This window comes from Pseudomonas sp. HLT2-19-2 (genome assembly GCF_054898005.1).
Genome location: NZ_CM142712.1, coordinates 3,029,080 through 3,086,750, shown reverse-complemented (window position 1 = coordinate 3,086,750; position 57,671 = coordinate 3,029,080). Strand labels below are relative to the sequence as shown.

The 57,671-nt window shown below is 58.4% G+C and carries 47 protein-coding genes and 7 pseudogenes (2 of these 54 only partly in view); 35 read left to right on the top strand and 19 right to left on the bottom strand.

Features of this window, described 5'->3' with window-relative positions; genetic code table 11:
* The 11 genes and pseudogenes from treZ to ACYZTU_RS14350 all read left to right on the top strand — a co-directional run.
* Nucleotides 1–1,268: the 3' portion of a malto-oligosyltrehalose trehalohydrolase gene (gene treZ, locus ACYZTU_RS14400; RefSeq protein ID WP_461963677.1), read on the top strand. 529 nt of this gene lie to the left of the window's left edge; only the last 1,268 of its 1,797 coding nucleotides appear in the window; its start codon lies off the left edge, out of view; its stop codon occupies nt 1,266–1,268.
* Nucleotides 1,265–3,343: a 4-alpha-glucanotransferase gene (gene malQ, locus ACYZTU_RS14395; protein ID WP_461963675.1), complete on the top strand. Its 2,079-nt coding sequence runs from the start codon at nt 1,265–1,267 to the stop codon at nt 3,341–3,343. Before treZ ends, malQ begins: the two co-directional genes overlap by 4 nt.
* On the top strand, nt 3,340–6,126 hold the full coding sequence (locus tag ACYZTU_RS14390; RefSeq protein WP_461963673.1) for a malto-oligosyltrehalose synthase: 2,787 nt from the start codon (nt 3,340–3,342) through the stop codon (nt 6,124–6,126). Before malQ ends, ACYZTU_RS14390 begins: the two co-directional genes overlap by 4 nt.
* Nucleotides 6,127–6,147: 21 nt before the next feature.
* Complete coding sequence (locus ACYZTU_RS14385; RefSeq protein ID WP_461963671.1) at nt 6,148–6,465, top strand: DUF2934 domain-containing protein; 318 nt, start codon at nt 6,148–6,150, stop codon at nt 6,463–6,465.
* 114 nt (nt 6,466–6,579) lie between these two features.
* Complete coding sequence (gene glgX / locus ACYZTU_RS14380; protein ID WP_461963669.1) at nt 6,580–8,739, top strand: glycogen debranching protein GlgX; 2,160 nt, start codon at nt 6,580–6,582, stop codon at nt 8,737–8,739.
* Between the two features lie 197 nt (nt 8,740–8,936).
* On the top strand, nt 8,937–9,695 hold the full coding sequence (locus ACYZTU_RS14375; RefSeq protein ID WP_461963668.1) for a PIG-L deacetylase family protein: 759 nt from the start codon (nt 8,937–8,939) through the stop codon (nt 9,693–9,695).
* Between the two features lie 72 nt (nt 9,696–9,767).
* A complete protein-coding gene (locus ACYZTU_RS14370; RefSeq protein WP_461963666.1) occupies nt 9,768–10,568 on the top strand; it encodes an endonuclease/exonuclease/phosphatase family protein in 801 nt (266 codons plus the stop codon).
* Nucleotides 10,569–10,995: 427 nt separating this feature from the next.
* Nucleotides 10,996–12,069, top strand: coding sequence for an autotransporter domain-containing protein (locus tag ACYZTU_RS14365; protein WP_461963664.1), 1,074 nt, complete (start codon nt 10,996–10,998; stop codon nt 12,067–12,069).
* A gap of 136 nt (nt 12,070–12,205) precedes the next feature.
* Nucleotides 12,206–12,406 (top strand): annotated as a pseudogene (locus ACYZTU_RS14360) (tetratricopeptide repeat protein); the annotation flags it as partial.
* Between the two features lie 54 nt (nt 12,407–12,460).
* Nucleotides 12,461–12,958, top strand: a complete 498-nt coding sequence (locus tag ACYZTU_RS14355) for an RNA polymerase sigma factor (RefSeq protein WP_461971033.1) — start codon at nt 12,461–12,463, stop codon at nt 12,956–12,958.
* Nucleotides 12,955–13,731: an anti-sigma factor family protein gene (locus ACYZTU_RS14350; RefSeq protein WP_461963662.1), complete on the top strand. Its 777-nt coding sequence runs from the start codon at nt 12,955–12,957 to the stop codon at nt 13,729–13,731. The genes ACYZTU_RS14355 and ACYZTU_RS14350 overlap by 4 nt, the downstream gene beginning before the upstream one ends.
* 60 nt (nt 13,732–13,791) lie before the next feature.
* Here the strand turns inward: ACYZTU_RS14350 and ACYZTU_RS14345 are convergent, their stop codons facing one another.
* Nucleotides 13,792–15,093: an ATP-binding protein gene (locus ACYZTU_RS14345; protein WP_461963660.1), complete on the bottom strand. Its 1,302-nt coding sequence runs from the start codon at nt 15,091–15,093 to the stop codon at nt 13,792–13,794.
* A gap of 4 nt (nt 15,094–15,097) precedes the next feature.
* Nucleotides 15,098–15,799 carry a response regulator gene (locus ACYZTU_RS14340; RefSeq protein WP_449643681.1) on the bottom strand — a complete coding sequence of 234 codons (702 nt, stop codon included), beginning with the start codon at nt 15,797–15,799 and terminating at the stop codon, nt 15,098–15,100.
* A 169-nt stretch (nt 15,800–15,968) separates the two neighbouring features.
* Here ACYZTU_RS14340 and ACYZTU_RS14335 point away from each other — a divergent pair, with 169 nt between their 5' ends.
* The 4 genes and pseudogenes from ACYZTU_RS14335 to ACYZTU_RS14320 form a co-directional block, all read left to right on the top strand.
* On the top strand, nt 15,969–17,126 hold the full coding sequence (locus tag ACYZTU_RS14335; RefSeq protein ID WP_461963658.1) for an efflux RND transporter periplasmic adaptor subunit: 1,158 nt from the start codon (nt 15,969–15,971) through the stop codon (nt 17,124–17,126).
* Nucleotides 17,127–17,141: 15 nt separating this feature from the next.
* On the top strand, nt 17,142–20,234 hold the full coding sequence (locus tag ACYZTU_RS14330; RefSeq protein ID WP_461963656.1) for a multidrug efflux RND transporter permease subunit: 3,093 nt from the start codon (nt 17,142–17,144) through the stop codon (nt 20,232–20,234).
* 125 nt (nt 20,235–20,359) lie between these two features.
* Nucleotides 20,360–21,001, top strand: coding sequence for a DUF1345 domain-containing protein (locus ACYZTU_RS14325; protein ID WP_461963654.1), 642 nt, complete (start codon nt 20,360–20,362; stop codon nt 20,999–21,001).
* 4 nt (nt 21,002–21,005) lie between these two features.
* Nucleotides 21,006–21,225: pseudogene (locus tag ACYZTU_RS14320) on the top strand (AraC family transcriptional regulator); the annotation flags it as partial.
* Between the two features lie 109 nt (nt 21,226–21,334).
* Here ACYZTU_RS14320 and ACYZTU_RS14315 read toward each other — a convergent pair.
* Nucleotides 21,335–21,517: pseudogene (locus ACYZTU_RS14315) on the bottom strand (autotransporter outer membrane beta-barrel domain-containing protein); the annotation flags it as partial.
* An 80-nt stretch (nt 21,518–21,597) separates the two neighbouring features.
* On the opposite strand from ACYZTU_RS14315, the gene tnpB reads away from it, so the two are divergent.
* Together tnpB and tnpC are read left to right on the top strand one after the other, a co-directional pair.
* Nucleotides 21,598–21,957, top strand: a complete 360-nt coding sequence (gene tnpB, locus ACYZTU_RS14310; protein WP_240050551.1) for an IS66 family insertion sequence element accessory protein TnpB — start codon at nt 21,598–21,600, stop codon at nt 21,955–21,957.
* 17 nt (nt 21,958–21,974) lie between these two features.
* Nucleotides 21,975–23,528 carry an IS66 family transposase gene (gene tnpC / locus ACYZTU_RS14305; RefSeq protein ID WP_461963652.1) on the top strand — a complete coding sequence of 518 codons (1,554 nt, stop codon included), beginning with the start codon at nt 21,975–21,977 and terminating at the stop codon, nt 23,526–23,528.
* A gap of 30 nt (nt 23,529–23,558) precedes the next feature.
* Here tnpC and ACYZTU_RS14300 read toward each other — a convergent pair whose 3' ends face one another.
* Nucleotides 23,559–25,940, bottom strand: coding sequence for an autotransporter outer membrane beta-barrel domain-containing protein (locus ACYZTU_RS14300; RefSeq protein ID WP_461963650.1), 2,382 nt, complete (start codon nt 25,938–25,940; stop codon nt 23,559–23,561).
* A gap of 240 nt (nt 25,941–26,180) precedes the next feature.
* Nucleotides 26,181–29,015 carry a hypothetical protein gene (locus ACYZTU_RS14295; protein WP_461963648.1) on the bottom strand — a complete coding sequence of 945 codons (2,835 nt, stop codon included), beginning with the start codon at nt 29,013–29,015 and terminating at the stop codon, nt 26,181–26,183.
* Between the two features lie 238 nt (nt 29,016–29,253).
* Here ACYZTU_RS14295 and ACYZTU_RS14290 point away from each other — a divergent pair.
* The 3 pseudogenes from ACYZTU_RS14290 to ACYZTU_RS14280 form a co-directional block, all read left to right on the top strand.
* Nucleotides 29,254–30,286: pseudogene (locus ACYZTU_RS14290) on the top strand (LacI family DNA-binding transcriptional regulator).
* Nucleotides 30,287–30,421: 135 nt separating this feature from the next.
* A pseudogene (locus ACYZTU_RS14285) lies at nt 30,422–30,588 on the top strand (sugar kinase); the annotation flags it as partial.
* Between the two features lie 44 nt (nt 30,589–30,632).
* A pseudogene (locus ACYZTU_RS14280) lies at nt 30,633–30,734 on the top strand (bifunctional glyoxylate/hydroxypyruvate reductase B); the annotation flags it as partial.
* 116 nt (nt 30,735–30,850) lie between these two features.
* Here the strand turns inward: ACYZTU_RS14280 and ACYZTU_RS14275 are convergent.
* From ACYZTU_RS14275 to ACYZTU_RS14260, 4 genes are all read right to left on the bottom strand, one after another.
* Nucleotides 30,851–32,038: a pyridoxal phosphate-dependent aminotransferase gene (locus tag ACYZTU_RS14275; RefSeq protein ID WP_461963646.1), complete on the bottom strand. Its 1,188-nt coding sequence runs from the start codon at nt 32,036–32,038 to the stop codon at nt 30,851–30,853.
* A gap of 41 nt (nt 32,039–32,079) precedes the next feature.
* On the bottom strand, nt 32,080–33,705 hold the full coding sequence (locus ACYZTU_RS14270) for a methyl-accepting chemotaxis protein (RefSeq protein ID WP_461963644.1): 1,626 nt from the start codon (nt 33,703–33,705) through the stop codon (nt 32,080–32,082).
* A 332-nt stretch (nt 33,706–34,037) separates the two neighbouring features.
* Nucleotides 34,038–35,180 carry a glycerate kinase gene (locus ACYZTU_RS14265; RefSeq protein WP_461963642.1) on the bottom strand — a complete coding sequence of 381 codons (1,143 nt, stop codon included), beginning with the start codon at nt 35,178–35,180 and terminating at the stop codon, nt 34,038–34,040.
* 106 nt (nt 35,181–35,286) lie between these two features.
* A complete protein-coding gene (locus ACYZTU_RS14260) occupies nt 35,287–36,420 on the bottom strand; it encodes a sugar diacid recognition domain-containing protein (protein ID WP_461963641.1) in 1,134 nt (377 codons plus the stop codon).
* A gap of 169 nt (nt 36,421–36,589) precedes the next feature.
* On the opposite strand from ACYZTU_RS14260, the gene ACYZTU_RS14255 reads away from it, so the two are divergent.
* The 3 genes from ACYZTU_RS14255 to rarD all read left to right on the top strand — a co-directional run bounded on the left by ACYZTU_RS14255 (nt 36,590) and on the right by rarD (nt 40,045).
* The gene (locus ACYZTU_RS14255; protein ID WP_461963639.1) at nt 36,590–37,900 is read left to right on the top strand and encodes an MFS transporter; all 1,311 of its coding nucleotides are present in this window, start codon (nt 36,590–36,592) and stop codon (nt 37,898–37,900) included.
* A gap of 96 nt (nt 37,901–37,996) precedes the next feature.
* Nucleotides 37,997–39,004, top strand: a complete 1,008-nt coding sequence (locus ACYZTU_RS14250; protein WP_461963637.1) for an aldo/keto reductase — start codon at nt 37,997–37,999, stop codon at nt 39,002–39,004.
* Between the two features lie 153 nt (nt 39,005–39,157).
* Nucleotides 39,158–40,045, top strand: a complete 888-nt coding sequence (gene rarD / locus ACYZTU_RS14245) for an EamA family transporter RarD (RefSeq protein ID WP_461963635.1) — start codon at nt 39,158–39,160, stop codon at nt 40,043–40,045.
* A gap of 63 nt (nt 40,046–40,108) precedes the next feature.
* On the opposite strand, the gene hppD is transcribed toward rarD, so the two are convergent.
* Both hppD and ACYZTU_RS14235 read right to left on the bottom strand, forming a co-directional pair.
* Nucleotides 40,109–41,185: a 4-hydroxyphenylpyruvate dioxygenase gene (gene hppD / locus ACYZTU_RS14240; protein WP_461963633.1), complete on the bottom strand. Its 1,077-nt coding sequence runs from the start codon at nt 41,183–41,185 to the stop codon at nt 40,109–40,111.
* Nucleotides 41,186–41,437: 252 nt separating this feature from the next.
* Nucleotides 41,438–42,382: a DMT family transporter gene (locus ACYZTU_RS14235; protein WP_461963631.1), complete on the bottom strand. Its 945-nt coding sequence runs from the start codon at nt 42,380–42,382 to the stop codon at nt 41,438–41,440.
* A gap of 79 nt (nt 42,383–42,461) precedes the next feature.
* On the opposite strand from ACYZTU_RS14235, the gene ACYZTU_RS14230 reads away from it, so the two are divergent.
* From ACYZTU_RS14230 to ACYZTU_RS14220, 3 genes are all read left to right on the top strand, one after another.
* On the top strand, nt 42,462–43,328 hold the full coding sequence (locus ACYZTU_RS14230; RefSeq protein WP_461963629.1) for a LysR family transcriptional regulator: 867 nt from the start codon (nt 42,462–42,464) through the stop codon (nt 43,326–43,328).
* 112 nt (nt 43,329–43,440) lie between these two features.
* Nucleotides 43,441–44,976: an EAL domain-containing protein gene (locus ACYZTU_RS14225; RefSeq protein WP_461963628.1), complete on the top strand. Its 1,536-nt coding sequence runs from the start codon at nt 43,441–43,443 to the stop codon at nt 44,974–44,976.
* A 230-nt stretch (nt 44,977–45,206) separates the two neighbouring features.
* The gene (locus ACYZTU_RS14220) at nt 45,207–45,572 is read left to right on the top strand and encodes a histone-like nucleoid-structuring protein, MvaT/MvaU family (protein WP_461963627.1); all 366 of its coding nucleotides are present in this window, start codon (nt 45,207–45,209) and stop codon (nt 45,570–45,572) included.
* A 175-nt stretch (nt 45,573–45,747) separates the two neighbouring features.
* Here ACYZTU_RS14220 and ACYZTU_RS14215 read toward each other — a convergent pair whose 3' ends face one another.
* On the bottom strand, nt 45,748–46,272 hold the full coding sequence (locus tag ACYZTU_RS14215) for a DUF4946 domain-containing protein (protein WP_461963625.1): 525 nt from the start codon (nt 46,270–46,272) through the stop codon (nt 45,748–45,750).
* A gap of 145 nt (nt 46,273–46,417) precedes the next feature.
* Between ACYZTU_RS14215 and gloA the strand changes: the two genes are divergently transcribed.
* Nucleotides 46,418–46,939: a lactoylglutathione lyase gene (gloA, locus tag ACYZTU_RS14210; protein ID WP_461963622.1), complete on the top strand. Its 522-nt coding sequence runs from the start codon at nt 46,418–46,420 to the stop codon at nt 46,937–46,939.
* Nucleotides 46,940–47,048: 109 nt separating this feature from the next.
* On the opposite strand, the gene ahpF is transcribed toward gloA, so the two are convergent.
* The 3 genes from ahpF to ACYZTU_RS14195 all read right to left on the bottom strand — a co-directional run bounded on the left by ahpF (nt 47,049) and on the right by ACYZTU_RS14195 (nt 50,403).
* Nucleotides 47,049–48,611 carry an alkyl hydroperoxide reductase subunit F gene (gene ahpF / locus ACYZTU_RS14205; RefSeq protein WP_461963620.1) on the bottom strand — a complete coding sequence of 521 codons (1,563 nt, stop codon included), beginning with the start codon at nt 48,609–48,611 and terminating at the stop codon, nt 47,049–47,051.
* Between the two features lie 138 nt (nt 48,612–48,749).
* A complete protein-coding gene (gene ahpC, locus ACYZTU_RS14200) occupies nt 48,750–49,313 on the bottom strand; it encodes an alkyl hydroperoxide reductase subunit C (protein ID WP_008155117.1) in 564 nt (187 codons plus the stop codon).
* Nucleotides 49,314–49,458: 145 nt separating this feature from the next.
* On the bottom strand, nt 49,459–50,403 hold the full coding sequence (locus ACYZTU_RS14195) for a site-specific integrase (RefSeq protein WP_461963618.1): 945 nt from the start codon (nt 50,401–50,403) through the stop codon (nt 49,459–49,461).
* A 178-nt stretch (nt 50,404–50,581) separates the two neighbouring features.
* Between ACYZTU_RS14195 and ACYZTU_RS14190 the strand changes: the two genes are divergently transcribed.
* Nucleotides 50,582–51,601: a DNA-binding protein gene (locus tag ACYZTU_RS14190; protein ID WP_461963616.1), complete on the top strand. Its 1,020-nt coding sequence runs from the start codon at nt 50,582–50,584 to the stop codon at nt 51,599–51,601.
* Here the strand turns inward: ACYZTU_RS14190 and gorA are convergent.
* Nucleotides 51,598–52,956 (bottom strand): glutathione-disulfide reductase, encoded by a 1,359-nt coding sequence (gorA, locus tag ACYZTU_RS14185; RefSeq protein WP_461963614.1) that lies wholly within the window; start codon nt 52,954–52,956, stop codon nt 51,598–51,600. The genes ACYZTU_RS14190 and gorA overlap by 4 nt on opposite strands.
* A 132-nt stretch (nt 52,957–53,088) precedes the next feature.
* Entirely contained in the window at nt 53,089–53,928 is an 840-nt protein-coding gene (gene galU / locus ACYZTU_RS14180; RefSeq protein WP_056739849.1) for a UTP--glucose-1-phosphate uridylyltransferase GalU, read from the bottom strand.
* 266 nt (nt 53,929–54,194) lie between these two features.
* Here galU and ACYZTU_RS14175 point away from each other — a divergent pair, with 266 nt between their 5' ends.
* Together ACYZTU_RS14175 and ACYZTU_RS14170 are read left to right on the top strand one after the other, a co-directional pair.
* A complete protein-coding gene (locus ACYZTU_RS14175; RefSeq protein ID WP_461963612.1) occupies nt 54,195–54,383 on the top strand; it encodes a hypothetical protein in 189 nt (62 codons plus the stop codon).
* A gap of 146 nt (nt 54,384–54,529) precedes the next feature.
* Nucleotides 54,530–54,811, top strand: a complete 282-nt coding sequence (locus tag ACYZTU_RS14170; RefSeq protein WP_461963610.1) for a hypothetical protein — start codon at nt 54,530–54,532, stop codon at nt 54,809–54,811.
* Between the two features lie 11 nt (nt 54,812–54,822).
* On the opposite strand, the gene ACYZTU_RS14165 is transcribed toward ACYZTU_RS14170, so the two are convergent.
* Together ACYZTU_RS14165 and ACYZTU_RS14160 are read right to left on the bottom strand one after the other, a co-directional pair.
* Nucleotides 54,823–55,053, bottom strand: a complete 231-nt coding sequence (locus tag ACYZTU_RS14165; protein WP_461963608.1) for a hypothetical protein — start codon at nt 55,051–55,053, stop codon at nt 54,823–54,825.
* Nucleotides 55,054–55,125: 72 nt separating this feature from the next.
* Complete coding sequence (locus ACYZTU_RS14160; RefSeq protein WP_461963606.1) at nt 55,126–55,482, bottom strand: hypothetical protein; 357 nt, start codon at nt 55,480–55,482, stop codon at nt 55,126–55,128.
* Between the two features lie 212 nt (nt 55,483–55,694).
* On the opposite strand from ACYZTU_RS14160, the gene ACYZTU_RS14155 reads away from it, so the two are divergent.
* The 5 genes and pseudogenes from ACYZTU_RS14155 to ada form a co-directional block, all read left to right on the top strand.
* A complete protein-coding gene (locus ACYZTU_RS14155; RefSeq protein WP_282375786.1) occupies nt 55,695–55,997 on the top strand; it encodes a DUF1883 domain-containing protein in 303 nt (100 codons plus the stop codon).
* Between the two features lie 29 nt (nt 55,998–56,026).
* Nucleotides 56,027–56,203, top strand: coding sequence for a hypothetical protein (locus ACYZTU_RS14150; RefSeq protein ID WP_282375787.1), 177 nt, complete (start codon nt 56,027–56,029; stop codon nt 56,201–56,203).
* 199 nt (nt 56,204–56,402) lie between these two features.
* Nucleotides 56,403–56,707, top strand: a pseudogene (locus ACYZTU_RS14145) (2OG-Fe(II) oxygenase); the annotation flags it as partial.
* A 3-nt stretch (nt 56,708–56,710) separates the two neighbouring features.
* A complete protein-coding gene (alkB, locus tag ACYZTU_RS14140; RefSeq protein ID WP_461963604.1) occupies nt 56,711–57,376 on the top strand; it encodes a DNA oxidative demethylase AlkB in 666 nt (221 codons plus the stop codon).
* Between the two features lie 85 nt (nt 57,377–57,461).
* On the top strand, nt 57,462–57,671 hold the 5' end (the start) of the coding sequence (ada, locus tag ACYZTU_RS14135; protein ID WP_461963602.1) for a bifunctional DNA-binding transcriptional regulator/O6-methylguanine-DNA methyltransferase Ada. 855 nt of this gene lie beyond the right edge of the window; 210 of the gene's 1,065 nt are visible here — the first part of the coding sequence; it begins with the start codon at nt 57,462–57,464; its stop codon lies beyond the right edge, outside the window.

The window sequence follows — 57,671 nt, the reverse complement described above, 5'->3', positions numbered from 1 at the left end:
AACAACTCAAACACCTGATCGACACCGCCCACGGCCACGGCCTGGCGGTGATTCTCGACGTGGTCTACAACCACTTCGGCCCGGATGGCAATTACCTGCATCGCTACGCCAAGGGCTTCTTCAATGAAGACAAGCACACACCTTGGGGAGCGGCCATCGACTTCCAGCGACGCGAGGTGCGCGACTTCTTCATCGACAACGCGCTGATGTGGTTGCTGGAGTACCGCTTCGACGGGTTGCGCCTGGACGCGGTGCATGCCATCGAAAGCCCTGACTTTCTACAGGAACTGGCGCAGCGGATCCGGCAGCAGACCGATCCGGCGCGGCATGTGTGGCTGACGGTCGAGAACGAACACAACCAGGCCAGCTTGCTGCAAGAAGGGTTCGACGCGCAGTGGAACGATGACGGCCATAATGCCTTGCACGTGCTGCTGACCGGCGAAACCGATGCCTATTACGCCGACTATGCCGACAACCCCACCGAACAATTGGCGCGGTGTTTGAGCCAGGGGTTCGTATTTCAGGGCCATATCGACCGACACGGCGAGGCCCGTGGCGAGCCCAGCGGTCATTTGCCGCCCAGTGCTTTCGTGCTGTTTCTGCAAAACCACGACCAGATCGGCAATCGCGCCTTCGGCGAACGGCTGCATCAGTTGACCAACCTGGACGCGTTACACGCAGCGACAGCGCTGTTGCTGCTTTCACCGATGATCCCACTGATGTTCATGGGCGACGAGTTCGCCGCCAAAGAACCATTCCTCTTTTTCACCAGCCATCACGGTGAACTGGCGGAACTGGTTCGCGAGGGACGACGTAACGAGTTTGCCGCATTCAGCGCGTTTGCCGATCCTCACAAGCGCAAACAAATTCCCGACCCGAATGCGCCACAGACCTTTGAAGCTTCCCGACCGACGCTGACGGCACCCCAGGGCTGCGCGATGCATGACCTGTATCGCAAGCTGTTGCAGATCCGCCATGAGCAGATCATCCCGCATCTGCCCGATACCCACCCATTGGGTGCCGAGGTACTGGCCGAGGGTGCTGTGACTGCGCGCTGGCGACTGGGCAACGGCAGTGAGCTGCGCATTGACCTGAACCTCAGCGACAAGCCTGTGGTCCACTCCCCACAGGCCGGTGCTTCGTTGTTGTACGAACATCCCTCGAAGTCCGCCGACCTGCTGGATCAGGGCACCCTTGCCCCGTATTGCGCGCTAGTCAGCCTCACGGCCGCAGCCCCTATGCTACCCCCGGATGGAGAGCGCCAATGAGTGATGCGCAACTGGAAATACTGGCCAGCCGAGTTGGCCTGGCTGTCGACTGGATCGACGCCAATGGCCGCCCACAAAAAGTCGCTCCATCAGTGTTACGCAACGTCCTCACCGGACTCGGCCACCCCGCCAGCACCGCCCAGGAAATCGACGCCAGCCTGCTGCAATTGCAGGAAGTGCAACAGACCCGGCACCTGCCACCGCTACTCACCGCAGACTTCGGTGTCGGCCTCAGCCTGGCGCATTACTTTGAGCCCGAAACACCGTGCGAGATCCACCTTGAAGATGGCGCGCGGCTCAACCTGAAACTGGACGCAGAGGCGATGCTGCCCGGCCTGGTCCCGGTCGGTTATCAGCACGTCAGCATTGATGGGCAATCATTTACCCTAGCTGTGGCGCCGACGCGCTGCTACAGCGTCGGCGATGCCGTCGACAGTCCGATTCCGCGGACCTGGGGCCTGAGCGTACAGCTGTACTCACTGCGTCGCACCGGCGATGGCGGGTTCGGCGATACCCAGGCGCTGGAAGAACTGGCCCGTGTGGCCGGCGAACGCGGTGCCGAAGCGTTGGCGATCAGTCCGTTGCATGCAATGTTCAGCAACGACACCCAGCGTTACAGCCCTTATTCGCCGTCCAGCCGTTTGTTTCTCAACAGCCTTTACGCCGCACCGGGCGCCATCCTGGGCGAACGAGCGTTGCGGACCGCGATTGATGCAACCGGGCTGGCGGCAGAACTCAAGCAACTCGAAGCATCGCCGTTGATTGATTGGCCGGTGGCGGCTGAAGCTAAACATCGCCTGTTGCAGGCGCTGTACGAAGGGTTTGTCCAGGGCGAACACCCGTTGCATGCAGACTTCAGCAGCTTCCGCCATGCTGCTGGCGAAGCGCTGGAAAACCACTGCCGCTTCGAAGCCATTCAAGAAGCCCGCGCCGCCAAGGGCAAAAACCTCGACTGGCGGCAGTGGCCCGAGCAATGGCAAGACCCGCGCAGCGCGGCCTTGGCCGAATTCGCCGAAGAGAACGCCGCACGCATTGGCTTCTTCGCCTTCTGCCAATGGTTGATAACCCGCTGCCTGGAGCGCGCGCAAACCGCCGCCCGCAGCAGTGGCATGAGCATTGGTCTGATTGCCGATCTGGCCGTCGGTGCCGATGGCGGTGGCAGCCAGGCCTGGAGTCGTCAGGACGAATTGCTCGCCTCGCTGACCGTGGGCGCACCACCGGACATCCTCAACCGCACCGGTCAGGGCTGGGGGATTTCCGCGTTCTCGCCCGAGGGCCTGGTACGCAACGGCTTTCGTGCGTTCATCGAAATGCTCCGCGCCAGTTTTGCCCACTCCGGTGGCCTGCGCATTGATCACGTCATGGGCCTGCAACGGCTGTGGGTGATCCCTAATGGCGCGTCACCCGCCGACGGCGCCTACCTCTATTACCCAGTGAACGACCTGCTGCGTTTGCTGACCCTCGAGTCCCATCGTCATCAGGCCATCGTCCTCGGTGAAGACCTCGGCACCGTGGCGGATGGTCTGCGAGAAAAGCTTATCGCGCGCTCGATCCTTGGCATGCGCGTGTTGCTGTTCGAACAAGACAACGCGCACTTCAAAACGATTCTCGACTGGCCGGACAACGCCCTCGCGACCACCAGCACCCATGACCTGCCGACGCTCAATGGCTGGTGGCATGGCCGCGATATCGACTGGAACGCCCGACTGGGTCTGGTCGACGCCCCGGGTGAAATCGAATGGCGCCACCACCGCGAACGCGAGCGCGAAGGCCTGCGTCGGGTGTTGAGCGAGGATCCGCAGAACTTTCGCGAAGAGTCCCATGAAACCGATCAGGTGCTCGACGCCGCAATACGTTTCCTCGGTCATACCCGTGCGCCGCTGGTGTTGCTGCCGCTGGAAGATGCCTTGGGTATCGAACAGCAAGCCAACTTGCCCGGCACCATCGACACGCACCCCAACTGGTCTCGACGCCTGGCGGGTGATAGCGACGCTTTGCTCGATAACCCGGACGCCGCCCGACGCTTGGAACTGCTCGCCTGTGCACGACTTCAGGCGGCCGAGCGTGACCAATGAAACAAACGATTATCCAACCGCTGCGGGCGACCCAGCGGCTGCAATTTCATAAAGGCTTCACGCTGGACGATGCGGTGCCGCTGGTGCCGTACTTCGCCAGCCTCGGCATCAGTCATGTCTATGCGTCGCCACTGCTGAGCGCCCGCGCCGGTTCCATGCACGGCTACGACGTCGTCGACCCGACCACCGTCAATCCGGAGCTGGGTGGCGAAGCGGCGTTGCGGCGTTTGGTCAGTGCATTGCGCGAACAGAACATGGGGCTGATCCTCGATATCGTCTCCAACCACATGGCCGTCGGCGGTGGCGACAATCCCTGGTGGCAGGATTTGCTGGAATGGGGACGTCTGAGCCCTTATGGCGAGTTCTTCGATATCCAGTGGCATTCGCCCGATCCATTGATGACAGGCCAGTTACTCTTGCCCTTCCTCGGCAGCGACTACGGTATCGCCTTGCAGGACGGAACCCTGCCCTTGCGCTTCGATGCGCAGAAGGGCGCGTTTTATGTCGAGCACTATGAGCATCATTTCCCGATCTGCCCGACCCATTACGGCGAACTGCTCAGAACCGATGACTCGCTGAACGCCGAAGCGCTCAAGTCGCTGGCAGACCGTTTCAGCACCCTGAGCTACCAGACCGACGCCCATAGTCTGGCGATGCCGCTGAAAGCAGAGCTGCGTGAACTGGCCAGTGATCCGGCGATGCTGCAAGCCATCCAGCAAAACCTCAGCGCTTACGACTCGCTCACCGCCGAAGGTTTCCAGCGCCTGCACCAGTTGCTTGAACACCAAAGCTATCGCCTGGCCAGTTGGCGCACGGCGGCAGATGACATCAACTGGCGGCGCTTTTTCGATATCAACGAACTGGGCGGCCTGCGCGTCGAACGCCCCGCGGTGTTCGAAGCCACCCACGCGAAAATCTTCGAGCTGGTGGCCGAAGGGCTGGTCGACGGTCTGCGCATCGACCACATCGACGGCCTCGCTGACCCTCGGGGTTATTGCCGCAAACTGCGGCGACGGGTCGACAGCCTGTCGCCGAATCGGCACCTGCCGATCTTTGTCGAGAAGATCCTCGGCGAAGGTGAAACCCTGCACCGTGACTGGTCGGTGGATGGCACCACGGGTTACGAGTTCATGAATCAGTTGTCACTGCTGCAACACGCTCCCGAAGGCGCCCACACCTTGGGCGAACTGTGGAATCGCTACAGCGAACGACCCGCCGATTTCCGTCAGGAAGCGCAACAGGCCCGCCAGCAGATCCTCAACGGCTCCCTCGCCGGAGACTTCGAAAGCGTCGCCCAGGCCCTGTTGCAAGTGGCCCGGGATGACCTGATGACCCGCGACCTGACCCTCGGCGCGATTCGTCGGGCGTTGCAGGAACTGATCGTGCATTTCCCGGTGTACCGCACCTATATCAGCCCCCGTGGTCGCTCGCCTGAAGACGACGTTTTTTTCCAGCAGGCCATGGACGGTGCCAGGCTTACCCTTAGCGAGGCCGATTGGCCGGTGCTCGATAGCCTGGCCAGCTGGCTTGGTGGCGAATCATGGCGCAAACGCCCATTGGGCCGGCCACGCAAGATGCTCAAGCATGCTTGCGTACGTTTTCAGCAACTGACGTCGCCGGCGGCGGCGAAGGCCGTGGAAGACACCGCGTTCTATCGCTCAGCGACGTTGCTGTCGCGCAATGACGTGGGGTTCAGCACCGAGCAGTTCAGCGCGCCGGTGGCCGATTTCCATGCGGCTTGCGCCAATCGCCTCGAAGCATTTCCCGATAATTTGCTGGCCACCGCGACCCACGACCACAAACGCGGCGAAGACACCCGCGCGCGCCTGGCGGTGTTAAGCGAGCGCAGTGCCTGGTACGCCGAGCAGGTGCCGCTCTGGCAAGCCCTCGCCCGGTCCCTGCGCGACGACGACCAAATGCCGACGACGGGCGATGAGTTGATCCTCTACCAAGCGCTCCTTGGCAGCTGGCCGCTCGATTTGCGCAGTGACGATCAAGCAGCGCTTGAGCACTACACTCATCGTGTGTGGCAGTGGCAACAGAAAGCCTTGCGCGAAGCCAAGTTGCAAAGCAGCTGGAGCGCGCCGAACGAGGCTTATGAACAAGCGGTTCAGCAATTCCTGCAGCGACTATTGTTGAGTCCTGAAGGGGAACTATTGCGCGCGGCACTCTGCAAAGCAGCCCAAAGCATCGCCGTCCCCGGGGCACTCAATGGATTGGCGCAAACCTTGCTGCGCATGACCGTGCCGGGGGTGCCGGACCTTTATCAGGGCACCGAGTACTGGGACTTCTCGCTGGTCGATCCGGACAACCGCCGACCCGTGGATTACGCCTGCCGTCAGCGGTCCCTGCAGGCGCCATTGGAACTTCCTGAGCTGTTGGCTAACTGGCGGGACGGGCGCATCAAGCAAACCCTGATCGCTCGTACGTTAAACCTGCGGCTTGAGCACACCGAGCTGTTTCGACGAGGGACGTATCAAGCCCTTGAAGTCGTCGGCAGCCAGGCTCACCGGGTGCTGGCATTTGCTCGCTCGCTGCAAGGAAAAAGGGCCATCGTGATCGTACCGATACGCTGCGCCGAATTGTTGAAAAACAGTGCCGAACCACGGATTGACGCGCCGCTGTGGGGCGATACACGGGTCAAATTACCATTCACCACCCCTGATGAAAATTTCAAGGGACTTTTTTCCAGCGTCGCAGTCACACCCCAAAGGGAGCTGGACATCAGCGCCGCGCTGGGGGATTTCCCGATCAATCTTTTTATCCAGACTACCCCAACTTGAGTTCAGTTCAGGAGCATTGCGATGAGCACCAACGATAAACGCATTCGCGAATTTGCCTATCAGATCTGGGAATCGGAAGGACAACCCGAGGGTCAGGAAGCCCGCCACTGGGAGATGGCCCGCAAACTGGCTGAAGCCGAAGCCCTGGCACCGAGCAAATCACCAAAAGCCGCTGGCAGCAAAACCGCCGGCGCCAAGGCCCCAGCCAACAAATCCACCAATGGCAAGGCCGAGCCAAAAGCCCAAGCCAAGCCCGCCGCGGCATCGAAGGTGATCCCGCCGGGCGAAAAAGCCACCGAGAAAAAGCCTCGAGCAGCGCGTAAACCGCCCGCTGTCTGACGACTCTCACCGTTGACCTGATTGATTTCGTGGCGAGCCCTCTCGCCACCGAGGGCTCGCTCGCCCTCAAAAAAAACCAGAGCCAAGAACTGTCCCCCCTTTGCAGGAGCACCTATGACCGATCCAAAAAAAGCCGCGCCAGAACCTCACGTCGAGGCCTCGCGAATCCGTGAAGGCTTGCCCTTCCCGCTGGGCGCGAACTGGGATGGGCTAGGGGTCAACTTTGCCTTGTTTTCCGCCAACGCCACCAAGGTCGAGTTGTGCATCTTCGATGATGCCGGCGAAGTCGAACTGGAACGTATCGAACTGCCGGAATACACCGACGAGATCTACCACGGCTACCTGCCCGACGCCCATCCCGGGATGATCTACGGCTACCGTGTCTACGGCGCGTACGACCCGGCCAACGGTCATCGCTTCAACCACAACAAACTGCTGATCGACCCCTACGCCAAACAATTGGTCGGTCAGTTGAAATGGTCCGAAGCGCTGTTCGGCTACACCATCGGCCACCCCGACGCCGACCTCAGTTTCGATGAGCGCGACAGCGCCCCGTTTGTACCCAAGTGCAAGGTGATCGACCCGGCTCACACCTGGGGCCGCGACCATCGGGTCAGCGTGCCGTGGGACAAGACCATCATTTATGAGACACACGTGCGCGGCATCAGCATGCGTCACCCGTCCGTCCCCGAGAACCTGCGTGGCACCTTCGCCGGGTTGATGGTCGATGACGTGCTGGAACACATCCGCAAGCTCGGCGTGTCGACTGTGGAATTGCTGCCGATTCATGCTTTCGTCAACGACCAACATCTGTTGCACAAAGGCATGACCAATTACTGGGGCTACAACAGCATCGCGTTCTTCGCCCCCGACCCGCGCTACCTGGCCAGCGGCAAGATCGACGAGTTCAAGGAGATGGTCGCGCACCTGCACGAAGCCAATCTTGAAGTGATCCTCGATGTGGTCTACAACCACACCGCCGAGGGCAATGAGCAAGGCCCGACCCTGTCCATGCGCGGCATCGATAACGCCTCCTACTACCGCTTGATGCCCGACGACAAGCGCTTCTACATCAACGACTCCGGCACCGGCAACACCTTGGACTTGAGTCACCCGTGCGTACTCCAAATGGTCACCGATTCCCTGCGCTACTGGGCTACGGAAATGCACGTGGACGGTTTCCGCTTCGACCTTGCGACCATTCTCGGGCGCTACCACGATGGCTTCGACGAACGTCACAGCTTCCTCGTCGCCTGCCGCCAGGACCCGGTGCTGCGCCAGGTGAAGATGATTGCCGAAGCCTGGGATTGCGGCCCGGGTGGTTATCAGGTCGGTAACTTCCCGCCGGGCTGGGTCGAGTGGAATGACAAATTCCGTGACACCGTGCGTGCGTTCTGGAAAGGCGACGACGGCCAACTGGCGGACTTCGCCAGTCGCATGACCGCTTCCGGCGAGATGTTCAATCAGCGGGGTCGGCGGCCATATGCCTCGGTCAACTTCATCACCGCCCACGACGGTTTCACCCTCAACGACCTGGTGTCGTACAACGACAAGCACAACGAAGCCAACGACGAGGACAATCAGGACGGCAGCAATAACAACCTGTCCTGGAACCACGGCGTCGAAGGCCCGACCGACGATCCCGAGATCAATGAGCTGCGTCAGCGACAGATGCGCAACTTCTTCGCCACGCTGCTGCTGTCGCAAGGCACGCCGATGCTGGTGGCCGGCGACGAGTTCGCCCGCACCCAAGAGGGCAACAACAACGCCTATTGCCAGGACAGCGAGATCGGTTGGGTCAATTGGGACCTGAGCGAAGACGGCAAGGCCCTGCTCAAGTTTGTAAAACGCCTGATCAAGTTACGCTTGGCCTACCCGATCCTGCGTCGTGGACGGTTCCTGGTGGGCAATTACAACGAGGACATCGGCGTCAAGGACGTCACCTGGCTCGCGCCGGATGGCAGCGAAATGTCTATAGGGCAATGGGAGGAAGGCCATGGCCGCTGCCTCGGCATGCTGCTCGATGGCCGCGCCCAGGAAACAGGTATCCGCCGCAAGGGCGCCGACGCCACCCTGCTTTTGGTGGTCAACGCGCATCACGACATCGTCAATTTCCATCTCCCGGAAGTGCCAGACGGCATTTTCTGGACGTGCATGATCGACACCAATCAACCGTCGATTCGGGGTCAGGAACGTTTCGAGTTCGGTCACGAATATTCGGTCACTGGCCGTTCGCTGCTGCTGTTCGAATTGCAGCGTGAGGAAGAAGAGTGAAATGGACCTTCAGGGATTTCTCCAGCGTCGGCCAGCGTCGGCCAGCGGAGGATCCCGGCAACCGCTGACCGGATAAAAAACGTACCGGATGGAACATCGAGGCGACGAATAGACTGACATGAGCAATACTCTGCTCGCGGCAATCCAGGGTTTGGAGCGCTGCACATTGCTATCCTACGAAAACAAGGACGTAGCCCATGAAATCGGTTTCCATCAACGAGAGCAGCCTGCCAGCACAGATCTGGAACAGCGCCCCGCAACTGGACAACATTCCTGTCATCAGCACTCAGACCCTTGTTCCCGCCGGCGCTCGCGCTGTGGTGATAGCCCCGCATCCCGGCGATGAAGTCGTGACCTGCGGCGGCCTGCTTCAGTTGCTCAGCTCCCTGGGTCATCCCCTGCAATTGATCTCGATTACCGACGGCAGCGCCAGCCATCCGGGCTCGCAACAGTGGTCGGAAAAACGCTTGAGCGTGTTTCGCCCCCAGGAAAGCCTCGAAGCCTTGCGCCGGCTCGGGTTGCCGATGCACAGCCTGAAGTGGATTCGTGGCGGCTTCACCGACAACGCCCTGGCCGAACGGGAGTTTCAATTGACTCAATTCATTGCCCGTTATTTACGCCCCGGGGATGTGGTGTTCAGCACCTGGTGCAAGGATGGAAATGTTGACCATGATGCCGTCGGCCGGGCCAGCGTCAAGGCCGCGGCCATGGTCGGCGCGTCGTTCAACGAAGTACCGGTCTGGGCCTGGCACTGGCCAACACGCGATCGAGGGCTCATCCCGTGGCATCGTGCGCGCAAGGTGCGCCTGGATACCTGGACCGTCGCGCGTAAAAGCCACGCCACCCACGCCTACGCCAGCCAGCTCGACGGCGAACCGGCCATCGGCCTCGCCCCGCTGCTGCCCCCGGTGCTTCTGGAGCGGATGCGGTTGCCTTATGAAATTGTGTTTGTTTGAACGAAAGACGCTGAACTGCCCGCCCCCGTATCAGTCGCATACATAAGCAGCACTGATTCAGAGGAGTGAAGCGTGACCAGTAATTCCAAGTGGCAGGCTGTCGAATCATCTCCATTGAACACGCCCCCGGCGATTCATCGACTGAGAGTGCTGACGGTCAATACCCACAAGGGTTTTACCGCACTCAACCGACGTTTCATTCTCCCGGAACTGCGTGAAGCGGTACGCAGTACGTCGGCGGATCTGGTGTTCCTGCAGGAAGTCGTCGGTGAACACGACCGCCATTCCTCTCGCTACAACGAGTGGCCGCAGACCTCACAATACGAGTTTCTGGCCGACAGTATGTGGAGCGACTTCGCCTACGGTCGCAACGCGGTCTACCCCAACGGCCACCACGGAAATGCTCTGTTATCGAAATACCCGATCCGCGAACACCGCAACCTCGACGTCTCAATCACCGGCCCCGAACGTCGCGGCCTACTGCATTGCGTACTGGACGTACCGGGGCACACCGAAGTCCATGCGATCTGCGTTCACTTGAGTCTGCTGGAAAGCCATCGCCAACTGCAGCTCCAGCTACTTTGCCAACTGCTTGAATCGTTACCCGACGATGCGCCAGTGATTATCGCCGGCGATTTCAATGACTGGCAGTTGCAAGGCAACACGGCCCTCGCCCGACGCGAATACCTGCATGAAGCCTTCGAGCGCCACCACGGCCGTCCCGCGAAGACGTATCCGGCACGCTTCCCGCTGCTGCGCCTGGATAGAATTTATCTGCGCAATGCCAGCAGTCATGAGCCGCGAATACTGGGGCACAAGCCCTGGACGCATTTGTCGGATCATTTGCCGTTGGCGGTGGAAGTGCATCTGTAGCGGATCAACCGCGAGATGCAACGAATGAGCGTTTTCAGCCTCATTATTGACAGTAACAAACAGCAAGAATCAATTAGAAGTTTGTCTCATTCCGAGCAGTTTGAAGACCGACTGTCGGCTGACGAACGCCTCTGATTCGCGGGTTCCGCGATGATTTTTCGTACAAACAAGAACTTAGATAAACGCAGAAAAACAAACAGTTGCAACGTGAAAATTAGCCATACCGCTCATCGTTCATTTTCTTGACGCAGTGGCGTCGGTCTTCTTAGCTACACGTACTACCCCCGGAAATACCATCAGGGGCAAACCCCCAGACACTCGCATAATCGGGCGGTCAGAGGCTTGCCCACTACATTCGGTCGCCCCTCATTCGGGGTAGGAGAGACGCCAGAGCGAGACACGGCATGCGATTGCAAGGTAGACCTCCATGAGAACTTCATTCACCCAACAAGAGATCAAAGTCACTTTCTGCACTGTCTCGAGTTCACTCCTTCTGTGCTCATCCATGGAAGTACAGGCAGGGCCGGCAGAGGATGAAACCACTCCCTGGTACCGTCAGGATGTTCCGGTCATGACGTTGCCCGCCGTCTCGATCACCACCCCCTACCCCGGCCATTCCAGCGCCGCCTCCGATACACGAAGTTCACGCCTGACCATCGAAGACGCCGCACCTTTGGCCTGGGACCAACTGTATGGGCAGGCTTCGCGGCAGGCGCAAACCGATTTTCAGGCTCAGGGTTTTTCTAACCCTGGCAGTCGCGAATTCAAAGGCCCGGCGATCCTGACTCTGCAAAGCGGTAGCGGTCATACCCAGCGGGTCGGACTGGTCGGCGGCATGACTCAGTTACAAGGCAACAACAACGGGCTGCTGACCAGTCGCGCCCTAGCCGACCCCGCCAATGACACCCTCAACCTCGAAGGCCAGAGCCTCGGCGCCTATTGGAGCCTGACCGGGCCCCAAGGCTGGCACGTGGACTTGACGGCCAGCGGCGGCCGGGTCAACGGCTATAGCCGTAATGACCAGGGTGCTCGGCAAGTGACTGAAGGCAGTGCGGTGACGTTGTCGGTGGAAGGTGGTTTCCCCATTGGTCTGAGCGATAACTGGGTAGTCGAACCGCAGGCGCAGTTGATCAATCAACGCATCACCCTGGACACCCCGTATGCCGGGTCAGGCAATGCCTCGTCCAGCGAGCTGACGTCCTGGAGCGGCCGGGTCGGTGCACGGTTGAAAGGTAGTTACGACATCAACGGCCTGGGGGTCGAACCCTATGTGCGAACCAACTTGTGGCACACGGTGTACACCGGCAATACCGTGAACCTCGATCAGGTCGAGAAGATCAGCAGCAGCCGCTATTCATCGACCGTCGAAGTGGGTTTGGGCTTGGTGGCCAGAGTGACACCTGCCGTGAGTCTTTACCTCAGCGCGGACTACAGCAGTGCGGTGGATGAAAATGATTTGAACGGGTTGATCGGCAGTTTGGGGGTGCGGATGCGCTGGTGAAGATCCGGTTTGAAGAAATGAATAATTGTTCACCTTGTGGTGTTCACTTCTCATAGCCCATGAGAATTACCCATGAACAACCCAAACCTGAACTCCCCGACACGTTACGACCGCCTGACCATGAGCCTGCACTTTCGGTTATTGCCTGCAATCGGTCAAACTCGACCCAAAGTACGCGCAAGTGCATAAATACCTCGGCGAGGCTTATGTGATCAAAGGTCGACTGGATCTGGCACAGGAACAGTTGCAGTTACAGCAGATCAAGTCGATCTGCTGTAACACCTGCGAGGAATACCAAGACCTGGCCGAAGCCATCAACGAGTCATCGAAAACCTGACACACCGAGCAGACGGAGGTCGCCATCGCCAGCGATCAGGCAATACGGACAGAACTGGGCCAGCATCTGGCGCGACTATGGCGCTACGGCCTGCTGTTGTCCCGGCAACGGCATGTCGCCGAAGACCTGGTGCAGGCGACCTGCGTGCGGGCGCTCGAGCGTGCCGGGCAGTTTGTCCCGGGCACCCGTATGGACCGCTGGTTGCTGAGTATTCTGCATTCGATCTGGCTCAACGAAGTTCGCGCCCGAAGGGTGCGTCACGGACAAGGGCTGGTGGATGCCGACAACGCCTTGTCGTTCGATGGCGAATACGCGGCGCAAACCCATGTCCTCGCGGCTCAGGTGATCCGGCGCGTCGATGCCTTGCCCGAAACCCAGCGGGAAACGGTGTTTCTCGCCTACGTCGAGGGCTTGTCTTACCGCGAAGTAGCCGAAGTGCTGGACGTGCCTATTGGCACTGTCATGAGTCGCCTCGCCACTGCACGCGCGAAACTGGCCGAGTACCCGCCCTTGCACACCGTGCCGAATCCTTCCATTGGAGAACGTCGATGAACGACCACGCACCCGCGACGATACCCTCGGATGAGCAACTGGTGGCCTACCTCGACGACCAACTCGACACCGAACAGCGCACCCGCATCGACACAGCTATCGCCGAGGACCCGACGCTCAACCTGCGCCTGCAATGGCTGGCCCGCAGCAGCCTGCCGTTCAAGGAGGCTTACGATGAATTGGGGCGACAGGCGCCCATGGATCGTTTGCAGTCCATGCTCGACACCTTGCCTTCGCCCGAACGCCCAACCATGAATCGGCGTTGGTTCCTCGCGGCAGCCGCTGGCCTGGTGGTGAGTGGCGTGTTGGCGGATCGGCTGTTCCTCGGTTGGCAGTTGAGTCAGCAAAATAACAACTGGCGCGGGTTGGTGGCCGACTACATGTCGCTTTACGTGCCGCAAACCCTGGACCACTTGCCCAGTGACGAGGCCGCTCAGCGGGCGCAACTGCGGACCATCGATGCGCGTCTGGGTTTGAATCTTGTGTCGGCGCAACTGGCCTTGCCACGGTCCGAGTTCAAGCGCGCGCAAATCCTCGAGTACGACGGTGTCGCCATTGCCCAGATCACCTACCTGGACCCGGCGCACGGCCCCATGGCGCTGTGCGTCACCCGCTCCAACAGCGGCAGCCGGCATTTCGCCCAGGAGCGTCGGCACGGGATGAACATTGTCTATTGGGCTGACATGGAACATGCCTGGATGCTGATCGGGCATAACCCGACGGCGGAATTGGAGGTCATGGCGAAATTGTTGAGACGTCGGCTGAGCGCGTGAGCGGGAGGCTTCGATCGTTCCCACGCTCCAGGTGGGAATACATCAATTGATGCCTAGGCGTCAGGTAGGGGCCGGCAACCACAACCGAAACCGTGCGCCGCCCAGCGGCGATGCTTCAACGGTCAGCGTACCGCCCTGAGCCTCCAGCGCCCGCCGACTGATCGCCAACCCCAGGCCAAACCCGCCAGTCGCCCGATCCCGACTGCGGTCCAGCCGATAAAACGGTTCGAACACTCGCTCACGCTCGTCTTCCGGAATTCCGATCCCATCGTCTTCGACCCAGATCTCACATCCCTTCGAGCACACCCGCACACCAACCTGAATGCGTTTGTCGCAGTAGCGCATCGCATTGCGCAGCAGGTTCTGGAGTGCGCGGGCAGTCAGACGTGGGTCGAGGCTGAAGCGTTCGAGCTGGCCGTGGAGCAGCACGTCGATGACGATGTCCGGGGATTCCAGCTCTTCATCGACGCTGCCGAGAATGCTGTCGATGAATTCATCCAGCGACACTTCGACCTGCTCTGGCAGCTGCGCCGGGTTTTGCAGACGGCTGTAGGACAACAATTCCAGCACCAGTTCGTCCAGCTCGCGAATGTGCGCGACCAAGCCTTGCAGACGCTCGCGACTGGCGGCGGGCAAATCGTCGGACAGCGCCAGCGCCAGGCCGAAATCCAGTCGTGTCAGGGGTGTGCGCAGTTCGTGAGAGACGGCATTGAGCAGGTCGCGCTGCTGGTTGAGCAGGTTCTCGATGTCGCCGGCCATGGTGTCGAAAACATTGGCCAGGCTGCCGATGTTGGAGCTTTGGGAAATCTGTGTGCGCTCACTCAAATGCCCCTTGCCGAAACGTTCAGCCGTACCTTTGAGGCGTTCCAGATCACGCCAGTGCGGGCGCAGCCACAGCAACAGGCATGCGAGCATGGTCGCGCCGATCAGAACGTTGATGCTCCAGTACAACAGGCTGACGTCCATCGGGTCCGGCGGCACGACCATCTCCACCACCGTCTGCCCGTTAAGCGGCGACACCGCCAGGGTGCGCCAGCCCCAGTCGCCAATGCGCACGATGTTCTCGCCACGTTGCAAACGTTGCCGTTCATCAGGGGTGAAATCGGCATCGTCGTAACCGGTCAAGACAATGTGCAGCGGCTGGAATTCCTCGTCCATCTCAGCGGCCAGTGCCGGCCATTGTTCCGGGGGCACGGCATGAAACTGTTTGACAATGAGGGTTTGCAACCCGCGGGAATAATCGAGGTTGTAGGTGACAAACCGTTCATGGAAGACCTTGATCACCAGATCCGGCACCAGGTAGATCGCCGCGCTGAACGAGACAATGGTCACTAGGTACAGGCGAAACAGGATTCTAAACATCGCCTCAGCATTCCCACTCGGAACGGCTGAACAGGTAACCCTTACCCCACACAGTCTTGATCTTGCGCGCCTCGCCGGCGTGGTCGTCAAACTTGCGCCGCAGCTTGGAAATCGCCACGTCCACCGAGCGGTCGGTGCCATTGAATTCGATGCCGCGCAGACGTTGCAAAATCTGGTCGCGGCTCAGCACTTCGCCGGCATGCCGAGCAAGCACCACCAGCAGGTTGTACTCGCCGCTGGACAGCTCGACCAATTGCTCGCGCCAGGTCACGGTGCGCTCGGAGAGGTCGATACACAGATTGCCCATCAGAATGCGGTCGTTGGCCGTCTGTGGTTCAGTCAGGCTACTGCGCCGAAGCAAGGTCCGCACCCGGGCCAGTAACACGCGCGGTTCGCAGGGTTTGGTGACGTAGTCGTCAGCGCCCATTTCCAGGCCCAGCACCTGATCATGGCTGTCATCGCGAGCGGTGAGCATCAGGATCGGCAGCGTTGCCGAATCGGCGCGCAGCAAGCGGCAGACTTGCAGGCCATCGAGCCCCGGCAGCATCAGGTCGAGGATCACCAGGTCCGGCGGATTGACTCGCGCACGCTCGCGCACAGGGTCGCCACGGCTGATCACGCTGACCGAATAGCCGTTGCGTTCCAGGTAGCTGGCGATCAGTTCGGAGAGCGCGGTGTCGTCTTCGACCAGGAGAATGTTGGGCATGGGTGTTTCCAGAAGGTGCTGTCGCAAAGTCATCAAGCCGCCAAGGATATACGCCCTCACCCATGCCTGAGTAAAACCCTTACACAATTTCACACAGCGCCTACAAAGCTTCACCGCTACTCTCGTCGCCTCCCCGTAGGATGCCGGGGGTCATTATTGGGATTTTTACATGTCAAAGAATCTGCTGGCCAGGCTCAGCCTGATTGCACTGGCGCTGACGCTGAGCGCTTGTGACAAGTCCTCCATTGCTGAAGAACAGGCGCCTCTGGCCACGGTTCGCATAGAAACCCTCTCAGCCCGGCCCCTGTCGATCACCAGCGAACTGAGCGGACGGATTGCTGCGCCACGGATTGCCGAAGTCCGCGCCCGGGTTGCCGGTGTGGTGTTGCAAAGGGCCTTCCGTGAAGGCAGCGATGTAAAAAAAGGCGATGTGCTGTTCCGTATCGACCCGGCGCCGTTCAAGGCAGACCTCGACAGCGCTGAAGCGGCGCTGCGCAAGGCTGAAGCCAATGCGTTCCAGGCGAAACTACAAGAGCAGCGCTACGCGCAGTTGATCGAAGGCAACGCCATCAGCGGCCAGGATTATGACAACGCCCGGGCCAGCGTCCGGCAAACTGCAGCCGATGTAGCCGCGAACAAAGCCGCCGTGGAGCGGGCGAAACTCAACCTCGGTTACGCCACCGTCACAGCACCGATTTCTGGACGCATCGGCCGCGCACTAGTGACCGAAGGCGCACTGGTCGGGCAGAACGAAACCACACCAATGGCGTTGATTCAGCAACTGAACCCGATTCATGCCGACCTTACCCAATCGACCCGCGAACTCAACGACCTGCGCCGGGCATTCCGTTCCGGCCAGTTGCAACAGGTCGGTCAGGACCAAGCCAAAGCCACGCTGATCCAGGACGACGGCAGTCTCTATCCGTTGCCCGGCAAGTTGCTGTTCGCCGACATCACCGTTGATCCGGGCACCGGTCAGATCATCCTGCGCAGCGAATTCCCCAACCCGGACCTCGACTTGCTGCCGGGCAGCTTCGTTCGCGTGCGTCTGGAGCAGGCGGTCAATGAGCAAGGCATCAGCGTGCCGCAACGGGCCATCCAGCGTGACAGCGCCGGTGTCGCCCACGTGCTGTTGCTCGACGCCGAACAGCGGGTCGGCCAGCAACCGGTCGAACTGGGCGCCGTGCAGAACGATCGCTGGATCGTCAACGGCGGCCTCAAGCCCGGTGATCGCATCGTCACTGAAGGCCTGCAGCACGCCCGTCCCGGCGCACAGGTGCAGATCGACGACACCCCTCTTCCACTTGCCCAGGCTTCTGGTCAGTAAGCAGGACGCTTATTTATGCCGCAGTTCTTTATCGACCGCCCGGTGTTCGCCTGGGTGGTTGCCCTGTTCATCCTGTTGGCCGGCGCCCTGGCCATTCCACAGTTGCCGGTGGCGCAATACCCCAACGTCGCGCCGCCGAAAGTCGAAATCTACGCCGTGTATCCCGGTGCCTCGGCGCAGACCGTGGACGAAAGCGTGGTCAGCCTGATCGAGGAAGAACTCAACGGCGCTGACCACCTGCTGTATTTCGAATCCCAGAGTAGCCTTGGCAGTGCGCTCATCACCGCGACGTTTCAGCCGGGCACTGACCCGGAAATGGCGCAGGTCGATGTACAAAACCGCCTGAAAGTGGTCGAGTCGCGCCTGCCTCAAGCGGTGACGCAGCAGGGTTTGCAGGTAGAGAAAGTCTCCGCCGGTTTCCTGCTGCTGATCACTCTCACCTCCAGCGACGGCAAGCTCGACGACGTGGCGCTCAGCGATTACCTGGCGCGCAACGTGATGAACGAGATCAAGCGTCTGGACGGCGTCGGCAAAGCACAGCTGTACGGTGCCGAGCGGGCAATGCGGATCTGGATCGACCCGCAGAAGCTGATCGGTTTCAACCTGACCCCGGCCGACGTCAACGCCGCCATCGTCGCGCAGAACGCTCAAGTCTCGGCGGGTAGCATCGGCGACCTGCCGACCCGCACCACCCAGGAAATCACCGCGACCATTCTGGTCAAAGGTCAGCTGTCGACCCCAGAAGAGTTCGCTGACATCGTTTTGAAAGCCAATCCCGACGGCTCTACCGTGCGCATCGGCGATGTAGCGCGAGTCGAGATCGGCAGTCAGGAATATCAGTTCTCCACCCGCCTGAACGGCAAAGCGTCGACCGCCGTCAGCGTGCAACTGGCGCCGGGCGCCAATGCCTTGAGCACCGCGACGCTGGTGCGGGCAAAGATGGACGAACTGGCGCGCTACTTCCCGGCAGGCGTCGAATACAAGATCCCGTATGACACCTCGCCCTTCGTCAAAGTCTCGATCACCAAGGTGGTTTACACCCTCTGCGAGGCGATGTTGCTGGTCTTTGCGGTGATGTTCCTGTTCCTGCAAAACATTCGCTACACGCTGATTCCAACCCTGGTGGTGCCGGTGGCGCTGATGGGCACCTTTGCGACCATGTTGGCGTTGGGCTTCTCGATCAACGTGCTGACCATGTTCGGCATGGTGCTGGCGATCGGCATCCTGGTGGATGACGCGATTGTGGTAGTGGAAAACGTCGAGCGGATCATGGCCACTGAAGGCCTGTCGCCCAAAGAAGCAACGCGCAAGGCGATGAAGCAGATTACCGGCGCGATCATCGGCATCACGCTGGTGCTGGTCGCAGTGTTCATTCCGATGGCGTTCATGCAGGGTTCGGTCGGGGTGATTTACCGGCAGTTCTCCTTGTCGATGGCCACTTCGATTCTGTTCTCGGCGTTCCTCGCCCTGACCTTGACCCCGGCGTTGTGCGCGACGCTGCTCAAGCCGATTGCCCAGGGCGAGCATCACGAGAAACGTGGGTTCTTTGGTTGGTTCAACCGGCGTTTCGAGCAACTGACCGCGCGTTATCAAGGTTGGGTCGCCTATGCGTTGAAACGCACGGGCCGTTACCTGTTGATCTACGGCGTGCTGCTGATCGGGTTGGGCGTGTGCTTCAGTCGCCTGCCTTCCTCGTTTTTGCCGGTAGAGGATCAGGGTTACACCATCACCGACATCCAATTGCCACCGGGCGCGAGCAAGAACCGCACGGTGCAGGTAGTCGAGCAGATCGAAGCCCACAACGCCACCGAGCCAGGCGTTGGCGACAGCACGGTGATTCTCGGCTTCAGTTTTTCCGGTAGCGGGCAGAACGCGGCGTTGGCGTTTACCACGCTCAAAGATTGGTCTGATCGAGGCAGCGACGACTCGGCGAGTTCGATTGCCGACCGCGCCAACATCGCGTTGAGCCAGATCAAAGACGCCGTGGCCTTTGCGGTTCTGCCGCCGCCGGTGGATGGCCTCGGCACGTCCAGCGGTTTCGAATTCCGCTTGCAGGACCGTGGCGGCCTTGGCCATGCCACGCTGATGCAGGCGCGTAGCGAGTTGCTGGCGGCCGCCGAGAAAAGTCCAATCCTGATGAACGTGCGCGAAAGCGCCTTGGCCGAAGCACCGCAAGTACAACTGGAAGTCGACCGCAAACAGGCCAATGCGCTGGGCGTGTCCTTTGCCGACATTGGCAACGTGCTGTCCACCGCCGTCGGTTCGGCCTACATCAATGACTTCCCCAATCAGGGGCGAATGCAGCGGGTGGTGGTTCAGGCTGAAGGCGATCAGCGCAGTCAGGTCGCGGATCTGCTGAAGATTCACGTGCGCAACAACGCCGGGAAAATGGTGCCGCTGTCGGCCTTCGTCCGGGCCAAATGGACCCAGGGCCCGGCGCAATTGACTCGCTATAACGGCTACCCGGCGATCAGCATTTCCGGCGAACCGTCACCCGGTCACAGCACCGGCGAAGCCATGGCCGAAATCGAACGGCTGGTGGCGCAAGGCCCGGCGGGATTGGGCCAGGAATGGACCGGGTTGTCGTTGCAGGAACGCTTGTCCGGCAGCCAGGCGCCGATCCTGCTCGGGCTGTCGCTGTTGATCGTGTTCTTGTGTCTGGCGGCGCTGTATGAGAGCTGGTCGATTCCGACCTCGGTGCTGCTGGTGGTGCCGCTCGGCGTCCTCGGAGCGGTACTGGCCGTGACGCTGCGCGGGATGCCCAACGACGTGTTCTTCAAGGTCGGGCTGATTACCATCATCGGGCTGTCGGCGAAAAACGCGATCCTGATCATCGAGTTCGCCAAGAGTCTGTACGACGAAGGCCACGACCTGATCGACGCCACCCTGCAAGCCGCGCGCCTGCGCCTGCGGCCGATTGTCATGACGTCACTGGCGTTCATCCTCGGCGTAGTGCCACTGGCGATTGCCACCGGGGCCAGTTCAGCGAGTCAGCAAGCGATCGGTACCGGGGTGATAGGCGGGATGATTACCGCAACGTTGGCGGTGGTGTTTGTGCCGGTGTTTTTTGTAGTGGTGATGAAACTGGTACGCAAGCGCCACGGTTAAAGATCGTTCCCACGTCGAGGCGTCGAACCGTCCGCGTGGGAACGATCATGTACGGTTTCAGACTTGTGGTCACAACGGACTGCGCTGGGCTAAGGTGTTTGCACACCCAGGCCCATCGAGTTCACATGCCCTTCCTCGCCCGCACCCACCCTCGCCTGTCCGCCGCTGCCACGCTCGGCGTCGCAGTAGGCATTTTGGCTCCGGCCGATTCGATCATCAGCAAAATCCTTTTCGGCTGGAACACCGGGGTCTGGACTTACCTGGTCCTGATGCTCTGGCTCACCGCGCGCGCCAAAGCACCGGACGTGAAGCGCATTGCCGAAGTCGAGGACGAAAATGCCGGGCTGGTGCTATTCGTTGTGTGCATCGCCGCGATTGCCAGCCTGGCAACCATCACCTTCGAACTGGCGGGCAGCAGGGACCTGGAAACCACTCGAAAGCTCCTGCATTACGGGTTTACCGCGTTGACGGTGATCGGTTCATGGCTGCTGATCGGGGTGATTTTCAGCGTGCACTATGCACGTCTGTTCTACACCTGGGACGGCAAAGACCCCGCACTGCGTTTCGCTGAAGGCCTGGCAACGCCCAATTACTGGGACTTCCTGTATTTCTCGTTCACCATCAGCGTGGCGGTACAGACGTCCGATGTCGGCGTGGCAACTCGGGATTTGCGCAAGATTGTGCTGGCGCAGTCGCTGATCGGCTTTCTGTTCAACACGGCGATTCTCGGATTTTCGATCAACATCGCGGCAGGACTGTTCAATTGATCCGAGTTTCGCCAACACCCTGGCCAGCGACTCGCGCTTGGCCCATGCCACCAGTCTGGCGTTTCAAACCCTGCACCATGGTGAGCTGAAAATCGTCCGCCAGACCGCCCTCGACGGCTTGCTCGAACGCCTAACCCGCCATCTGCACTGGCGCCCGCTATAGAGAGAATCCGCGCCTGCCCCTGGTGGCGCAGAAGGCTCGGGAGCGGCTGCGGGTTTCGGCTTGGCTGACGGCGCTGATATGACGTATTCGATCAGCAAAAACGCACAGACATAAAAATGCCCCGATACATTCGGGGCATTTTTTAGGTCAGTGACAAGGAGCCATTTTTATCAGAAGAAATAACTCAGTCTGAGGCTACCGCTCCAGTCCTGACTGACAGTCGTGCCTTTGCTGCCACCGACCTGACCGGAAACCTGCCAGTTGCGTTGGGCCGGTGTCCACTTCAGACCTGCTCCGTACTCGACCGAACTGCTGGCACGGTCGTCATCGAAACTGTCGTCGTTGATCTGTAACCGCTCCATAAACCCCACATTCAAAGCCAGCAGTTGATCCCCGAAGCTGTACTCCGATTTCTCTCTGGAGCCAGCACGTCATGATGCGACCCGACGCTAAAGTCGAAAAAGTGTACCTCTATCCCAAGGCCGTGGACTTCCGAAAATCCATCGACGGCCTGGCCGCTCTGGTCGAGCTGGATATCAAAGTCGCGGTGTTCGACCCGGTGCTTTTCGTCTTTCTGAATCGCCACCGTAATCGAGTGAAAATCCTTTACTGGGAGCGCAACGGCTTCTGCCTTTGGCTCAAGCGCCTGGAATCCGAACGTTTCAAAACATCCCCCGACGCTACCGATGAAGCCATCGTATTAACTGTTCAGGAATTGAACTGGTTGCTCGACGGTTTTGACCTGTGGCGCAATCGCCCTCATCAGGTTTTGACTCCAAGATTCGTCGCCTGACGGGTATAATCCGGGGCATGATTTCGATGCCCGAACACCTTCCTGATGACCCAGAACTTCTCAAGCAAATGCTGCTTGATGCGTTCGACGCGCTCGCTCGCCAGCAGGAAGTGGGTCAGGCTTACGAAACGCATATTGTTGACCTGAAAGAACAGATCAAGTTGTTACGCGACCGTTTGTTCGGTCGTAAATCCGAGCAAACAGTCGAGCCCAACACGCCGCAACTGGCCTTATTCAACGAACCCGAAAGCGAACCAATGCCCGTCGTCGGCGATGCCGATGAGGAAGTCGTTGCTCCAGTTCCGCGCCGTGGCAAGCGCAAGCCACTATCGGCTGATCTGCCGCGTATAGAAGTCATCCACGAACTGCCCGAACACGAACTGACCTGTGCCTGCGGTTGCCGCAAGCATGTGATCAGTGAAGAAACCAGCGAGCAGCTGGACATCGCGCCAATGCAGATCCGGGTGATCAAACACATCCGCAAAGTCTACGGTTGCCGCGGTTGTGAAACGGCTCCGGTCACCGCTGACAAGCCCGCTCAATTGATCGAAAAGAGCATGGCCAGTCCGAGCGTGTTGGCGATGCTGTTGACCACCAAGTATGTCGATGGCTTGCCGCTGCATCGTTTCGAGACGGTGTTGAGTCGACACGGTGTAGAGATCCCGCGTCAGACCCTCGCCCGCTGGATTATCCAGTGCGGCGAGCACCTCCAGCCGCTGCTGAATTTGATGCGCGACCGGTTGCTGGAAAGCCCGGTCATCCACTGCGATGAAACCCGCGTCCAGGTACTGAAGGAACCGGATCGAGACCCGACCAGCCAATCCTGGATGTGGGTGCAGGCCAGCGGGCCACCCGATCGAAAAGTCGTGCTGTTCGACTACACCTCCAGCCGTGCGCAGGACGTACCGTTGCGCCTGCTGGAAAGTTATCGCGGCTATGTCATGACCGACGATTACGCGGGATATAACGCGTTGGCGTTGCAACCGGGTGTGGAACGTCTGGCGTGCATGGCCCATGCACGGCGCAAGTTCGTCGATGCGCAAAAAGTGCAGCCCAAGGGCAAGACGGGACGTGCCGATATCGCGCTGACGATGATCAACAAGCTGTACGGCATCGAGCGTGAACTCAAGGATGTCAGCGATGAACAGCGTTTTATTAATCGTCAGGAAAAGAGCCTGCCGATCCTAGCCCAGTTGAAAAGCTGGCTGGATAAAACGCAGTCGCAGGTGACGCCGCAAAGTGCGCTTGGCAAGGCCGTTAATTATCTGGCCAGCAACTGGAGCCGGCTGGAGCGCTACGTGGAGGCTGGCTTTTTACCGATTGACAACAACCCGGCAGAGCGCGCAATAAAGCCGTTTGTGATCGGTCGCAAGGCTTGGCTGTTCAGCGATACGCCCAAAGGCGCGACTGCCAGCGCCCAGATCTACAGCCTGGTCGAAACCGCGAAGGTCAACGGCCAAGAGCCCTATACATGGCTGCGCCACGTACTGGAGCGACTGCCGCATGCGCAGTCAGTAACCGACTATGAAGCATTGCTGCCGTGGAACTGCTCACCGGAAATGCCACGGTAAACGGGAAGCGCATCTGACGGTAGGTGTGCTTCATGGATCGCATACGTTGATCTTGACCTCGTTGGTTTTAACAAACTCGTGATTAACCCCCGCCGACAAGCTGGGTTCCAGCAGGCTGCCATTGTCGAGGGCCAGCACACGTCCACCTCTGACACCCACCTTACCCTGCACAGAGCGCATGGTATCGGCTTTGACTTCAAGGCCATTATCGAGGCGATAACTGTCGCTTTGAGTGGCGCCGGTCGACACCTGGACCTGGGCTTCAACGAAGTAGTTGTCCTTCAGGCGAATATGCTTGCCCACCGCCACCGAACCGCTGGCGCCCAAGGCCTTGTAATTGCCCTTGGTCCGCGTGCCGTCACTCATGGTGACTTTCGCCTTGTTGTCGAACTGGTTAATCTTGGCCATGACGTTGACGAACACACCGCTCTCGACATCAAAGGTACTGCCATAAACACCGACATTCACGCTATCTACCGTCGCACTGGAACCGTACTTGAGGTCCATGTCCGTACGGCTTGTCCCGACAAACCCGCCCAAGACCCATGCACGACCGCCAAGGTCGACCAAGGTATCGGCACCGCCGGTGATGCCCGTCTGGTTCTGGGTGTAACCGTCGCCATAGGCGTTATCGACACTGTACTGATTGCCGTAAGTGCGTACCCAGACGCTGTTGCTCAACTTTGTTGAATCGCTGTCGCTCGCCGCGCGCAGCGAAGCATCCGGCCGCGCGCTGAGCCCGCGATCACCGATCTGGTCATTTAGCACGGCCATCTCGGCGTTCAATACACTGCGCGCGCTGCCGGCCAGTGCCAAAGCGGTATTGCTCGAGGTACTGACCGTCTCCTTGTCAGGATTCAAGTACAAGCCCTGACCCTCCTTCGCCAGTCGATAGACAAACGTACCGGCATCCACCGTTTCACGATTGCCCAGCGAGAAACTCGCATCGCCGGCCGCGATATTACCGACCTTCACCGGCTCGGCAGTGACTGGAGTGGTGCCGGTGGCGGAAATTTCCAGTTGATGTTGTCCGCTCGCATTGCCGGTGACATTAAGAAAGTCAGTGCTGCCATTGCCAAGGTCGGTGCCCATCACGAAGGTGCCGTTACCCGTGAGGTTGACAACGTTCAGTTGCTGGAGCTGTTCGTTGCTGCCCATGCGCACGACACCGTTGTTCATTCCAAGGCGCTGCACGGTGCTGTCGCCGGTCATGACCCATTGCGCCGCATTATTGATGGTCAGATCGCCCGAATTGTTGATTTGACCGGTCAGCACCGAGCCGTTGTCCAGCAGCACGCTGCCATTGGTGTCGGTGGTCACGTCACCGGTCATGCTGCTGCCATTGTTCAACGAAAGGCTGGAGACATTTTCGACATTGCCGTTAACTGCAGAACCATTGTCCAGGTTGACCGTCGCAGCCGTTCCCGCCACCGCTTGCACATTGCCGTTCAAGGTACTGCGGCTATTAAGATTGACCCGAGTCACGTTTTGCAGATTGCCAGTAAGCGAGGCCGCGTTCTGCATCAGCAGCGCAACCGTGCTGCCGGTATCGGCGATGACATTGCCGCTCAAGGCACTTGCGTTGACGTTAAGGTTGGCCGTGGAACGATTGGTCGCCTGCAACAGCGTGCCGTTACCGCCGAGCAGTTCGGAACTACCGAGGACATCAATAGTGGCAACAGTACCGGGCGCGCCGGACGAACCGAGCACAATCGCCGAACCTGTCCTGCCCGTCACACGGGTGCTGTTGAGGGTAACGGTGCTCGCATTAACACCCGTGTTGTCGGTGACGATTTGCAAGCCGTCTTGCCCACCTGAAATCGTACTGCCCGATGCGGACAGCGTCGCGCCGCCCAATTGCACGCCGTAGCTGGTGGTGTTCGTCCCCCGCACCTCTGAATCAGCGAGGTTCAATACAGCAAAACCAACGGCATTCGCGCCGCCAGTGGCGCCAGTGATCACACTGTTGCCGGTCACCGTCGCGCTGGAGGATGCCGGAGTATTGATGTTACGACCCAGAATCAAACCAAAACTGTTGGTACTGGTGATTGTTCCATTATTGATAGTGGCAGAACTGTCGCTGAGCGAAATGGCCCCACGGCCTGTTGAGCTGTTAACGGTGGCCCCTGTCAGCGAAAGCCCGGAACCGTCGCGGGCCTCGATCCGCTCACTCTGACCACCGTTGAAATGGACAATGGCGTTTTGCGAAGTAATCGACAGTGCGTTCGCGTTATTAATCGTCAGCGTCCCGCCCTGGGACACACTCCATGCCTCCGGTACCGGTGGATTGATGACGGTCTCACTCTCACCAGGATTCAGTGTTCTGGCATAAACGGTGGGTGCACCGAGGGCAATCGCGGCAAGCAAGTATCCAGTAGTTGCACATTGGTTGAACCGAAGGGGTAGAGGCATGAAAACTCCGCATAGCGAACAAATCCAAAAGCGACTTTTCTGGTAAACAGGAAAAATCGCCCCAAGAAAACGTCCGACAGACTAATCAGCAATCTCTCAGCAAGATGTAGGAATAGTCCTCGGTTCAGTAGGATTTATCTGAAAACTGGAAAGGATATATAACCGTCAACCGTCAGAGACTAATAAATACGCGGGAGAGAAAAATCTCTCCCGCGATATACTTCCCTTACGACTCAACCATCATGTGGCCGGAACAGAAGTTCGGTCGCAGTACTCGGCACTTGAAGTAATTGTGTCCAGTTTTTTGATGATCGGAATCGAAGTTTGAACGCCCCCGATATTTGCCGTGTACCAATACTTGGCCCAAGCCGCTGCGCTCCGTCTAGGTTGTGCAAGCTTGAAGATTACTGCACTGCCAACACCTGCGACATCGGGCGTGCCGGGGGCCAGGATGGTATACGGCTTGGAATCCGCCGTACCCGGGATCAAATTACTTCCCGCTTCATCGCTGTACGCTTCAAAGTGCACGGTGATAACGGTACCCTGCGGCAGATTGACGGCATCCTTGGGAATACCGATCGCCACCTTCCAGTCAGTCGCCGCATTAGTCATTGCGTAGCAATCCATCTGATCTTTTAAAGGGTTGCGGATCCGGATGGTCGGCACGAGCAAATCGATTTTCACGCCACTGACTAGTACAGTTCGTGGGCTGGACTTGATGACGTTCTTGTCAATGCCCGTCTTCTGGCGTGTCCAGTAGGCAAGTACGCTCGGTGTCGGCAGCGCAGCAATGTCCGCAGCGGTGATGACATGACTAAACGTTGTCATGTCAGTGAAGGGTGAAACGTCTCCTACATGTTTGTCGTTCAGGTAGAACTTGGCCGTTTCAGTCGAATCAAGCGGCGGATCTGTAAGTGCCAACGTCACTTCGATTTTTCCCTGTTTGTCGCGATCTCCCGGTTGTAAGTCATTCGGTGTATTGGAGGCACCGGTGACTACAGGCAAGGCAAAGGCCGGGTTTACATCGCCAGGCAACTCCGGAAATACCCCTCCAGGCGGGTACAAATTCGCCCAGAAGAACAATTCCGGGGACGCAAATGTATGGGCTCCTCGAACAACTTCAGACCATATTTTAAACTCCGTGGCTTCTTCATAAGCGCCAAAGAGATCTTCAAAGAAGCCCTTATAGTCAAGTGTGAACGGTACATCCGCGTTAGTGATAGAGACAGGACCAAGCGCTTTGAAATTCGTAGGGTCCGTAGCATCTTCGACGTATATCTTTACCTGATCGCCCGGTTCCAGGTTATCAATGAATTTTCGTTCGACGATCGCCTGTATGTTGCCTGTTGCAAGGAAGTTATCCAGATAAATCCTGGTGGTGGTGGGATCGGGGTCAGTCGCCGGCACCCGCGGTGCTTTATGCAAAACCGGATCCAATGCAAGACCTAGAGTCAGGAGGGGTGCGGGAGTGGAGCTTGCGCTTAGGTTTCCAACATGGTCTTTCCAGAGAAAATGTGCCAAAACCCGGCCGTTCGGGAGTTTGCGCAGTGTAGTGTTGGGCACCGAAACTGCGCCAACCGGTACCGTGCCTTTAAACGCCATGATATCCACACCACCCGAAACCAGGTGGAGCTCCAGCTCATCATCTGGACGACGATTCACATAACCAACGCCAAACACCAGCTCCGCGTTCACATTCGCGGGCAACTGCATCCAGGCTTCGTTGACGGTCCTTTGCGGATCGCCCGGCGCATTGGTGAAAGTGGGTGTGGGCGTTGGCGGGGTCAGTCTTTTCGTCGGAAACTTGAGCCCGAACGGCGGGTTTTCGTCAATGACAACCCGTACTTCATTCGAAGGGTCGTCGTTACCCGCACCGTCCCGGTAGACAAAGACTTTCACTATGTACGCAGTAGGACCAGCAGGCTGATCCAAGTCCGGTAAAAGCGCTTTGTCCAGTTCAATCGAGAAAGGGGCGGGACGACCGGCGACCGGGCCAAGCACCTTGTAACCTATTTGCTTAAGCGGTTGCCCCTCAACGGCAGCCCAAATATCACAATCATCACCGTCGAGTGGCTCTGCAAAGGCAGCCAACTTGATAATGACTTTCCCGGTGTCCAGTTGACTCTTAGGAATAAAGTCGTCAGCTATCGTATCCACCGAAATTGCTGTTGTATAAATACCATTAACACTCGCACCAAACTGCGGCGGGTTAGCTCTGGCTTTAAATGTCAACTTTTCTTGAACAGTCATTTCTCGCTCTCCTTCATTGAGCCCGGACGGGCCACTTTCACCAGGTGTTACTTGGTCGATTTTCACTAAAACTTTTTTTGATTCTGCAATAAGGCGACCGCCCCGGAATAATTGGCAGATAACGATCGCAGAGTCACTATCAAATAATTGGCTTATGTGGGGTTGGTACGGCACAACATGATCAAATCCCTTCGTTATATCGGCAGCGGAGAGAGGCTTATCCCAGAAACCATAAATTCCAGGCACTTCTGGCCCACTACCGTTCAGGGACGAGTATCCCCGCCAGTGAACTTTTGCAACGTCTCCGGGCACCGCAACGTTCGTGAAAGCAGGAATGACAACAGTGGCGCCACTTGTCAAAGGAGGTTTCGTATTGTTGTTCAGATATCCCCAAAGTGTGGCATGCCGAAACCAAGGTTCTAACAATACTAAAAGTGGCGTGTGATCGATGGTCAGTTGTCTTGCGGGCGAGGGGTCATCAGTCCCACCCGATCCCTTCCAGATTTTGTAATGCACGAATGCGATGCCGTCAGTTGCCAAGTGTTGTGACGTCAAATCGAAATATAAAAAAGTAACGTTTAGTGGACTTGGATAAAAAACTGTGTAAAGCCTCTTATCCACGCCGTTCTGACGCAACATCACCCAGAGTTCATCATTGGGCACCGGGTCGATCCAATAAGGAATGACGATACGAGTGCCCTTCAGAAGAATCTCGCGGGAGACATGTCCTGCCGGGTCACTATCATCGACGTCCTCCACTGAAAGCGGCAGTGCCAGTGGTCCTATGGCTCCGTTACGTAGCTGATCAAAAGGCATCGAGGTCATTTCTCTATCACCGACTAATACGGAACATCGAAAGATTTAAGCGTGTTTGTTCGCAGTTCAGTTGAGGAAATTAGGCGCTTTAACGCTGAAGTTTCCTACTGTCAGATCTGACAGGTTTGACTACCGCCTGTCGGATACATTCTGTTTTTAGCCTGTGGCCGGAAACATTTTCACTTGACGCAACCAAAGCAACTGGTGTCGTCTGAAACCGGTTTCAGACAATAAAAAGACTAACTCCGTGAACGATTTCTCCGCCGCCCAGCGCCGCCGCGTGACCATGCTCGATGTCGCCGAACACGCTGGCGTCTCCAAGGCCAGCGTCTCGCGCTTCATCGGTGATGACCGCGCCCTGCTTTCCGATGTCATCGCCCTGCGTATCGAGCAGGCAATCGCCGACCTCGGCTACCGCCCAAACCAGATGGCCCGCGACCTGAAACGCGGCCGCACTCGCCTGATCGGCATGCTGGTGGCCGATATCCGTAACCCTTATTCGATTGCCGTGATGCACGGGGTGGAAACCGCCTGCCGTCAGCACGGTTACAGCCTGGTGGTGTGCAATACCGATCGCGATGATGAGCAGGAGCGTCAGCATCTGGCCTTGCAGCGCTCGTACAACATCGAAGGCTTGATCGTGAATACCCTCGGTCATCACCGCGACGAATTGCGAGAACTGCATCGGGAAATGCCGCTGGTGTTGGTGGATCGCAAGGTCGATCAACTCGAAAGTGATTTGGTCGGACTGGACAATCCGGCAACGGTCGAGATCGCCCTCGCGCACCTTGAAGAGCGCGGCTATCGCGACGTGTTGCTGGTCACCGAACCCTATGACGGCACCAGTTCGCGGATCGAGCGGATCGAGCGGATCAGCAGTTTAAAAGGCGCAAATTGAGCAGCGTCCGACCCTGCGCGGCAGCCTCATCGAAACCGGCAGCGAACTCACCTCCCAGTTGAAAACCTTCCTCGAAACGCCCGGCCCTGGTCCGAAAGCGCTGTTCTGCGCAAACGGAATCGCTGCGTTGGCCAGCACCCATTCGTTGCGTGAGCTGAAGTGCAACCTGTTCGAGGACGTTGGCCTGATTGCTCTGGATGATCTGGATTGGTATTCGCTGGTGGGGAGCGGGATTACCGCCCTCGCCCAACCGACGGCCGAGATTGGCGCGAGTGCGTTCGAGTGTTTGCTCAAGCGCTTGCGTGGGGATGTCGGGCCGGTGCGGACACTGGATTTTTCGGCGCGGTTGATTGTGCGCGGGTCGACGAAAATCGTCACGTAATCCAACCGCCCCTTTGTTTGAACAAAAATGAAACCGGTTTCAGAGGCCAATCCCGCTTGGAGAGCGCTCATGTCTGAGATCGATATTCTGTCGTTCGGTGAAACCATGGCGATGTTTGTCGCCGAACAGAGCGCTGACCCCGCCGACATCGCGGCGTTCTATCTCGACTTGAGCGCTGAAGCCGTGGCGATCAAGCTTGGTCCTCACGGTGCGTATTACCGCACCCATCTGGACCAGGGTTTCGTGGCGGGCGTGCTGGTGGAAACGGTAGTCCGGTCGGTGCCGGCGATGGATTTGCCGTTGAAAAAAGCTGGTTGTGTTGTACAAGAAACTCTCGCCGCTGCTGATGGCTCGCCTTCATGAGCAGACCGAGGTAACGCTGATCGACAACCTCAATGCCGAAGGCCTGGCAACGCTGCGCGAGGCCCCCCTGAAGCTAGACGCCGGGTTTGGGCCAGCCAGCCATCGCGAGCAAGCTCGCTCACACTGGATCTGCGACGTTCACAGATCCCCTGTGGGAGCGAGCTTGCTCGCAATGAGGCCTGCACAAACGACGTAAATTCTTCAGGCCCGGCGCGCTTCCAGAAGGTCCGCCGCACACAACGCAATCCGCTGGCACGCATCCGCCAGCTTCAGTTGATCCACCACCAACCCCAATCGAATATGCCCCGCCGCACTCGGCCCAAACGCTTCACCGGCCAGCACCGACACGCCGTAACCTTCCAGCAGCCGCTCGGCAAAACTCTGGGCACACAACCCGGTCTGGCGCACATCGACCATCACGAACATCCCGCCGTCAGGTCGAATCGGTCGGATGCCCGGGCAATCGCGCAGACTCGCGCACACAAGGTCGCGACGCTGGCGATACTCCTCGCGCATCAGCGCCACTTCCGGCAAGTCCTCATCCAGCGCCAATTGCGCAGCATTCTGAATAAAATCCGGAATGCCAAACAGCATGCACAACGAGAGATGCTCCAAGTGGTCATTCAAGGGTTTCGGGCCGATCACCCAGCCCACTCGCCAACCGCTCATGGCGTGGGATTTGGACAGGCTATTGATAGTCGCAGTGCGCTCGGCCATGCCCGGCAGGCTCGCCGGGCTGATGTGCTCGCCTTCGTACAACAGATCGCTGTAAACCTCGTCGCTGATCAGCCACAGGTCGTGACGAACACAGAGCGACGCCAGCTCCTGCCAGATCATCAGCGGCAAACTGGCACCGGAAGGATTGTTCGGACTGTTGAGCAAAATGGCGCGTGTTTTAGGCGTGATCAGCGCCGCGACATCCGCCGGATCAACCCGAAAGCCGTTCTCGGGACGCACCGCCACCGGCACCACCTTGGCGCCACAGGCACCGAATACGCCTTCATAGGTCACGTACATCGGTTCGGCGACGATCACTTCATCGCCCGGATCGAGCAGGCATTGCACCACCGAATACACCGCACATTGTGCGCCCGGCAGCACGATCACATGGTCGGCATCCACGACTTGACCGCTGCGGCGTCGATGACGGGTGGCGATGCTGTTGCGCAATCCCTGACTGCCGCGTACTGCCGGGTAGTGGGTATCGCCGGCCAGCAAGCTGTCGATGCACGCCTGAATGATGGGCTGCGGCGTATCGAAGTCGGGATCGCCGATCGATAGCAGCAGCACATCAATGCCCTGCTCACGTAATTCCAGTGCTCGGTCATGAATCTGCCAGGCCGCAGCGCCGTCACCGGCGATTCGTTTGGTCAAGGCTGAGTAGCGCATGCATTTCTCCAGTCGCGCGGGTTCCAAGCCTAAACCCTATCTCAAATCACGAAACGCGCCACCATGGCATTTAAATCCACGGCCAGGCGCGACAGTTCGTGAGTGGCGGCGCTGGTCTGGTTGGCGCCAGCGGCGGACTGGGTGGCCAGGTCGCGGATGTTTACCAAATTGCGGTCGACTTCACGGGAAACCTGGGCCTGTTCTTCGGACGCGCTGGCGATCACCAGGTTGCGTTCGTTGATCAATTGGATCGACTGGGTGATCTGCTCCAGCGCGACACCCGCGGCGCGGGCCATTTCAAGGGTGCTTTGGGTGCGTTGATTGCTTTGTTGCATCGACGAAACCGCTTCGCCGGTGCCGTTCTGGATGCCCGCGACCATTTTTTCGATTTCCTGGGTCGATTGCGCGGTGCGATGGGCCAGCGCCCGGACCTCGTCCGCCACCACCGCAAAACCACGCCCGGCTTCACCGGCACGGGCGGCTTCGATCGCGGCGTTCAGTGCCAACAGGTTGGTCTGTTCGGCGATGGCGCGGATCACGTCCAGCACCTTGCCGATGTCACGCCCCTGAGCGGCCAGGCCTTCGATCATCACTGAGGTGTTTTGCACATCGTGGGTCATGGTCTGGATCGCGCCGACGGTTTCCACCACACGGTCGCGCCCTTCACGGGCCGCCTGGGTCGACTGGTTCGAGGCTTCGGACGTCGACACCGCGTTGCGTGCCACTTCTTCCACGGCGGCGGTCATTTCGTTGACGGCAGTGGCGGCCTGTTCGATTTCGTTGTTCTGCTGTTGCAGACCGCGGGAGGCTTGTTGGGTGACCGCGCTGAGTTCTTCAGCGGCGGCACCCAGCTGGGTGGCGGAACCGGCGATCTGTTCGATGGTTTTGCGCAGGTTGGTTTGCATCGTGGACAAGGCACCGAGCAAACGGGCCGGTTCGTCCTTGCCGTCGATGTCGATAATTTTAGTCAGGTTGCCGCCCGCAATGGTCTCGGCCGCCTGGAGCGCACGGTTGAGCGGCGTGACGATGCTGCGGGTCAACAGCCAGGCCAGCAGCACGGTCATCAGCGCCGCAATCACCGCCACTGCGATGATGCCGGTCACGGCGTTGCTGTAGTGCTCTCCCGCTTCGGCCGAGGCGGTTTTCGCATAGGTGTTGTTGAACGCTACCAGTTTGTTCAACTGCTCGCCCATCTGGTCCGTACCGTCCTTGATCCGGGTGTTAATCAGCGTGCGCATCTCATCGAGTTTGTTCTGCCGCGACAGCTCCAGCATCTGATTCTGGTCTTGCATATAGCTGTCCAGTGTTGTCGTGAACGTCTCGTACAGCGCGGCTTCTTCCGGGGTGGCCGGCAACGCTGCATAACTGGCTTGTGCGCTGCGAACCTTGTCGACCAGCACGCCGATGCGCGTCTGCGCTTCCTGCAACGCGTTCGGATCACGGTTGACCAACACCCTGAAAGAAAGAATGCGCAGGCGCAGGATGTTTTCTGTCAGGTTGCCGAGAAACACGATGCTGGGCAGCTGCGTGGTTGCCATGTCGATGGAGGCTTGGCGGATGGTCGACATGCGGTTCACGGCAAACACTCCCAGCACGATGACGAGCAAGGCAATGAAGGCAAAACCCAGGAAGGCTCGAGGCGCGATATTCAGATTACGCAGTGACATAGGATGATTCTCGGGTGATTGAGGCTGCGAGCATCCTTGCCGTGATCACTGAATGACGGGCGTTGGCGCGCGCGTTTTCAGCTTGGCGCCACTGTTGGAATTGGTTTGTGTGGGCCTGTTATCTGTATCGGCTGGGGTTGAGGATTTTTGCGGGGATTGGAGAAATAAATTTCACGGAGGTACAGGTGTTCCTACAATGAAACACCCGTGACTTCTGTAGCAGCTGGCGAAGCCTGCGTTCGGCCGCGAAGCGGTCGCGCTGTTTACCCTCAACAATTGCTGCGCAGGCGAACGCAGCCTTCGGCAGCTGCTACAAAGGAACGTGTCGTGGTTCAGGTTTTACGAACAGCCACCCGCCAAACCCGCGCAACATCACTGGCCCGCTCCCGCAACAAACGCGGCGCCTCGGCACACGCCTGCTCCAGCGTCATCGGCCCACTGGCCAAGGCAAACGCAGCATCAATGCCATGTTCGTACAGTGCCTGATAACCCTCACCCAGTGTCCCGGCGATGACGATCACCGGTACGCCATGCTGCCGAGCGATACGCGCCACACCAAACGGTGTCTTACCCCGTAGTGTCTGCGCATCGAAACGGCCTTCTCCGGTGATCACCAAATCGGCGCCCTTGACCGCATCGTCGAGGCCGACCAGTTCAGCGACCACTTCGACGCCGGCCTTGAACTGCGCTCCCAGAAACGCCTTGGCCGCAAACCCCAAGCCGCCAGCCGCACCGCTGCCCGGTTCGTCACGTACGTCGTTGCTCAGTACCTGAGCGCACCGTTCGGCAAAGTGCCCGAGCGCGGTATCCAGTTGCTGGACTTGCTCGGGCGACGCGCCTTTCTGCGGGCCGAAAATCGCTGAGGCACCGTGAGGGCCGCACAGTGGATTGTTGACGTCGGCGGCGATGTCGAATCGCACCTTGGCCAGACGCGGGTCGATTTCACTCATGTCGATTTGCGCTAATTGCGCGAGCGCCAGACCTCCCGGTGCAAGCGTCTGGCCCTGTGCGTCCAGCAGTTTCACGCCCAAGGCGTGCATCGCCCCCGCACCGCCGTCGTTGGTGGCGCTGCCGCCAATCGCCAGAATGACCCGATGCGCTCCGGCGTCCAGCGCGGTGCGGATCAATTCGCCGGTGCCGAACGTGCTGCTGAGGCATGCATCACGCTGGCTTGGCGGAACCAGTTGCAGGCCACTGGCTTCGGCCATTTCGATGATCGCGGTGTGGCTCTGGGGCAACCAGCCCCAAGCGGCATCAACCGTTGCGCCGAGCGGCCCGCGGACTTGGGTTCGGCGCAGTTCGCCCTCGCACGCTGCCAGAATCGACTCGACAGTCCCCTCCCCGCCGTCAGCCATCGGGCATTTGACCAGCTCTGCATCGGGCCAGACCTCCGCCAATCCTTGGGCAATGGCATCAGCCACACCCTGGGCACTCAGGCTGTCCTTGAACGAATCGGGGGCGATGACGATTTTCATGCGAATTCTCCAGTTCCAATGCCCTCATGCTGCCAGCAGGCAAGAACAATAACGCCGGTCCGCTGCACAAGCGGGCATGCCGATTATTGTTCATTCCCACAAAACCTTAAGCGCCAGACGTTGGAGGCGCATCGGTTTGAGGCAAAAGTTGCACACCGAGATAAAGCGCGAGCATCCCGTCCAGCCTTAGCGGGTCGACGCCACTGAGCTCGGCAATTCGCTCCATTCGATAACGCAGGCTGTTGCGGTGGATGCCCAGTGCATCGGCACAGGCCTGGCTCTGGCCGTCGTGATCGCACCAACTGCGCAGGGTTGCCAGCAATTGGCCGTTGCCATCCTTGGCGATCACTTTGCGCAGTGGTTTGAGCAACTCGTCCAGCGCGTCGTCGTTGCGGTGCCGCCAAAGCATCACCGGCAATCGGTAACGGGTGAGCGTCAGCAAACGGGAGTGCGGCAACACATCTCGTCCATAGGCCAGCAAGTCGCCGACGCGGCGGTAGCAGCGGCGCAGTCCCGTCAGCCCATCGGCCTGCCCACCCACGGCGATGCGCAGGATGTTCCAGCCCAGGCCGTCGAGTTTCTCCAGCAGCCGATCATTTTCGATCGCCTGGCTTGCCGGCCGGCACCAGAGCAGCGAGGACTTGGCCGAACTCACACACCAACTGTCCGGGTAGCGCGACATCAGCCAGGCGCTGAGCGCTTCGACGGTTTGCCCCGGACCGTGTTCCATTCCTAACTCGATCAGATAGGGCACCCGCGTCATCTGCGGCTTGAGCCCAAGCTGTTGCGCTTCATCGATCAGCCGCGGCGAATCCCCGGCCTGACTCAGCAGCAACGCCAGCAGATCGTCGCAACGCTGACGCCGCCATTGCTGTTCGGCCTGCTGATTGCGCTGGCCAACCAGCATCTCGGCGGTCATCCGCACCAGTTCGGCGTAGGTGCGCAATTGCTCAGGTTCACCGGTGATGCCCAGCACGCCAATCAAGCGCTGATCGAGCAATAGCGGTAAGTTGATGCCCGGCTGCACACCTTTGAGATGAATCGCTGTTTGGGCGTCGATCTCCACTACCCGCCCGTTGGCCAGCACCAGTTGCGCGCCTTCATGACGGGTGTTGACGCGCTCCGGTTCGCCGCTGCCGAGAATCAGCCCCTGGCTGTCCATGACGTTGACGTTGTACGGCAGGATGGCCATCGCCCGGTCGACGATGTCCTGGGCCAGGTCGTGATCGAGTTCGAACATAGCGGTGATCCTTGAAAGCGTGATGAGCGGATTGTTCACCCGCACAGGCCTTGGTTGCAAACCCTGTGCTCAGGCACAAAGACAACGACCCAAGGGGTGGCCGAGACTCATTGGGCGATCAACGTTACCCTTTGCATCGCAAAAAATCATAATAAAGAGAGAGCCCACCATGTCACAGAGCGCCGCCGCTACCCAGGCCATCGTTGACGAGAAAAACGCCGTCTACAAACGCATTACCCTGCGTTTGATCCCCTTCATCTTCATCTGCTACCTGTTCAACTACCTCGACCGGGTGAACGTTGGATTTGCCAAGCTGCAGATGCTCGACGCACTGAAATTCAGCGAAACCGTGTACGGCCTCGGGGCCGGGATCTTCTTTATCGGCTACGTGCTCTGCGGCGTACCCAGCAACCTGGCCCTGACCAAATTCGGCCCGCGCCGCTGGATCGCGCTGATGATGATCGTCTGGGGTTCGCTCTCGACCTGTTTGCTGTTCGTCACCACACCAACCGAGTTCTACACCCTGCGCCTGTTCACCGGCGCGGCCGAAGCCGGGTTCTTCCCGGGCGTTGTGCTTTACCTTTCGCAGTGGTTCCCGACCTTCCGCCGTGGCCGCATCATGGCGCTGTTCATGTCGGCGATCCCGGTGTCCGGCCTGCTCGGCAGCCCTTTTTCTGGCTGGATCCTCAACCACTTCGGCGCCGGGCAAGGTGGCTTGGCCGGCTGGCAGTGGATGTTCCTGCTGCAAGGTATCCCGACCATCATCCTCGGCGCGCTGGCGTATTTCCTGCTCAGCGACAGTTACGCGAATGCCAAATGGCTCACGCCGTTCGAGCGCTCGGTGCTGGAAGCCGACCACGCCGAAGACCTGGCCAACAAACCGAAAACCACCACCGACTCGCTGCTGGCGGTGTTCAAGAACCCGGCGATCTGGGCGTTTGGCCTGATCTACTTCTGCATCCAGAGCGGCGTTTACGCGATCAATTTCTGGCTGCCGTCGATCATCAAGAACCTGGGCTTCAGCGATAACCTGGTGATCGGCTGGCTCAGTGCGATTCCGTACCTGCTGGCGGCGTTGTTCATGTTGATGGTCGGCCGCTCCGCCGACCTGCGTAAAGAACGCCGCTGGCACTTGGTGGTGCCGATGCTGATGGGCGCGGTGGGTCTGCTGATTGCCGTGAACTTCGCCGCCAACCCCGCCATCGCCATCCTCGGCCTGACCATCGCCACCATGGGCGCCCTCACCGGCCTGCCGATGTTTTGGCCAGTGCCGACTGCGCTGCTCAGCGCCGGCGCTGCGGCGGGTGGTTTGGCGTTGATCAACTCCATGGGGCAGATGGCGGGTTTCCTCAGTCCGTATCTGGTGGGTTGGGTCAAGGACAGCACCGGGTCGACTGATGCGGCGCTTTATTTATTGGCGGGTGTGATTGTGTGCGGGAGCTTGTTGGCGTTGCGTATGACGCGGACGTTGCGGGTTTAAGGTTGATCGGCACGGGGGTGTTCAATATTTCAGTTTGCCCCGTGCGATTGTTCTGGTATTTGATTGAGGCTTTCCCACCGGTAAAAGGATTTCGTCATGAGCTATCGTACGCTGGGTCATTCGGGTTTACAGGTTTCCACCCTGACCCTGGGCACCATGATGTTCGGCGAACAGACCAGCACCGAAGATTCCCTGCGGATCATCGACAAGGCCTGGGACCAGGGCATCAATTTCATCGACACCGCAGACGTTTACACCAACGGCCGCTCCGAAGAGATCGTCGGCGAAGCGATTGCCGGTAACCGTCACGAATGGGTGCTGGCGACCAAGGTCGGTTTCGGCCCGGTAGACGGAGTGCCGAACCGCAGTGGTTTGAGCCGCAAGCACATATTCAATGGCATCGACGCCAGCCTGGCACGCCTGGGCACTGATTATCTCGACATCTATTACTTGCACCGCGAAGATCACAACACGCCATTGGAGGTCACGGTGTCGGCCATCGGCGATTTGATCCGCCAGGGCAAAATCCGCTATTGGGGCCTGTCGAACTACCGTGGCTGGCGCATCGCCGAGGTGATTCGTGTGGCCGATCAACTGGGCGTCGACCGGCCTGCCATCAGTCAGCCGCTGTACAACATCGTCAACCGTCAGGTGGAAACCGAGCAGATCACCGCCGCGCAAAATTATGGCCTGGGCGTGGTGCCTTACAGTCCACTGGCGCGCGGCGTGCTCAGCGGTAAATACGCACCAGACGTGAAGCCGGATGCCAATAGCCGAGCCGGCCGCGCAGACAAACGCATTCTGGAAACCGAATGGCGCATCGAATCACTGCGCATTGCTCAGCAGATCCAGCAGTACACGCAAGGGCGTGGCGTGGGCATCGTCGAATTCGCCATCGCCTGGGTGCTGAACAACAGCGCTGTCACCTCAGCCATCGTCGGCCCGCGTACCGAAGAACAATGGGATGCCTACACTAAGGCTCAGGCGGTGAAGATCACGGCGGAGGATGAAGCGTTCATTGATTCGCTGGTTGTGCCTGGGCATGCGTCGACGCCGGGGTTTAATGATGTGAGTCACTTTGTGCCGGGGCGTAAAGCCCGCTGACAGCAAAAGATCGCAGGCTTCGCCAGCGCCTACATAGATTGGGTGTACCCCAGTAGGAGCTGCCGAAGGCTGCGATCTTTATCTGGCGGCACATTCTCCGACCGAACCACGTATCCTCCGCCCCCGTTTAACGTTCAACTTCGCGAGGACAGTTTGTCTAAAGGTATTGCTCTATCGGTTTCAGCCTCGGTGCTGTTTGCCGTCATGTATTACTACACCTCGCTGCTCACGCCTTTGAGCGGTGTAGAAATTTTCGGCTGGCGGATGCTGCTGACCCTGCCGTGCATGACCGTGTTTATGGTGGTCTCCGGTGAATGGAAACGCGCGGTCGCCATCCTTAGCCTACTGGGCGGCAAACCCAAGTTACTCGCCGGCCTGATCGTTTCTTCGACGCTGCTTGGCCTTCAGCTCTGGCTGTTCATGTGGGCGCCACTCAACGGCTATAGCCTCGACGTGTCACTGGGCTATTTCCTGTTACCGCTTTCCATGGTTCTGACGGGGCGAATCGCTTATGGCGAGCGGTTGTCCTACCTGCAAAAGATCGCCGTGTTTTTTGCCTCTCTCGGCGTGCTCAACGAGCTGTATCAGGTCGGCGGTTTTTCCTGGGCGACCTTGCTGGTCGTCGTCGGTTATCCGCTCTACTTCATACTGCGCAAGCGGCTGGCCACAGACAATCTTGGTGGTTTGTGGGTGGACATGGCCTTGATGCTGCCGGTGGCGTTCTGGTTCGTTCAGGGCGGTGAACAGGGTTTCGGTGTGTTCGATCAACATCCGTGGCTGTCGCTGTTGATCCCGTTACTTGGGTTGATCAGTGCTTCGGCGCTGGTGGTTTACATCATCGCCAGCCGGCTGTTGCCGTTTAGCCTGTTCGGGCTGTTGAGCTATGTCGAGCCGGTGTTGTTGCTGGGCGTCGCGTTGCTGCTGGGGGAAAGCATCAAGGCCGGTGAATGGCTGACCTACATCCCGATTTGGTTCGCGGTGGTTGTTCTGGTATTCGAAGGGTTCAAACACCTGGTCCGGCATCGACGAAAATCGATGTAGGGCCGACACGAAAAAGCCCGGCCAGCATTGCTGCTGACCGGGCTTTTTTACATCCGAAACGGCTTAGTCGGTGGAGAGCACGCCACGACGAACCTGGTCGCGTTCGATGGATTCGAACAACGCCTTGAAGTTGCCTTCGCCGAAACCATCGTCGCCTTTACGCTGGATGAATTCGAAGAACACCGGGCCCATCAGGGTTTCGGAGAATATCTGCAGCAGCAGACGCTTGTCGCCGGACTCGGACGAACCGTCCAGCAGAATGCCGCGCAATTGCAGTTGATCGACCGGCTCACCGTGGTTTGGTAAACGGCCTTCGAGCATTTCGTAATAGGTTTCCGGAGGCGCGGTCATGAAGCGCATGCCGATTTTCTTCAGGCGATCCCAAGTGTCGATCAGGTTGTCGCTGAGGAACGCGACGTGCTGGATGCCTTCGCCGTTGAACTGCATCAGGAACTCTTCGATCTGCCCGGCACCCTTGGACGATTCTTCGTTCAACGGGATGCGAATCATGCCGTCCGGCGCGGTCATGGCCTTGGAGGTCAGGCCGGTGTATTCGCCCTTGATGTCGAAGTAACGGATTTCGCGGAAGTTGAACAGCTTCTCGTAGAAGTTGGCCCAGTAGGCCATGCGCCCGCGATAGACGTTGTGGGTCAGGTGATCGATGATCTTCAGGCCCGCGCCTTCCGGGTTACGGTCCACGCCTTCGATGAACACGAAGTCGATGTCGTAGATCGAACTGCCTTCGCCGAAACGGTCGATCAGGTACAGCGGCGCACCGCCGATGCCTTTGATCGCCGGCAGGTTCAGTTCCATCGGGCCGGTTTCGATGTGAATCGGCTGGGCGCCAAGTTCCAGGGCTCGGGCAAACGCCTGCTGGGCATTCTTGACGCGGAACGCCATACCGCACACCGACGGACCGTGCTCGGCCGCGAAGTACGAAGCGACGCTGTGAGGTTCGTTGTTGAGGATCAGGTTGATCTGGCCCTGGCGATACAGGTGCACATCTTTGGATCGGTGGGTCGCGACCTTGGTAAAGCCCATGATCTCAAAGATCGGCTCCAGGGTGTTTGGGGTCGGCGATGCGAACTCGATGAATTCAAAGCCCATCAGGCCCATTGGGTTTTCGTATAAATCTGCCATGGTTGGCGCCTCATCATTTTCTTATCAATTAACGGATCGTTAGTTGCTAGCAATGCTGAGACCGGCGGGCGGCGCGCAGGAGATGCCCCGCACGCTGCGGGCGAGGAAGTCACCGTAGATCAATTGAAACCCGAAACTCTTCATTGTCGACCCAAGGCTCTTGCGGGCGAGGCTTCTGCTGCCAGAAGACGATTATTCTTATATGCGTAACCCGATTCTACACAGCGTAAATAGGTTTGTCCGCCTTCTGTATCAAATCCCCTTTTTCCCTGCTCGCGCAAGGGGTTTGTTGCACAGGAAAATCCCCGCGAGGATCAGCCCTCCTCCCAGGCACATCGTCAGGGTCAACTGCTCGCCCAACAGCAGCGCACCGAGGATCACCGCTGTCAGCGGGTTCAGGGCGATGAACACACCTGATCGTGTCGCACCGATTTTGCGAATGCCGTCGTAATAGCCAATGTAGGCCAGCGCCGAACCCAATACGCCCAGGTACATCAGGCTCAACCATTGCTTTGGTCCGAGGCTAGCAAGTGCAGCAACACTCAACTCACCGCGAACAGCACTGGTCACCCACAGCATCAGCGTGCCCAACAGAATCGAGTACGTCACCGTTTGCACCGGTCCCAGGGTTTGATTCAGATCTTTGGAGAACAGCGAATAAACGCCCCAACCCAGAACACAGCCGAATATCAACAGATCGCCGATCCAGGCATCGGGATTGCCAGTCAACAATTGCGGGTTACGGCTGACGATCACCAGGCCCGCCCCGGCAATACAGATCGCAATCCCGATGACTTTTGCTCGACTCAAGCGTTCCTTGAATAACAACCATGATGCCAGGCCAATCACCGCCGGGTTCAACGCCACGATCAATGACGCCCGTGAAGCATTGATGTACTGCAGGCCATAAAAGAAGCACAGGTTGTAGAAAAAGATCCCGAAAAAACCCAGCAGCGCCAATTGCAGCCATTGCCTGGAACTGGGTCGGGCGAGAGGCACGCGGGCCAGTAGCAGAAACACCAGTAACGCCACGCTGGCCAACAAGAATCGCAGGCTGGCGGCGAACAAGGGGCTGAGGCTATCAGACAGAAACCGCCCGGCAACAAAAGTGCCGCCCCAGATCATGGTGACTGCAGCCAGTTTCAGATAAACCGGCACATCCGAAGGGTTGGACAGGCCCTGCTCACAGGTTGTCATAGGTTACCAGAACGAGATATCGGGGAAGATGACGTATCATCTGGCTAATACCTTGTCATCGTAAAATGAGTAAACACTCATGACCCTCACCCAATTGGAGATTTTTTCTCTGGTCGCCGAGCTTTCCGGTTTTACCGCGGCAGCCAATCGCTTGGGGATTTCCCAATCCGCGGTCTCTCACGCCCTCAAGTCGTTGGAACAGGAACTGGGTGTGGCGCTGCTGCGTCGGCATCAGTCCCAGGTCGAACTCAGCGACATCGGCCAACAGCTTTTGCCGCGCGCCCGGGCGATGCTGGGCCTGGCCAATACCTTGCGCCAGGAAGCGGCCGATGCTCGCGGAATGAAACGCGGCACGTTGCGCATCGGCTCGTTCGGGCCGACCTCGTCAATCAAATTATTGCCGCTGATCCTGCAGCATTACCGCGCTGCTCACCCGGGCATCGAGGTCCACATAGACGAAGGCCCGGACCGGCAGGTGATCCAGTGGCTGGAAGAGCGGCGTATTGATCTCGGCTTCGTGGTGTTGCCCGAGGATCGGTTCGACACCTTTACGCTGATCAAAGACCAGATGGTCGCGCTGCTGCCCGCCAATCATCCACTGGCCCTTCGCGACAGCCTGAGCTTGAGCGATTTGTGTAACGACCCCTTTGTGTTGACCGAGGCCGGTTCATCGGAACTGGTGTCGCGACTGTTCAGTGCCGCCCGGCTGACACCGAACATCCGTTATCGCTGCTCGCAACTCCTGAGTACGTTGGATACTGTTGGCCGAGGTGATGCGCTGACGATCGTCGCTGAAGGCTCATTGCCCGACGACAGTCGCTACGTGAAAAAACCACTGTCGCCTCCGGTCGCACGTCAGGTGGGTCTGGCGGTGCTGGACCAGCGCCAGTCATCACCTGCTGCGCTGGCTTTTATCAAATTGGCCGAGGGTCTGAACTACGGCTGAGCGGCACACGCGCCAAGAGCCAACTATCATGGCCTCTACCTGAACTCTTATTGGAAGGCGTCCCGTCCTGCCAGCATTTGAGAGCCCTATTTCATCGTTACAGGTTTCGCAAATGCCGTTGAACGTCAAATCTCGCCGCAAACGCAGCATCAGGATGGCTGTGACTCTACTGAGCGGATTACTCCCGGTGCTGCTGGGGTTCGCCATTCTCTATATGCAGGCTGAACGCGCACTCAAACACAGCACCGAGCAGAGCGCCGAAGAAGCCATTCGCCAATTCGAATTGATGCTCGACAACACCGCTCAGGCCGCGCACGAATTGCTGCCACTGGCCGGGCAAAACTGCAACGACGTCAAACTGGCCCTGCGCGAACAGGTCACCCGCCGTCCATTCGTGCGCTCGACCAATCTGGTGCAGGACAACAACCTTTATTGCAGTTCGCTGTTCGGCGACTATCAGGAAAAGGTCAATCCCGGCGACTACACCCAGGGCAAGTTGTGGCTCATGAACGGCAACCCGGTCACGCCCAATACCGCGTTGCTGGTGTATCGACTCAGTGAAGGAAACCAAGGGGCGCTGACCACCCTGTACGGTTACCACCTAAGTAATGTGCTGCGCCTGAGCGGCCGCAAGACATTGCTGCTACTGCAAGTCGGCCCCGATTGGTTGTCCGCCGATGGCAAGGTCCACGAAGGTGCCCTGCCCGCCTTGCCGGTGGCGCAAAGCACATTGACGTCCTCGCGTTACGCCTTCACGGTGGCGGCCGGTTTTCCCGAAGGTGAAACCTGGCGTTACATGACCAGGGAGTATCCACCGCTGTTCAGTTTGCTGATCTTCTTTGGTGTGGCTTCAGGTGCCATCGGGCACGCCCTGCAGAAGCGCTCGTCGTCGCCAAGCCATGAAATGCAGCGCGCTCTGGAAGCTGCGGAGTTCATTCCGTACTTTCAGCCTGTGGTGCATGGCGCCAGCAAAAAGTGGTCCGGCGCCGAGGTGCTGATGCGCTGGAATCATCCAAAGGAAGGTCTGGTGCATCCGGAACTGTTCATTCCGTTTGCCGAACACTCCGGGTTGATCGTGCCGATGACCCGCTCGTTGATGCAGCAGACCGCCGAACTGCTGGCGCCTGTTTCATCCTCATTCGAGGGAGCTTTCCACATCGGCATCAACATCACCGCCAGCCACTGCAAGGACCTGGAACTGGTCGATGATTGCCGCGAATTCCTCGGCGCCTTCTCACCGGGTGCCGTCTGCCTGGTGCTGGAGTTGACCGAGCGTGAACTCATCGAGCCGACGGCCATTACCCACCAACTGTTCGAGCAGCTCCACGTGCTGGGCGTGATGATCGCGATTGATGACTTTGGCACTGGCCACTCAAGCCTGGGTTACTTGCGTCAGTTCAATGTCGACTTTCTGAAAATCGACCAGAGTTTTGTCGCCATGATCGGTGTTGACGCGCTCTCACGGCACATTCTGGACACCATCATCGAACTCTCGGCCAAGCTCGATCTGGGTATCGTCGCCGAAGGTGTGGAAACCTCGGAGCAAAGTGATTATCTGACCGCTCACGGCGTGAACTTCCTGCAAGGTTATCTGTTCGGCCGGCCGATGCCCGGCGCAGAGTTCATTAACGCATTAAGTCATCATTAACTAGCGGCTCTAAGCGACGAGACAAGGAGACCGCGCACCCATTTGAATCAAAATACTACTGTTGTTACATGAACAAGACAGGATTTACTCTTGGCCAATTAACTACTACAATTTTTCATGCCTGCGCAAGATTGGCAGGTGAGCCACTATCACCGAGTCGCCTCAAGGCTCTTGGCTTATAGCTTTGTTTGCGGTTGGTATCAGCCAAACACACTATTGGAGTAAAGATATTGTCCAGACTCGCTGAATTTCGTGCAGCTGAAAAGGCCCTTCAAGAGCAGCTTAAACAGCTGGAATCCCTGAAGAACGATGCCGGGCTCAAGAAAGAAATCGAATTCGAAGAAAAGCTCCAGGGGCTGATGAAAACCTACGGCAAGAGCCTGCGCGACATCATCGCCATTCTCGATCCGAACCCGGCAAAATCCGGCCTGCAACAGGCAACAGCGCCTAAAACCCGCCGCGCTCGCGTGGTCAAGGTTTATCAGAATCCGCACACCGGTGAACTGATTGAAACCAAGGGTGGCAACCACCGCGGCCTGAAAGCCTGGAAGGAAAAATACGGTGCAGCTACCGTCGATTCCTGGCTGCGCGGCTAAGCACTCGCGGTGGCAAAAAAAGCCCTGCCAATGCAGGGCTTTTTCATGGACGCCTTCTAAATGCAACGATTGGCGCCGATTAACTCGTTACTTGTTGAATAACTTTGGGTTTAATCCCTTTGGGTATCTAAAAATTTCAGAATGCGCTGAAACCGGCGGCCATTGAAATCCTTAACTAAAGTTTCAAGCTGTTACGAGCTGCCTCTATTTCATCCTGACTTGCCTTATAAACCTCTGCCTGCCCCGCGTACGAAAGAACATAGGCCTTATCGGCATCCACGGCGGCAACCAATGTTTGAGAGAGCACATGCCTTCCGTTCTGCGTGATCGTGCAGGTAGTTTCCAGCGCTGATAAGCGGCTCAAGGTCGTCGGATGAATCTTGTTGCAGACACTTTGATAACCGCCTTGAAAGAAGTCCTTCTGCACCGACTTGCGCATCTCCAGCAACACGCCTTGCAGATCCACCTGATGACCGCTTTCCACCTGAGTCATGGTCAACTCCATCACCATCACCGGCGTGCCGCCCTGATCGTTTTTCACCGCGCGCTGGCGGACCACCTGGGGGTTGGTGTCATCTTTCGGGACGGATTCGACCTCCCAGCCGTTGGGCCAGGTCACGATTGGCTCGTCTGCGTGAGCGCAGGCAATCACTGAAAGCACACCAAACAGGACGGAGGTCGATTTACAGAATCGAGTCATTGCGATGAATACTCACGGATAGAACCGTAAAGTTTGAGCCTCGCCCGTCTGTCAGGCAATAGCCGACGGTTTGGATTTGGTGATGTGCGAGCCCTTGCGTATCATTGTCGACATTCGTTAGCCCCACTTATTTTCCGGAGGGCCCATGAGCCTGCACGAATTGAACACCTTCCCAGGCGTGACCGCCCAACCTGACACCGCCACCCAGAAGTTCGTCTTCAACCACACCATGCTGCGGGTCAAGGACATCACAAAGTCCCTGGATTTCTACACGCGCATCCTGGGTTTCTCGCTGGTAGAAAAACGCGACTTCCCGGAAGCCAAGTTCAGCCTGTACTTCCTGGCGCTGGTTGAGAAAAGCCAGATCCCGGCCGACGCCGCTGCTCGCACCGAGTGGATGAAGTCGATCCCCGGCATTCTTGAGTTGACCCACAACCACGGCACCGAGAACGACGCGGATTTCGCCTACCACAACGGCAACACTGACCCGCGCGGTTTTGGCCACATCTGCATCTCGGTGCCAGACATCCGCGCTGCCTGCGAGCGCTTCGAAGCGCTGGGCTGCGATTTCCAGAAACGCCTGGATGACGGCCGCATGAAGAGCCTGGCGTTCATCAAGGACCCGGATGCTTACTGGGTTGAAATCATTCAGCCTGCTCCAATGTAAAAAAAAGGGACGCGGACTGCATTCCCACGCAGAGCGCGGGTACGATCAGTGTGAGACACAAAAAACCCCATGATCGCTCATGGGGTTTTGTTTTCTCAGCGTCGGCGTTTTATGCCGGAGCCGAGCTCCGGATCAAGTGATCGAACGCGCTCAGGGAGGCTTTGGCGCCCTCGCCCACCGCGATCACAATTTGCTTGTATGGTACGGTAGTCACGTCACCGGCAGCGAACACACCTGGCATCGAGGTTTCACCGCGGGCATCGACGATGATCTCACCGCGAGGTGACAACTCGATGGTGCCTTTGAGCCAGTCTGTGTTGGGCAACAGACCGATCTGTACGAAGATCCCTTCCAGCTCGACGTTACGCAGTTCGTCCGACTGGCGATCCTTGTAACGCAGGCCGTTGACCTTCTGACCGTCGCCCATCACCTCAGTGGTTTGCGCACTGGTGATAACGGTGACGTTCGGCAAGCTGTGTAACTTGCGCTGCAAGACCGCATCGGCGCGCAGCTGTACATCAAACTCCAGCAGCGTTACGTGGGACACGATACCCGCCAGGTCGATGGCCGCTTCGACGCCGGAGTTACCGCCGCCAATCACCGCCACGCGCTTGCCTTTGAACAGCGGACCGTCGCAGTGCGGGCAATACGCCACGCCTTTGTTGCGGTATTGCTGCTCACCCGGGACGTTCATTTCACGCCACCGCGCACCGGTCGCCAGGATCACGGTCTTGGCTTTTAGGGTCGCGCCGCTGGCGAAGTGAATTTCGTGCAGCTCGCCACTCTTGCCCGGCACCAACTTGTCGGCGCGTTGCAGGTTCATGATGTCGACGTCGTATTGCTTGACGTGCTCTTCCAGCGCCACAGCCAGTTTTGGCCCTTCGGTTTCCTGCACGGAGATGAAGTTCTCGATGGCCATGGTGTCCAGCACCTGCCCACCAAAACGTTCAGCCGCCACACCGGTGCGAATGCCTTTGCGGGCTGCATAGATCGCGGCCGAAGCACCGGCCGGACCACCACCGACGACCAGCACGTCAAACGCTTCTTTGGCGCTGATCTTCTCGGCCTGACGCTCGATACCGCTGGTGTCGATTTTGGCGAGGATTTCTTCCAGGCCCATGCGGCCCTGGCCGAAGTTCACGCCGTTCAGGTAAACGCTTGGCACGGCCATGATCTGACGATCATCGACTTCGGCCTGGAACAGCGCGCCGTCGATAGCGACGTGGCGGATGTTCGGGTTGAGCACGGCCATCAAGTTCAACGCCTGGACCACGTCCGGGCAGTTCTGGCAGGACAGCGAGAAGTAAGTCTCGAAGCTGAACTCGCCTTTGAGCGAACGAATCTGTTCGATCACCTCAACGCTGGCCTTCGAAGGGTGGCCACCGACTTGCAGCAAGGCCAGCACCAACGAAGTGAATTCGTGGCCCATCGGGATGCCGGCGAAACGCAGGCTGATATCGGCACCCGGGCGGTTGATCGAGAACGATGGCTTACGCGCATCGTCACCGTTGTCGAGCAAGGTAATTTGGGTAGAAAGACTGGCAACGTCTTTGAGTAAAGCGAGCATTTCCTGGGATTTCGCACCGTCGTCGAGGGATGCAATAATCTCGATTGGCTGGGTGACCCGTTCCAGGTATGACTTCAACTGGGCTTTAAGATTGGCGTCCAACATACGGGCGATTTCCTTGATTTTGTAAAAAGTCGATTTGAAAAAAAACGCCCGAGCGAATCTCGCCCGGGCGTTTTTTAAAGGGCGGTTGCAGCTTACTTAGGTGCGGAAACCCGCCCTGGTGATGCTTTTTTCACAGACTTAGATCTTGCCGACCAGGTCCAGGGACGGAGCCAGAGTGGCCTCGCCTTCTTTCCACTTGGCTGGGCAAACCTGGCCTGGGTGAGCAGCGACGTACTGAGCAGCCTTGATTTTGCGCAGCAGTTCGGAAGCGTCACGACCCACACCGCCGTCGTTCAGCTCGACGATTTTGATCTGGCCTTCAGGGTTGATCACGAAGGTGCCGCGGTCAGCCAGACCTGCTTCTTCGATCAGCACGTCGAAGTTGCGGGAGATGGCGTGAGTCGGGTCGCCGATCATGGTGTACTGGATTTTGCCGATGGCTGGCGAAGTGTTGTGCCAGGCAGCGTGAGCAAAGTGGGTATCGGTGGAAACGCTGTAAATTTCGACGCCCAGCTTCTGGAATGCGTCGTAGTTGTCAGCCAGATCTTCCAGTTCGGTCGGGCAAACGAAGGTGAAGTCGGCTGGGTAGAAGAACACCACAGACCACTTGCCTTTCAGGTCAGCGTCCGACACTTGTACGAAGTCGCCATTTTTGTAGGCGGTAGCTTTGAACGGTTTAACTTGGCTGTTGATGATAGGCATCGATGACTCTCCGTCAGGGTTGAAAAGTTTGGTTGAGAAGTTGATGGAGTGAATCCTACCCACTCGATGGCCGGATGGCTCATTGGCAAAGCTCATGCTGCTCATTGGTTTTCGCTATTAGCCGAACGTATTAATAGAAGAAAACTTACTTAGCAACGCCAATGGTTTTTTCCGCGAGCGGTGTCATCCCGAGAAACGGGCTGGCTTCAACATAGCGCATGGCGGACTTCATATCCTTCCAGCCCACGTAACTCATCAAAGACTTCAAGTCCCACCCGCTTTGATGGGCCCAGGTGGCAAAACCGCGCCGCAAGGAGTGGCTGGTGTAATGCTCGGCCGGGATGCCGGCGCGCTCCAGCGCCTGGCGCAGTAACGGAATCACGCTGTTGGCGTGCAGCCCCTCCTCGCTCAAGTTGCCCCAACGGTCGATGCCCCGGAATACCGGTCCACGGACCAACGCTGATTCAGTGATCCAGTCGATGTACGCCTGCACCGGGCACAGGCGCTGCAGTGCTGGTGTCTGGTACGTTTTGCCGAGGTTTTCGCGGTCGCTCTTGGTTCGCGGCAAGTAGAGCGTGATGCCTGACTGAGCGACGGCTTTTACGTGCTCGATTTGCAAGCGGCACAACTCATCACTACGAAAGCCGCGCCAGAAGCCCAACAGGATCAGCGCCGTGTCACGCTTGGCCCTGAGCAGTCCCGGCTGATCACCTTCTGCCCTGGCGGTTTGCGCTTCCTGCTCCAGCCAAGCGACTACTTGCTCGAGATGCTGAAGCTGCAATGGCTCGGCCTGTTTCTCCTGAGCCGGGTGTAGCGCGCGAATGCCCTTGAACACCTGACGCACCACCGGCGCCTTGGTCGGGTCGTGAAAGCCCTGGCTGTTGTGCCATTGCGCCAGTGCTGACAAGCGCAACTTCAAGGTATTGATCGACAGCACGCCCGCGTGAGCGACGAGGTAACGCGCTACGCTGTCGCTGGTCGCCGGCAGGAATCCGCCCCAACTGACTTCGAAATGCTCTATAGCCGCCCGATAGCTGCGACGGGTGTTGTCGCGCGTGGCGGCCTGCAGGTAACGATCCAGCTCACTCATCGGCTCAACTCTCTAAAACGTACCGTTTTGGCAGGTGAAAACGCGCTACAGCGCTTATCACACGGGGTAATACCAGTATATCCCGCATCACTAACTTACATTATTTATCTTTATCGTCAGGATGGTACACTACGTAATTCAGTGGCATGTACCACAGTACGAAATCGTAGGAGAAGACATGGCTCGTGGCGGCGTTAATAAAGCAGTAGTGCAAGCGGCACGTTTGGCGATCCTTGCCCGAGGCGAAAACCCCAGCATCGACGCGGTACGGATCGAGATGGGCAATACCGGCTCAAAAACCACTATCCACCGCTATTTGAAGGAGCTGGACGACGGCAGCGAGCGCGCCGAAACGCCTTCTGAGCCCATTGATGATGAGCTGGCAAGCCTGGTCTCACGCTTGGCGCAACGCCTCAAGGAACAGGCGCAAGAACCCATCGACCAAGCACGCGCGCAGTTCGATCAGCAGCGAAAAGAGCTGGAAATACAGCTGAAGGAAGCTCAACAAGCCAATGCCGAATTGCATCAGCAATACGAAATTCAAAGCCTGGCACTGACTCAGGAATCCGAGGCGCTGCAAGAAACCCGTTCCATATTGCAGACCGAGCAAACCCGCAACGCCGGACTGAACCAGGCACTGGCCGATTTCGAATTACGCTTGAAAGACAAGGATGAGCAGATCCGCTCCCTTGAAGAGAAACACCTACATGCTCGCGACGCACTGGAACACTACCGCAACGCAGTCAAAGAACAGCGCGAGCAGGAGCAGCGCCGCCACGAAAGCCAGGTGCAGCAGATTCAGATGGAATTGCGCCAAGCTCAACAGAGCGCATTGGTGCGCCAGGATGAGATCACGCAACTGCACCGCGACAACGAGCGCTTGTTGACGGAGAACCGTGGCACCTTGAGAGAGTTGAGCCTGCTGCAGGATCAACTCAAACAAACCAATGCTCGACAGGATCAGTTCCTGGAACAGATCAACCGTATTGACAGCGAACGCACCCTCCTCCAGGAACGCTTGCACGCGGCCCAGCTGGAAAGCCAGTCGCTGAAGCAGAGCGTCGACGAGCAGTCGCAGATTAACAAAGGGTTGGAAATTGAGTTGCTCAAGACTCAGGCGAGACTGGATGAGAGCGTGCGCCTGGCGGCCGTCATTGCGATAGCGCCAGACGCATCAGAGCCCAAAAAGGACGATTAACCCGCGACCGGCGTGCGCAGGGTGACGAACTCTTCGGCGGCGGTCGGATGCACGCCGATGGTTTCGTCGAAATCGCGCTTGGTGGCGCCAGCCTTCAAGGCAATTGCCAGGCCTTGAACAATTTCCCCGGCATCCGGACCGACCATGTGGCAGCCCAGAACCTTGTCGGTCTTGGCGTCCACCACCAGCTTCATCAGGGTGCGCTCCTGGCATTCGGTCAGGGTCAGCTTCATTGGACGGAAGCGGCTTTCGAAGATCACCACCTCGTGCCCGGCCTCCCGGGCCTCTTCCTCGGTCAAGCCGACCGTGCCAATGTTCGGCAGGCTGAACACCGCGGTCGGAATCAGCTTGTAATCCACTGGGCGATATTGCTCAGGCTTGAACAAGCGTCGCGCCACGGCCATGCCTTCGGCCAGCGCGACTGGTGTCAGCTGAACCCGGCCGATCACATCGCCAAGCGCCAGGATGGACGGCTCTGCAGTCTGATACTGCTCGTCGACCTCGACGAAACCTTTCTTGTCGAGTTTTACGCCTGTGTTTTCCAGCCCAAGATTGTCGAGCATCGGGCGGCGACCGGTGGCGTAGAACACACAATCCGCCTCCAGCTCACGGCCATCCTTGAGCGTCACCTTCAGGCTGCCATCGGACTGCTTGTCGATACGTTCGATGTCGGCATTGAACTGTAGGTCCATGCCGCGCTTGGTCAGTTCTTCTTGCAGGTGCTTGCGCACTGCACCGTCGAAGCCACGCAGGAATAGCTCACCGCGATAAAGCAACGTGGTCTCGGCACCCAGACCGTGGAAGATTCCGGCGAACTCGACAGCGATATAACCACCGCCCACCACCAGAACGCGCTTGGGCAGTTCTTTGAGGAAGAACGCCTGGTTGGAACTGATCGCGTGTTCGTGCCCCGGAATCTCCGGAATCTGCGGCCAGCCGCCGGTAGCAATCAGGATGTTTTTGGCGGTGTAGCGCTCGCCATTGATCTCAACCTGGTGCGGATCAACGATCTTGGCGTGGCCTTCATGCAAGGTCACGCCGCTGTTAACCAGCAGGTTGCGATAGATGCCGTTCAGGCGATTGATCTCGCGATCCTTGTTGGCGATCAGGGTCGCCCAATCGAACTTCGCTTCGCCCGGCGTCCAGCCAAAACCTTGCGACTGCTCGAAGTCTTCGGCGAAGTGTGCGCCGTAGACCAACAGCTTCTTCGGTACGCAGCCGACATTCACACAAGTGCCACCTAGGTAGCGGCTCTCGGCCACAGCCACTTTCGCGCCAAAACCGGCAGCAAAACGCGCAGCCCGCACACCGCCGGAACCGGCGCCAATCACATAAAGGTCAAAATCGTAGGCCATGTTTTCAATCTCCTCGGCAGTCCACAAGCATACCCGCAGACATCCCTTGGGCAAGCGCTGCAAACGATATGGGGACGGAAAATGAAAAAGCCACCCGAAGGTGGCTTTTCAATACAAGTAGGTCAGAGGCTATTAGTAGGCCTTGCCAGTCTTGTAGAAGTTCTCGAAGCAGAAGTTGGTCGCCTCAATGTAGCCTTCAGCGCCACCGCAGTCGAAACGCTGGCCCTTGAATTTGTAGGCTATCACGCAACCGTTCTTCGCCTGCTTCATCAGGGCGTCGGTGATCTGGATCTCGCCGCCTTTTCCTGGCTCGGTTTGCTTGATCAGCTCGAAAATGTCCGGAGTCAGGATGTAACGACCGATGATCGCCAGGTTCGACGGAGCGTCTTCCGGAGCCGGTTTTTCGACCATGTTACGCACGCGGTACAGGTCATCAGCGATCAACTCGCCAGCGATCACGCCGTACTTGTTGGTTTCCTGCGGATCCACTTCCTGGATCGCGACGATGGTGCAGCGATACTGCTCGTACAGCTTGACCATCTGGGTCAGTACGCCGTCGCCTTCGAGGTTGACGCACAAGTCGTCCGCCAGCACTACCGCGAACGGTTCGTCACCGATCAATGGGCGGCCAGTCAGGATCGCGTGGCCCAAGCCTTTCATTTCGGTCTGACGGGTGTAGGAGAACGAGCATTCGTCGAGCAGTTTACGGATACCAACCAGGTATTTTTCCTTGTCGGTGCCCTTGATCTGGTTTTCCAACTCATAGCTGATGTCGAAGTGGTCTTCCAGCGCGCGTTTGCCGCGACCGGTGACGATGGAGATTTCGGTCAACCCAGCGTCCAGTGCTTCTTCGACGCCGTACTGGATCAGTGGCTTGTTTACCACCGGCAGCATTTCTTTGGGCATGGCTTTAGTCGCTGGCAGGAAGCGAGTACCGTAACCGGCTGCTGGGAACAAGCATTTCTTGATCATAAAAGTCCTTGATAGGGCTGTGTGTACGAGTTTCGGCGCAGTCTAATCAGGCGGCGAGCACCTTACAATGCCCCGCGCTGGCTAACCGATGCCATCATAGAGAAATATTCTCGCGGATAGTTCCCGAGATAGCTCCGCAGCCTTTATAGATAGCACAGACCATCAGATCTGCACGGCCGCGAATCGCACAACCCTACACCATCAGCACCCGCTGAGTGAATTTGGCGCTATCATTGCGCGATTGAACCAGTCAACGAGGCAGATAGATGTCGGTAGCAAAAAGCGTCAACGGATACCTGATCAATCAGGCAAAAGACGGACAGTGGTGGGTAGACAGTGCAGGCGGCGAAAATATCGCCGGGCCTTTCCCTACCGAAGCGTTGGCGATTGAGGTGGCATCGGTGTTGCAAGATCAACCCGCAGGCCCAAAACGACGCGGCAAGGATAAGTCCTGAGAAACACCTGACTCGACCAAAGCCCTGCTGTAACGCAGGGCTTTTTTGTAATTATCTGCAATGAAGTGGCCATTCGCTATAACCTTTTGATGGCAGCGCTGTCACAGGCTCAGCCCCATCATCCTGACGACGACAACGAAAACGACATGAATAAATTTTTGCCACTGATTGCGGTACTGGCCCTGAGCGGCTGCGCCACTTCGGAAACGACTTACCTGAACAACGGCGAACAAGGCCTGGCCATTGATTGCTCCGGGGAAGCCAACTCTTGGGCGACCTGCTATGAAAAAGCCGATGCCTCTTGCGCCGGCACCGGTTATCGAATCGTCGGTACCGACGGAACACCTTCGCCCCAGGAAAGCGACAAGACCCTGGGCGTCGACGTCGGTAATTACAAGAACCGCAGTGTCGTGGTGGTCTGCAAGTAAAGCGACCTGCCCTACATGTGAATTTCGGCGAACTTGATCCCGAGGCCGCGCACCGTCTCGATCAGATCGTCGAGACGACTGAAGGATTCGACTTCATCGTTTTCATCCACCAGAAAATAACTGCGCCCGGCGCTCTTCTTGAAAAACACGATCCATTCTCCCGAATTCGCCGGATTTTGAATGACGTGGGTGGCAGAAATGTGACCCTCTTTATGGCGCGCCCGTACCTGCTCTCGCTTCATACTCGACTCCAGAAATGACAATGCCGCCAAAGCGCTGCTTTGGCGGCATCGGTGCGGACTAGCAACAGTCTATCAGCCGGAAATGCACGCAGTAGCGGCATTGCGTACATCCATTGGGCGCAACGGCACATTGGAGATGCGCTCATGCAACTTGATGCTGCTGCCAGTGGAACGGTCTTCGATATCAAATACCGCGGCCGGGCCCGAGGAGAACTTCTGCGGCACGATGACTCGCACACCGTCCTTCTGCGGCTCGACTTGCAGCGCTCCCCGGCTGCTGGACAGTTTTTCGGTCAGGCATTGCGCGTACTCGTGAGGTTTCTTGCCTGAAATCACGCTCATGGTGGGCAGCGTCTCATTGATTTCCGAAACACTCGCACAGCCACTCATCGCTATCGCCATAGGCAGGACCAGCACACCCCACTTCATACAAAACCTCCGATAAAGACACTCCGACAGTACAAATGCTGTTTTTCTCCGAGGCTTACTGCGTTTATCGCTCATAGAATTCCGTATAACTGTTTTTAATTGTCAAAGCGGACCACGACGACCGGATAATAACCCGTTCGGGCTGATAAACTGCGCCAATCGCCCATGCTATCGTTTTGATTTTGTAGAAAAAGCCCTTCTGGAGGCGCCTCATGAAATTTATCCACCAACGCGAGCACCTCAACGAAGACGACATCGTCGTCATTCAATGCTCCCAAACATGCAACATCCGCTTGATGAACGACGCCAATTTCCGCAGCTTCAAGAATGGCGGTCGCCACACTTACCACGGCGGTGCGTTCGACACTTTCCCGGCGCGGATTACTGCACCGAGCACCGGTTTCTGGAACATCACCATCGACACGGTCAACCGCCGGCCGATCAGCGTGACTCGCACACCGACCCTGACTCACACCATCAAGATTATCCGCCGCTCCAGCACGAAACTGAGCTGAGTGACACCCAGCACGAGAACCAGGCAGCTATGACCGTGGCCCAAACGACCAAATACGTCATCAAATACAAACTCAACGGTGAGCGTCGCTTCGAATTTGCCCAGCTTGAAAAAGGCACCGAAGAAGAAGCCAAGGCCGCGCTGGACGCCATTCATGGTTCCAGCGAAGACGTCATCAGCGAAATCAGCGTCAGCAAAGCGCTGTAACGGGAACCGGAGCGACAACAAGGACGTCTGCTCCCCCGTCTGAAATTCGACCGCAAGCGCCGGAGTGATCACCCACTCACCGCTCCCTAGACTGGCCACCTCAACCTTTGGTTAAGGAGTCAGAACATGTGTGCTCTCTCGATTCGCTTTATCAGCGACAGTTCCAGCCTTGGCCGTCTTGCTGCTCGCGTTCAGCGCCGCCCATTTGCGCAGGTCGCTCTACCCTCGACTGGTGCCGATAGCCAATCGCTGGTACGAGCACATGGACCTGCCGACCCGCCTCCCTGAAACGCATGAAGCGTTCCTCGAACGCTGCCATGCCGCCGGTCAGGAACGCCCGACGCCGTTGTTGCTGCAATATGGCCCGCAGGACTACAACTGCCTTCATCAGGATCTGTACGGCGAACACATTTTCCCACTGCAAGTGGCCTGCGCCACAACGTGAGTCGCCTGCACAGTGGAAAACGGCATACCCTTGGAATCATCTTTCACGATGCGTTATGACCCATGAACCCAACCACCTTCGACTTGTTTGCCGACGCGGAACCCGAGCAGCAACCCAGGCTTGATCGGATCGGCGAACAGTCCTGCGTCCTCAGAGGCTTTGCTCTGCCCTGGCTGGACCAGTTGCTGCCCGCACTGGACGCGGTTCTGGCGGCTGCACCGTTTCGACAAATGATCACGCCCGGGGGCTTTACCATGTCGGTCGCCTTGAGCAGTTGCGGCGCGCTGGGTTGGACCACCAATCGCAGCGGTTATCGCTATACCCGCAATGATCCGCAGACCGGTCAACCCTGGCCGAAAATGCCCGACGTGTTTTTCGAACTGGCACAAGCGGCGGCGCGGGAAGCGGGGTTTGCGGATTTCGTGCCTGATTCCTGCCTGATCAACCGTTATGTTCCCGGAGCCAAGATGTCGTTACACCAGGACAAGGACGAAGTTTCCTACGCTGCACCCATTGTTTCAGTGTCCCTGGGATTGCCGGCGATGTTCTTGTTCGGCGGTTTCGAGCGCAGCGATAAAAGCCAGCGGGTACAGCTGTTGCATGGCGACATCGTGGTCTGGGGCGGTGTGGATCGCTTGCGGTATCACGGCGTCTTGCCGATCAAGGACGGCCAACACCCGCGACTGGGCGAACAACGCATCAACTTCACCTTTCGTACCGCTGGATGAAGCCCTCGAATTCGACCGCAAGACCCGGGGTGCAGCGCCCCCGTCGGCTGGTTAATCTGAATGAAACAGGTCAGGACATGAAACCATGACAAGCCATTCGACAAAGATCGCCACCGAGAATGATCCTCGCTGGGCCACCGTCGTTGCGCGTGATCCCCGGGCAGACGGTCAATTTGTGTACGCGGTGAAAACGACCGGTATCTACTGCCGCCCCAGCAGCCTGGCGCGCTTGCCGAAACCGCAGAATGTCGAATTCTTCGACACCGCCGAGCAGGCGCAGGCGGCGGGTTATCGC

Bases quoted from the DNA above. Each gene is read 5' to 3' on its own strand.
- malQ (WP_461963675.1), top strand. From the start codon at position 1,265: ATGAGTGATGCGCAACTGGAAATACTGGCCAGCCGAGTTGGCCTGGCT.
- ACYZTU_RS14390 (WP_461963673.1), top strand. From the start codon at position 3,340: ATGAAACAAACGATTATCCAACCGCTGCGGGCGACCCAGCGGCTGCAA.
- ACYZTU_RS14385 (WP_461963671.1), top strand. From the start codon at position 6,148: ATGAGCACCAACGATAAACGCATTCGCGAATTTGCCTATCAGATCTGG.
- glgX (WP_461963669.1), top strand. From the start codon at position 6,580: ATGACCGATCCAAAAAAAGCCGCGCCAGAACCTCACGTCGAGGCCTCG.
- ACYZTU_RS14375 (WP_461963668.1), top strand. From the start codon at position 8,937: ATGAAATCGGTTTCCATCAACGAGAGCAGCCTGCCAGCACAGATCTGG.
- ACYZTU_RS14365 (WP_461963664.1), top strand. From the start codon at position 10,996: ATGAGAACTTCATTCACCCAACAAGAGATCAAAGTCACTTTCTGCACT.
- ACYZTU_RS14350 (WP_461963662.1), top strand. From the start codon at position 12,955: ATGAACGACCACGCACCCGCGACGATACCCTCGGATGAGCAACTGGTG.
- ACYZTU_RS14345 (WP_461963660.1), bottom strand. From the start codon at position 15,093: ATGTTTAGAATCCTGTTTCGCCTGTACCTAGTGACCATTGTCTCGTTC.
- ACYZTU_RS14340 (WP_449643681.1), bottom strand. From the start codon at position 15,799: ATGCCCAACATTCTCCTGGTCGAAGACGACACCGCGCTCTCCGAACTG.
- ACYZTU_RS14335 (WP_461963658.1), top strand. From the start codon at position 15,969: ATGTCAAAGAATCTGCTGGCCAGGCTCAGCCTGATTGCACTGGCGCTG.
- ACYZTU_RS14330 (WP_461963656.1), top strand. From the start codon at position 17,142: ATGCCGCAGTTCTTTATCGACCGCCCGGTGTTCGCCTGGGTGGTTGCC.
- ACYZTU_RS14325 (WP_461963654.1), top strand. From the start codon at position 20,360: ATGCCCTTCCTCGCCCGCACCCACCCTCGCCTGTCCGCCGCTGCCACG.
- tnpB (WP_240050551.1), top strand. From the start codon at position 21,598: ATGATGCGACCCGACGCTAAAGTCGAAAAAGTGTACCTCTATCCCAAG.
- tnpC (WP_461963652.1), top strand. From the start codon at position 21,975: ATGATTTCGATGCCCGAACACCTTCCTGATGACCCAGAACTTCTCAAG.
- ACYZTU_RS14300 (WP_461963650.1), bottom strand. From the start codon at position 25,940: ATGCCTCTACCCCTTCGGTTCAACCAATGTGCAACTACTGGATACTTG.
- ACYZTU_RS14295 (WP_461963648.1), bottom strand. From the start codon at position 29,015: ATGACCTCGATGCCTTTTGATCAGCTACGTAACGGAGCCATAGGACCA.
- ACYZTU_RS14275 (WP_461963646.1), bottom strand. From the start codon at position 32,038: ATGCGCTACTCAGCCTTGACCAAACGAATCGCCGGTGACGGCGCTGCG.
- ACYZTU_RS14270 (WP_461963644.1), bottom strand. From the start codon at position 33,705: ATGTCACTGCGTAATCTGAATATCGCGCCTCGAGCCTTCCTGGGTTTT.
- ACYZTU_RS14265 (WP_461963642.1), bottom strand. From the start codon at position 35,180: ATGAAAATCGTCATCGCCCCCGATTCGTTCAAGGACAGCCTGAGTGCC.
- ACYZTU_RS14260 (WP_461963641.1), bottom strand. From the start codon at position 36,420: ATGTTCGAACTCGATCACGACCTGGCCCAGGACATCGTCGACCGGGCG.
- ACYZTU_RS14255 (WP_461963639.1), top strand. From the start codon at position 36,590: ATGTCACAGAGCGCCGCCGCTACCCAGGCCATCGTTGACGAGAAAAAC.
- ACYZTU_RS14250 (WP_461963637.1), top strand. From the start codon at position 37,997: ATGAGCTATCGTACGCTGGGTCATTCGGGTTTACAGGTTTCCACCCTG.
- hppD (WP_461963633.1), bottom strand. From the start codon at position 41,185: ATGGCAGATTTATACGAAAACCCAATGGGCCTGATGGGCTTTGAATTC.
- ACYZTU_RS14235 (WP_461963631.1), bottom strand. From the start codon at position 42,382: ATGACAACCTGTGAGCAGGGCCTGTCCAACCCTTCGGATGTGCCGGTT.
- ACYZTU_RS14230 (WP_461963629.1), top strand. From the start codon at position 42,462: ATGACCCTCACCCAATTGGAGATTTTTTCTCTGGTCGCCGAGCTTTCC.
- ACYZTU_RS14225 (WP_461963628.1), top strand. From the start codon at position 43,441: ATGCCGTTGAACGTCAAATCTCGCCGCAAACGCAGCATCAGGATGGCT.
- ACYZTU_RS14215 (WP_461963625.1), bottom strand. From the start codon at position 46,272: ATGACTCGATTCTGTAAATCGACCTCCGTCCTGTTTGGTGTGCTTTCA.
- gloA (WP_461963622.1), top strand. From the start codon at position 46,418: ATGAGCCTGCACGAATTGAACACCTTCCCAGGCGTGACCGCCCAACCT.
- ahpF (WP_461963620.1), bottom strand. From the start codon at position 48,611: ATGTTGGACGCCAATCTTAAAGCCCAGTTGAAGTCATACCTGGAACGG.
- ahpC (WP_008155117.1), bottom strand. From the start codon at position 49,313: ATGCCTATCATCAACAGCCAAGTTAAACCGTTCAAAGCTACCGCCTAC.
- ACYZTU_RS14195 (WP_461963618.1), bottom strand. From the start codon at position 50,403: ATGAGTGAGCTGGATCGTTACCTGCAGGCCGCCACGCGCGACAACACC.
- ACYZTU_RS14190 (WP_461963616.1), top strand. From the start codon at position 50,582: ATGGCTCGTGGCGGCGTTAATAAAGCAGTAGTGCAAGCGGCACGTTTG.
- gorA (WP_461963614.1), bottom strand. From the start codon at position 52,956: ATGGCCTACGATTTTGACCTTTATGTGATTGGCGCCGGTTCCGGCGGT.
- galU (WP_056739849.1), bottom strand. From the start codon at position 53,928: ATGATCAAGAAATGCTTGTTCCCAGCAGCCGGTTACGGTACTCGCTTC.
- ACYZTU_RS14175 (WP_461963612.1), top strand. From the start codon at position 54,195: ATGTCGGTAGCAAAAAGCGTCAACGGATACCTGATCAATCAGGCAAAA.
- ACYZTU_RS14170 (WP_461963610.1), top strand. From the start codon at position 54,530: ATGAATAAATTTTTGCCACTGATTGCGGTACTGGCCCTGAGCGGCTGC.
- ACYZTU_RS14165 (WP_461963608.1), bottom strand. From the start codon at position 55,053: ATGAAGCGAGAGCAGGTACGGGCGCGCCATAAAGAGGGTCACATTTCT.
- ACYZTU_RS14160 (WP_461963606.1), bottom strand. From the start codon at position 55,482: ATGAAGTGGGGTGTGCTGGTCCTGCCTATGGCGATAGCGATGAGTGGC.
- ACYZTU_RS14155 (WP_282375786.1), top strand. From the start codon at position 55,695: ATGAAATTTATCCACCAACGCGAGCACCTCAACGAAGACGACATCGTC.
- ACYZTU_RS14150 (WP_282375787.1), top strand. From the start codon at position 56,027: ATGACCGTGGCCCAAACGACCAAATACGTCATCAAATACAAACTCAAC.
- alkB (WP_461963604.1), top strand. From the start codon at position 56,711: ATGAACCCAACCACCTTCGACTTGTTTGCCGACGCGGAACCCGAGCAG.